The following is a 56,193-nucleotide window of genomic DNA, read 5'->3' as shown; positions in this document are numbered from 1 at the left end:
CGCCGAGATCGCCGACCTGCTCGATCTGACGCCGAACCTGAAGCGCAAGGCGACGCGGCTCACCGCCGACGCCAAGCAGAAGATCTCGCTCGGCCGCGGCCTGGTACGCAGCGACGTCGCCGCGATCCTGTTCGACGAGCCGCTGACGGTGATCGATCCGCATCTGAAGTGGGAGCTGCGTAGCAAGCTCAAGGCGCTGCACCGCGCGCTCGATCTGACGATGATCTACGTCACCCACGACCAGACCGAGGCGCTGACTTTCGCCGACACCGTGGTGGTGATGCACGACGGCCGCGTCGTGCAGAGCGGCACGCCGGAGGAACTGTTCGAGCGCCCCGCCCACACCTTCGTCGGCTACTTCATCGGCTCGCCCGGCATGAACATCGTGCCGGCCGAGGTGAAGGGCCGCGAGGCGCTCGTTGCCGGCCATCGCGTGCCGCTCGTGCGCAGTTACGACAAGCTGCCCGCCGGCAAGATCGAGATCGGGGTGCGGCCGGAATTCGTCCACCTCACCGCCAAGGCCCCCGGCCTGATGACCGGCCGCGTCGAACGCATCGACGATCTCGGCCGTATTCGCTTCGCTTCGGTGCGGGTGGGTGAGGTCAAGATCGCCGCGCGGGTGCCGGATGGCTTCTCGCCGAGCGGGGATGAAGCGGCGCTGCGGTTCGAACCATCGCGTATCCACGTCTATGCCGACAGCGAAATCGTCGAAGGCAGCTCACTGGAGCAGGTCGCCTGATGGACAAGGTCGTCAACCAGAAAGCCTGGTTCCTGGTGCTGCCGGTGTTCGCCATCGTGGCGTTCTCGGCGATCCTGCCGCTGATGACGGTGGTGAACTATTCGGTGCAGGACACCTTCGGCAACAACCAGTTCTTCTGGAACGGGGTCGGCTGGTTCAAGGAGCTGCTCGATCCGTCGACCGATCTCGGTGGCCGGTTCTTCGCCTCGCTGTGGCGCAATCTGGCGTTCTCGGCGATCATCCTGGCGATCGAGGTGCCGCTCGGCATCGTGGTGGCGCTGGCGATGCCGCGCCATGGTTGGTCGGTGGCGTTCTGTCTGGTGATCATGGCGCTGCCGCTGTTGATCCCGTGGAACGTGGTCGGCACCATCTGGCAGATCTTCGGCCGCCCCGACATCGGCCTGATGGGCTACACGCTCAATCATCTCGGCTTCAATTACAACTACGTCTCCAACGAGTTCGACGCCTGGGCCACGGTGGTGGTGATGGATGTCTGGCACTGGACCAGCCTGGTGGCGCTGCTCTGCTACGCCGGCCTGAAGTCGATCCCGGACGCGTATTATCAGGCGGCCCAGATCGACGGCGCCTCGCGCTGGGCGGTGTTCAAGGCGATCCAATTGCCGAAGATGCACCGGGTGCTGCTGATCGCCGTGCTGCTGCGGTTCATGGACAGCTTCATGATCTACACCGAGCCGTTCGTCGTCACCGGCGGCGGACCGGGAAATTCGACCACATTCATCTCGATCGAGCTGGTCAAGATCGCGCTCGGGCAGTTCGACCTCGGCAAGGCCGCGGCACTGTCGATCGTCTACAACCTGATCATCATCATCGTGTGCTGGGTGTTCTACACCGTGATGACCAATGCCGGCGCCGAGCGGCGGCAAGCCGAAGGGAGTATGTGATGCATTCGATCCCCGGCCGCCGCATCGTCATGGCGCTGTATCTGCTGTTCCTGATGCTGCCGATTTATTGGCTCGTCAACATGAGCTTCAAGACCAATGGCGAGATCGTCTCGACCATGACGCTGTGGCCGCACCAGCCGACGCTGGAGAACTACCGAACGATCTTCACCGATCCGAGCTGGTATTCCGGCTACATCAACTCGCTGCAATACGTCGTCATCAACACCGTGCTGTCGATCTCGTTCGCGCTGCCGGCGGCGTACGCGTTCTCGCGCTATCGCTTCCTCGGCGACAAGCATTTGTTCTTCTGGCTGCTGTCGAACCGGATGGCGCCGGCCGCGGTCTATGCGCTGCCGTTCTTCAATCTGTATTCGGCGCTGAACCTGTTCGACACGCCCTGGGCGGTGGCGCTGGCGCACTGCCTGTTCAACGTGCCGCTGGCGGTGTGGATCCTCGAAGGCTTCGTCTCCGGCGTGCCGAAGGAGATTGACGAAACTGCGTTCCTCGATGGCTACTCGTTCCCGCGGTTCTTCGTGAAGATCCTGATGCCGCTGATCGCCAGCGGCATCGGCGTCGCGGCGTTCTTCTGCTTCATGTTCTCCTGGGTCGAACTGCTGCTGGCGCGGACGCTGACCTCGGTCAACGCCAAGCCGATCTCGGCGGTGATGACCCGCACCGTGTCGGCCGCCGGCATGGACTGGGGCCTGCTCGCCGCCGCCGGCGTCCTCACCATCATCCCGGGCGCCCTGGTGATCTGGTTCGTCCGCAACTACATCGCGCGCGGCTTCGCGCTCGGCCGGGTGTGAGGGAATGATGACGCGACCCAACCCCCATCGTCATTGCGAGCGAAGCGAAGCAATCCAGAGCGCAGTGCACGGAGCTGGATTGCTTCGTCGCTTCGCTCCTCGCAATGACGAACGTGACGGCTTCGCTCGCAATGACGGGGACGGGCTCTTCGCCTGCAACAATCGACGGGGAGGGCTCTGATCATGGATTCCTTCGCATGGATGGCGTGGACCTGGCCGACCGCGGCGTTCTTCGCCGCGCTGGCCGGCACGCTCGCGACCATGACCTGGCTCGCGGTGGTTGATCCCGAGGTCGAGCGCGTCGGTGTCTTGCGGATTCCGACGACGCGCGGCGACCGGTTGTTTCTGTCGCTGATCCTGGCCGCGGTGATTCATCTGGTCTGGATCGCGCTGGTCGGGACCGATCCGCTGCTGACGCTGCCGATCGGAGAAGGAGTCGAAGTGTCGAGCCTGTGGCTCGCCACGTTGCTGTCGCTGGTCTCAGCCGTTGCGATCTTCCGCACCGTCTGATCCCGGCGAACGAGGAACAGATCCGGGATCAACCTGGACCTGAATGATGTCGCTCAACGGAGGAAACGAACGATGATTGGACGAAAGCCCCACCTCAGCCGTTTGCGGCTGATGACGATGGTGAGCGCTGCGGCGCTGATCGCCACGTCGATGACGCTGTCGCCGGCGCGTGCTGCGGACGACGCGGTCCTGAAGAAGTGGATCGACGAGGAATTCCAGCCCTCGACGCTGTCCAAAGAAGACCAGATGAAGGAACTGCAGTGGTTCGCCAAGGCGGCCGAGCCGTTCAAGGGCATGGAGATCAACGTCGTCTCCGAGACGTTGACCACGCACGAATACGAAGCCAAGACGCTGGCCAAGGCGTTTAGCGAGATCACCGGCATCAAGCTGAAGCACGACCTGATCCAGGAAGGCGACGTCGTCGAGAAGCTGCAGACCCAGATGCAGTCCGGCAAGAACGTCTATGACGGCTGGATCAACGATAGCGACCTGATCGGCACGCACTTCCGTTACAATCAGACCATCGCGCTGTCGGACTACATGACCGGCGAGGGCAAGGACGTCACCGATCCGATGCTCGACGTCGCGGACTTCATCGGCACGTCGTTCACCACGGCGCCCGACAAGAAGATGTACCAGCTGCCCGACCAGCAGTTCGCCAACCTTTACTGGTTCCGCTACGACTGGTTCACCAATCCGGACTACAAGGCCAAGTTCAAGGCGAAGTACGGCTACGACCTCGGCGTCCCGGTGAACTGGTCGGCCTATGAGGACATCGCCGAGTTCTTCACCAACGACATCAAGGAAATCAACGGCGTCAAAGTCTATGGCCACATGGACTACGGCAAGAAGGACCCGTCGCTCGGCTGGCGCTTCACCGACGCCTGGCTGTCGATGGCCGGCAACGGCGACAAGGGCCTGCCGAACGGTCTGCCGGTCGACGAATGGGGCATCCGCATGGAAGGCTGCCGTCCGGTCGGCTCGTCGATCGAGCGCGGCGGTGACACCAACGGCCCGGCGGCGGTGTATTCGATCGTCAAATATCTCGACTGGATGAAGAAGTACGCGCCGCCGCAGGCGCAGGGCATGACGTTCTCGGAGTCGGGCCCGGTGCCGGCGCAGGGCAACGTCGCCCAGCAGATCTTCTGGTACACCGCCTTCACCGCCGACATGGTCAAGCCCGGTCTGCCGGTGATGAATGCCGACGGCACGCCGAAGTGGCGCATGGCTCCGTCGCCGCACGGCGCGTACTGGAAGGAAGGCATGAAGCTCGGCTATCAGGACGTGGGTTCTGCCACGCTTCTGAAGTCGACCCCGGCGGACCGCCGCAAGGCCGCCTGGCTGTACCTGCAGTTCATCACCTCCAAGACTGTCAGCTTGAAGAAGAGCCATGTCGGTCTCACCTTCATCCGTGAGAGCGACATCTGGGACAAGTCGTTCACCGAACGTGCGCCGAAGCTCGGCGGCCTGATCGAGTTCTATCGCTCGCCGGCCCGCGTGCAGTGGTCGCCCACCGGCAACAACATCCCGGACTATCCGAAGCTGGCGCAGCTGTGGTGGCAGAACATCGGCGACGCGTCGTCCGGTGCGAAAACTCCGCAGCAGGCGATGGACTCGCTGGCGGCGGCGCAGGATTCGGTGCTCGAACGCCTCGAGAAGTCGAAGGTGCAGGGCGAATGCGGTCCGAAGCTGAACAAGAAGGAGACCGCCGAGTACTGGTACGCCAAGTCCGAAAAGGACGGCAACATCGCGCCGCAGCGCAAGCTGGCGAACGAGAAGCCGAAGGGTGAAACCATCGACTACGACACCCTGATCAAGTCCTGGCCGGCGACCCCGCCGAAGCGCGCGGAAGCGAAGTAAGCACGCGCAAAGCCTCATGGTGAGGAGGCGCGCAGTGCCGTCTCGAACCATGAGGCGACACGCAAGGTGCTCGCCGCATCATCCTTCGAGACGCCCGGCTGCGCCGGGCTCCTCAGGATGAGGTCTCTGCAAAAATCGAAAGGCCGGGAGCGATCCCGGCCTTTTTTCTGTTCAGTGAATATCCTCTCGATCGTCATTCCGGGGCGCGCGCAGCGCGAGCCCGGAATCCATACCCCCTGTCTTCGCTTTTGGCCGCACCGTCGTGCCCACCAATGAGTCCAGGGCTTATGGATTCCGGGCCTGCGCCGCTGGCGCGGCGCATCCCGGAATGACGAGTGGAGAGGTGGTTAGTAAGCTTTCTCCCCGAGTCATTCCGGGGCGCTCGCGGAGCGAGCGAACCCGGAATCTCGACATTGTGGAAACGTCGGAAGGTGCAGAACATCTCGGGATTCCGGGTTCACGCGCATTGCGCGTGCCCCGGAATGACCGTGCGTGGGGCTGGGCGCTTACTGCGCCGCCTGCGCCGACTCCAGCGTGGGATAGTCGGTGTAGCCCTTGGCGCCGCCGCCGTAGAAGGTCGACTTGTCGGGCTCGTTCAGCGGAGCATTCCGCTTCAGGCGCTCGACCAGGTCGGGGTTGGAGATGAACGGCTTGCCGAACGCGATCAGGTCGGCCGCGCCTGCGTCGAGCTGCTTGTTGGCGAGAGCGAGGTCGTAGGCGTTATTGCCGATGTAGGCGCCGCTGAAGCGCTTGCGCAAGCTCGCGTAGTCGAACGGCGCGATGTCGCGCGGGCCGCCGGTCGCGCCTTCGATGACGTGGATGTAGACCAGCTTCAGCTTGTTGAGCTCGTCGACGATGTAGTCGAACAGCGCCTGCGGGTTGGAGTCCGAGACGTCGTTGGCCGGCGTCACCGGCGAAATCCGGATGCCGGTGCGCTCCGGTCCGATCTCCTTGGCCACCGCGGCGGCGACTTCGAGCATCAGGCGGGCGCGGTTCTGGATCGAGCCGCCGTACTCGTCGGTGCGCTTGTTGGAGCTGTCGCGGGCGAACTGGTCGAGCAGATAGCCGTTGGCGCCGTGGATCTCGACACCGTCGAAGCCGGCCGCGATCGCATTGGCGGCCGCTTTCCGGAAGTCTTCGATGATGCCGGGGATTTCAGACAGTTCGAGCGCGCGCGGCTCGGAGACGTCCGCGAACTGGCCGCCGACGAAGGTCTTGGTGTTGGCGCGGATCGCCGACGGCGCGACCGGAGCGCCGTGGTTCGGCTGCAGGTCGACATGCGAGATGCGGCCGACATGCCAGAGCTGGATGAAGATCTTGCCGCCGCGCTTGTGCACCTCGCCAGTGACCTTGCGCCAGCCTTCGACCTGGGCCTGCGAGTAGATGCCGGGCGTGTCCTGATAGCCCTGGCCCTGCTGCGACACCTGGCTGGCCTCGGTAATCAGCAGGCCGGCGCTGGCGCGCTGGCCGTAATACTCCGCCGCCAGCGGGCTCGGGACGAGACCCTCGGGCACGGCGCGGTTGCGGGTCAGCGGCGCCATCACGACGCGATTGGCGAGGGTGATCGGGCCGAGCTTGTAAGGTTCGAAGAGCTTGGAAGTCGACATGGGGCCGTCCTGGACAGTTACGGATGTCAGGAACTTGGGGGGCGCCCCCCGAAACACAATGGCCCTACCGAAAATAGATGCGTCCGCATGAAACTTTGAAGTGCGGTTTCGAAAATGCCGTTCTTAAGGGAAGAGAATTTCTGGAAACCACGCGGGTCAGGATGATTTCTGCGGCCCGCAGTTCGGCGGCGGAGAGGCGCCGCCGAACTTGTTGTCGCGATCGCGCGTTTGGTGCGCGTCCGTTAGGCGGCCGCAACCGTGCGGCGCTGGCGGCGGAAGAACCAGAACACGATCGGGCCGACGAACAGCGTGCCGAACGCCGGCAGCGCAGCGACCCGCAGCATCGCGGTGGCGTCGAGCACTTCGCCGCCGATGCCGGCCTTGCCGAGCACGAAGGCGGCGACCAGCGTGATAAACGGCCCGACCACCATCGAAGCGGCACCGGCCGCCTGGCAGTACAATTTGCCTTCCGGCGCGGAGGCGGCCAGCACGCGCGCCACCACGGCGGTGGCGACGAAGGCGATCGCGGTAAGGACCAAGAGCAGCATCATTCCAACTTCCTGTTTGGTCGGACGCTCCCCTGCCGCAGCGTGAAGATGGTGCTGGAGTAGGGAGAATGTCCTAGGTCGACAAAGGCGCGGACTATGGGAGGGCGCCTGTTCAGCGGCAACAGGATACTTTGTGCGCTGCAAACGATATTGATCGAGCGCAGAAACTGCTTCTTATTTTACCGGCGCGAGCACTTGGTCGAGAGGTATCTCAGGACGCGAACAGGCAGTTTAATACCGAAATCCTGCACCCAGGCGCTGAGTGCTGGCTGCTATCAACCTCTGGGAGGTGCGAGGCGGCACTAAAAAGCCCAAGGCTGGAATCGTTCGAAACGATCCGGCCGAATGGGTCGCTCCTACGACTTTCGTCGAGTTACTCGGCAGCCTTCGGCGTCCCGCGCAATCGGCCAACAATTCCGGTCGGAAAGAAGTACACGCTGGCGACGAACAATAGCCCGAGCCACAGCAGCCAGCGGTCGGGATGCAGCAGGTTCGGCAGCAGCGGCAGCCCGGCATCGGCGGCGGCGGTCGAGGCCGCGCCCATCAGCGTCTGCAGATAATTCTGCGCCAGGATGAAGATGGTGGCGCCGATGATCGCGCCGTAGATCGTGCCCATGCCGCCGATCACCACCATCAGCAGGATGTCCAGCATGATCGAAAACGACAGCGATGTATCCGGCCCGGCATAGCGCAGCCACATCGCGTTGAGCACGCCGGCGGCGGCGGCAACCAGCGCGGCCAGCACGTTGGCGTAAGTGAGATGAAACACGGTGCGATAGCCGAGCGCCTCGGCGCGGAAGCGGTTCTCGCGGACCGCCTGCAGCACCCGGCCGAACGGCGAGTTCACCACCCGCAGCAGCGCCAGGATCATGCCGGCGCAGCCGATCAGGATGATGTAATAGGTCAGGATGCGGCCGTTGATCCGCACGCCGAAGAAGTCCTTGATGAACACCGTGCCGGGCCGCAGCAGCTCCGGCAGGCTGAAGCTGCGGCCGTCCTCGCCGCCGGTCAGCCACGACAATTGTGACGCCAGCACCAGGAAGGCGGAGGCGACCGCCAGCGTGATCATCGCAAAGAAGATCGCCTCGACCCGCAGCGAGAACAGCCCGATGACGAGTGCCAGCAAGGCCGCGAGCGGCAGGCCGATCACGATGCCGGCGCCGACCGCCGCCCAGCTCGGCCCCATGCCGTACAGCGCGATCGCCACAGCGTAGCTGCCGATGCCGTAGAACATGGTGTGGGCGAACGACACCGTGCCGGTGTAGCCGAGCAGCAGGTCATAGGACGCCACGAGTGCCGCGAAGATGCAGATCTTGGCGGCGACGTTGAGCGGCTTGGCGCCGGGAAACACGAACGGGGTGATTGCCAGCATCACCACGATCGCAATCAGCAGCAGCGACAGCACCCGGCTGCGCGGCGGATCGCCGGACAGGATCATCATCGACTTGTCACCGCATAGAGCCCGCGTGGCCGCCACATCAGGATCGCGACCATCAGCAGGATGTTGGAGACCAGCGCCAGCTTCGGCACCAGGAAGCCGCCGTAATTGGCGACCATCGCCACCAAGAGCGCGCCGATGAAGCAGCCGCCGACCGAACCGAGCCCGCCGATGATCACCACGATGAAGATCAGCACGGTCAGCTCGTTGCCCATCGAGGCGTGGACCTGCTCGCGGTACAGCGCCCACATCACGCCGCCGAGCCCGGCCAGCGCCGAGCCGACCATGAACACGCCGAGGAACAGACGCTTGACGTGATAGCCGAGCGCTTCGACCATCTCGCGGTTCTCGACGCCGGCGCGGATCAGCAGGCCGATCTTGGTGCGGTTCAGCGTCAGCTGGATGCCGACGAACACCACGAGGCCGACCAGCATCACCAGCAGCCGATATTTGGCGATGGCGATGTCGCCGATGATGAACGAGCCGCGCAGCGACGTCGGCAGCGGCAGCGGGATGATCTGCGGCCCCCACAGCGCATACAGCGCCTGCTCGGCGACGATCAGCCCGCCGGTGGTCATCAGGATCTGCTTCAGATGCTGGCCGTACACCGGCAGGATAAGCACCCGCTCGACCACCACGCCGAGCGCGCCGGACACCGCCATCGCGGCCAGCACCGCGGGCACCAGCACGGCGAGATTGGTCAGCAGCGAATCCGCGCCGGACATCGCCGCTAGCGGCAGCAGCACCAGCGTCGCCACATAGGCGCCGACCGCGATGAACGCGCCGTGGCCGAAATTCAGTACGTCCATCAGCCCGAACACCAACGTCAGGCCCGACGCCATGATGAAGATCATCATGCCCATTGCCAGGCTGGCGACCGTCAGCGTCACCCAGGAGGAGAACGAGCCGACCAGCGGCAGCATCAGCAGCGCCAGGATCGCCGGCAGCAGCACCGGCAGCAGATCTCGCTTGGCTTGCGGTAGAGGATCGGAGGTGGAGGGCGCGGGGACGGGGACGTCGGTCATGATGAGTATCCGTCGTCATTGCGAGGAGCGAAGCGACGAAGCAATCCAGCCTCCTGCACGGGGCTCCTGGATTGCTTCGCTGCGCTCGCAATGACGGAGAGAGTCGTCGTCACGTTCACTGATGCGCCTCCAGGCTGAGGCCGAGCAGGCGCTCCTGCAGCGGCACGTCGGCGGCGAGCTCGGCCATGGCGCCGCGATGTACGATGCCGCCATTGTCCATCACCACCACGCTGTCGCCGATCTGTTGGGCGACGTGGAAGTTCTGCTCGACCAGCAAAATGGTGGCGCCGGTGCGCTTGAGTTCGGCGAAGCAATCGATCAGCGCGCCGATGATCGCCGGCGCCAGCCCCTTGGTCGGCTCATCGATCAGCAGCAATTGCCTCGGTTCGATCACCGCGCGTGCAATCGACAGCATCTGCTTCTGCCCGCCGGACAGCGAGCCGGCGCGCGACAGCCAGAATTTTCGCAAGGCCGGGAAGAATCCGAAGATCCAGTCGAGGCGCCCAGCGTCCATCTCGCCGTCGCGCGCGGCGAGGATCAGGTTTTCCTTCACGGTGAGATCGGAAAACACCGCCATCGTCTCCGGCACGTAGCCGACGCCGAGCCGCGCGATGTCCGGCGTCGCCATCGCCTCGATCCGCCGGCCGCCAAGGGCAATCTCGCCGCGCGACGCCGGCCACAGCCCCATGATGGTGCGCAGCGTTGTGGTCTTGCCGGCCCCGTTGCGGCCAAGCAGCATCGTGGTCTGCCCCTCCGGCACCACGAAGTCGACGCCCTGCAGGATGTGATAGCGCCCGATATTGGTGTGGACGCCTTCGAGTGTGAGGAGGTCGGTCATGCTTCCCTCCCTCCGCAACGAAGCGCCTCTGCTCCCCTCCCCCTTGCGGGGAGGGGTCGGGGGTGGGGGTCCATAACGGGACGCCATCCTTGGGTCGCCCTCACCCCACCCCTCTCCCGCAAGCGGGAGAGGGAGCTCGCTGGCGTGCGGGGGGAGGGTGTTAGCAACGTCTTCGATCGATCAGTCATGCGCTGCCCGCAGTGGCGAGGCGCCTCTGCTCCCCTCCCCCTTGCGGGGAGGGGTCGGGGGTGGGGGGCCACAACGGGAAGCCATCCTTGTGGAGCCCTCACCCCAACCCTCTCCCGCAGGCGGGAGAGGGAGCTCGTCGGCGTGCGGGGAGGTGGTGTGACCAACATCGCAGAAGCTGGCGTCACCAGCATCGAAGCACTCGACGTTTTCATCATCATCATCGTCACGCCGCACTCTTGCCCGGTGCAATGCCCAGATACGCCTCCTGCACAATCGGCGAAGCGATTACCTCGGCGGGCTTGCCGTCGGCGACGAGCTTGCCGTGGTGGAGGACGATGATGCGGTCGGCGAGGGAGCGGACGACGTCCATCTTGTGTTCGACCAAGAGGATGATCTTCGACGGGTCGGTCTTCAGCCGTGCGATCAGGTCGAGTACCACCGGGACCTCGTCGACGCTCATGCCGGCGGTCGGCTCGTCGAACATGTAGACCTTGGGTTCCAGCGCCATCATCAGCGCGACTTCGAGCTTGCGCTGGTCGCCATGCGACAGCGCGGTGGCGGCGACATTGCGGCGGGCGCCCAGAGCAACACTGTCGAGGATCGCGTCGGCGCGTTCGATCAGGTCGCGCCGCGTTCGCCACGGCCGCAGCATGTCGTAATGCGTGCCGCTGTGCGCCTGCACGGCGAGGCGGACGTTCTCCTCGACCGACAGATTGGGAAACAGGTTGGTGAGCTGGAACGCGCGGCCGAGCCCGGCGCGGGTGCGCAGCGGCGCGGTCATCCTGGTGATGTCCGCGCCGTCGAACAGAATGCGGCCGCCGCTCGGGCGGAGCTGGCCGGAGATCAGGTTGAAATACGTCGTCTTGCCGGCGCCGTTCGGCCCGACGATCGCGGTCAGCTCACCGGGGCGAAACGCGCAACTCACCGCATCGACCGCCACATGGCCGCCGAACCGGATGGTGAGGGATTGGGTCTCGAGGGTGGTCATGAGGTGTGATCGCCTACGCGTCGCAGCCTTAAAGTTCGTCATTCCGGGATGCGCCCCTTGGGGCGCAGGCCCGGAATCCATACTCTCGGCGGTGGTCATGGATTCCGGGCTCGCGCTACGCGCGCCCCGGAATGACAAACGTAAGGTTGGGGAATTACTTCTTATTCCGAATCGGGATGTCCATCTCCTCGATCTTCAATTCGCGCACCGGCTCCAGCACCGCCCAGGCGACGGCCGGGTCGACCTTGACCTTGAAGTGATACATGCTCTGCAGCGCCTGATGGTCTTCCTTGCGGAACACCATCTTGCCCTTGGGCGTGTCGAACTCCATGCCCTCCATCGCGGCGATCAGCTTCTCGGTGTCGGTCGACTTCGCCTTCTGCACGGCGGTGACCACCGCCATCGCGGCCGAGAAGCCGCCCGCGGTGAAGAAGTCCGGCGGCGCGTTGAAGCGCTTCTGGTGCTCGGTGACCAGCCACTCGTTGATCGGGTTCTTGGGAATGTCGTAGTAGTAATAGGTCGCGCCTTCCATGCCGGGCAGGCGCTTATAGGCGGCGAGCGCCGGCAGAATGTTGCCGCCGGTCGACAGCTCGATGCCGTAGCGCTTCGGGTCCATGTCCTGCAGCTTGGTCAGCGGATCGCCGCCGCCGGCCCAAATCACCCAGATGATTTTCTTGCCCGGCTTGTCTTTCAGCGCATCGAACAGCCGCTGGCCGACCGCGGTGAAGTCGGTGGTGGTGGTCGGCACATATTCTTCGGCGGCCAGCGTCGCGCCGGTCTTGGCCAGCGCTTCCTTGAAGGCGGCGACGCCGTCGCGGCCGAACGCGTAGTCCTGCGCCAGGGTGGCGATGGTGACGCCCTGCTTGCCGATCGCGACCGCGTTGGAGATCGCGTCCTGCGACGAGTTACGGCCGGTGCGGAAGATGTAGCGGTTCCACTTCTCGCCGGTGATCTGGTCGGCCACGGCGGGCTCGACGATCAGGATCTTCTTGTTTTCTTCGGCGACCGGCAGATCGGCGAGCGCTGCGGCCGACGATGAGGTGCCGATCGCGATGTCGGCGCCGTCATCCTGATAGGCTTCGGCGAGAGCAGCCTTGGAGAGGTCCGGCTTGCTCTGATCGTCCTTGGTGATCACCACGATCTTGCGGCCGTCGAGCGTCATCGTGCCCTTGGTGGCGTATTCCAGCCCCATCATCAGGCCGGTTTCGGTCTGCTTGGCGTAGGCTTCGAGCGGGCCGGTCTTGCCGTAGATCAGCGCGATCTTGAGGTCATCGGCGGCATGGACCGCGGTGGTAGCCAGCGCGACAGCCGTGGCTGTCATAATCAACAGATGACGCACGTCGTTTCCTCCAGAGTGTTATTGCGTCGCACCCTAGAGCAAGTCGGCGGAATTTGAAAAGCCGCGGGACGGATTTTTCGGTTATTGCGGCAGCGGCGCCGGCGTGCGGGCGCGCTTGGCGCGCCGCGGTTCGGTCGGCTGCATTGGATCAGCGGAAGCCGAAGGCGCCGGCGCCGCGCTGCCGCCCATCCGGGTGAGCAGTTCGGCGGTCGGCCAGGAATCCGCCGGCAGGCCGTACTTGATCTGCATCGCCTTCACTGCGCTGCGGGTCTGCTGACCGAGCACGCCGTCGACCTTGCCGACGTCGAAGCCGGCGCGCACCAGAAGCTGCTGCAGCTGTTTCATCTCATTGAACGACAGTTGAGCCACCGCGGCGCGCGGCTTCTGCATTGGTCCGGCGCCGGCGATCCGGGTGGCGAGATAGGCCGCAGTGGTCGAATAGATCAGCGAGTTGTTCCACTCGGTGTAGGCGGCGAAGTTCGCATAAGCCAGGAACGCCGGACCGTGCCGGCCCATCGGCAGCAGCAGCGACGCCGGCAGCGCGTCGTTGGATAGCGGCCGGCCGTCCGCGGTGGTCACGCCCCACTGCGTCCATTGCGAGCGCGGATGCTTCACGGTGAGATCCGCCTGATCCCACGGCAGGTTTTCCGGCACCCGCACCTCCTGCAGCCACGGCTCGCCGCGCCGCCACTTCAGCCCGGTGGCGATGTAGTTGGCGGTCGAGCCGATCACGTCGGGCGCGCTGTGCAGCAGGTCACGGTGGCCGTCGCCGTCATAATCAACCGCGTAGTCGAAATAATGCCGCGGCAGAAATTGCGTCTGGCCGAGCTCGCCGGCCCAGGAGCCGATCATCTCACCCGGCGACAGGTCGCCGCGGTCGATGATCTTCAGCGCCGCGATCGTCTCGTCCTGGAACATCTCGGAGCGGCGGCAGTCATAGGCCAGCGACACCAGCGAGCGCAGCGTCGGCAGATTGCCCTGCACCGCGCCGAAGTCGCTCTCCAGCGCCCAGAACGCGGTGATCACCGCCGGCGGCACGCCGTATTCCTTTTCGGCGCGCGCGAACGCTTTCGCGTATTGCTTGATCAGTTGCTGGCCTTTGACACGCCGTCCTTCGGAAGCCATCCGCCCGGCGAACACCGTGAAGATCTGTCCGAACACCCGCTGCCCGCGGTCGCGATTGACGATGCCCTGGTCGTACACGAGATACGGCGACGCCTCGGCAATCGCGCCTTGCGACACCCCGGCTGCAACGGCTTTCTGTTTCAGGCCCGCGAGAAACTGATCGAAGCTCTGGCCGCCATGACACGAGGCGCCGCGCTGGGCGAGGGCGGGCGAGGCACTGAGGGAGGCGGCCGCCGCGAGAGCTACGACCGCGGCCATCGCGCCGACGGATGTCCGCAAGTGTCTCGCCGTCGCCTTGAGCCGCCGCATGTCCGTCTCCCCAAACGTCATCGCCGGGCTTCGACCCGGCGATCCATCAAATCAGACGGCGAGTCTTGGCGGGATGGGGTGCCGGGTCAAGCCCGACAACGACGGGCCGTAGTGGTCGGGCCAATACGGCCAAACGCGTTCATCCGTCATTGCGAGGAGCGAAGCGACGAAGCGATCCAGCGCCGTGCTTTGTGTCGTGGATTGCTTCGCTTCGCTCGCAATGACGGGGAGAGGCTGGGCGCGCGAAGCGGGCGAGTACAGCCTCTCAGCTCACAACTCCCTCGCATTACTAAACGCAAAGCTGCTCGCCCGCCGCGTGTTCTCGTCGAGGATCAGTGTCCTTGTGATCGGCGGCTCTGCTCTTTGCGAGCAGTGTTCGCGTTCGCAGAGGCGGCAGTTGACGCCGATCGGGGTGCCTTCGGCTTTCTCCAGATCCATGCCGGCGGCGTAGATCAGTTTCGAGGCGTGGCGGATTTCGCAGCCCAAACCGATCGCGAAGCGCGGCTGCGGCTGCGGGTGCGGCGCGATCGGGCGGCGGACCATTTGGGCGATCGAGAAGTAGCGGCTGCCGTCGGGCAGTTCGATCACCTGCTTGAGCAGCCGGTCCGGGGTGTCGAAGGTCGAGTGCACGTTCCACAGCGGGCAGGTGCCGCCGAATTTCGAGAACGGGAAGGTGCCGGAGGAGAACCGCTTGGAAACGTTGCCGGCGTTGTCGACCCGCAGCATGAAGAACGGCACGCCGCGGGCGTTCGGCCGCTGCAGCGTGGTGAGGCGGTGGCAGACCTGTTCGAAGCCGGCGTTGAAGCGCTGCGCCAGCACGTTGACGTCGTAGGAGAGCTGCTCGGCGGCGGCGTGAAACGCCGCATAGGGCATCATCACGGCGGCGGCGAAGTAGTTGCCGAGTGTGATCCGATACAGCCGCCGCGCCTGATCCTCGAGCCCGCCGGCGCGGTGCACGATCGCGTCCATGATGCCGCCGTGCTCGGTCAGCCCGGTCTGGAATGCGACCTGGAAGGCGCGGCCGGGGCCGTCGATCAGTTCGGAGATCAAGAGTTGCCGGCGGTGACGGTCGAACCTGCGCAGCGTCTCGCGCATCACGTCGACCGGCATGATCCGGGTGGTGATCGAATGCCGCTCGCGCAGCCGGTCGGTCAGCGCGCCGAACATCTCCTGCGAGCCGATATTCAGCTCGTCGCGCACCGCTTCGGCGGCCTGCTCCAGCTCGGGGAAGTAGTTGCGGTTGGCTTCGATCAGGTCGCGGATCCGCTCGATCGGGTTGGCCTCGTAACGGATCTGTTCGCGGTCGGCCATCTGCGCCGCCACCATGGTTTCGCCGCGGCGCGCCTCGGTATAGGCGGCGTACAGCCGCTGCAGCGAATGGGTGACGCCGGGGCACAGCTCGGCCAGGTCGCGCAGCTCCTGCTTCGGCAGGTCGATCTGCCGGAACAGGGGGTCGGAGAAGATCTCGTTGAGCTCGGCGAAGAACCGGTCCTCGTCGGCAGTGGCCAGGTCCCGGAGGTCAAGGTCATAGGTCTCGGCCAGCCGCAGCAGGATCTGGGCGGTCACCGGGCGCTGGTTGCGCTCAATCAGGTTGACGTAGCTGGGAGAAATGCCCAAACCTTCGGCGATCTGGGTTTGCGACAGCCCGAGCTGCTGCCGAATGCGGCGGAAGCGGGGGCCCACGAACAGTTTTTTACCGGAATCGCCGGCCATTACAGGGTCCTTTCAGATTCCGCCCCAGATATCGCGTTTTACAAAATTTACAAAATAACAAATGTTACATGTACTGAAGTTACATGACATCACCATTCGTTCGCAAGAGGTCTGTACGTCTTCTGTGATCTCGCGTTTATCTCTCGGCACGTTTCAAGGCGCGATTGTCACGAATGTCGCGCTGCGAATTATTCGTACCGAAGGGATCATGTCATGAACTTCCAGCCACGCGGCATCAGCGCCATCCACGCTCCGAGCTCCTACAAGAGCGAGATCGAAGCGGCCGAAGCTCTCCTCAAGGACAAGCCGACCTGGAATGGCGTCACCGCCGAGGCCGTGGCTCGGATGCGTCTGCAGAACCGCTTTAAGACCGGTCTGGACATCGCCCGCTACACCGCGGCGCAGATGCGCGCCGACATGGCGGCGTATGACGCCGACCCGACCAAGTACACCCAGTCGCTGGGGTGCTGGCACGGCTTCATCGCGCAGCAGAAGCTGATCTCGATCAAGAAGCACAATGGCGGCAAGACCGACCGCCGTTACATCTACCTGTCGGGCTGGATGATTGCGGCGCTGCGTTCGGAGTTCGGCCCGCTGCCCGACCAGTCGATGCACGAGAAGACCTCGGTGCCAGCGTTGATCGAAGAGATCTACACCTTCCTGCGCCAGGCGGATTCGCGCGAGCTCAACGACCTGTTCCGCCAGCTCGACAAGGCCCGTGAGGCCGGCGACAAGGCCAAGGAAACCGCGATCATCGACCAGATCGACAATTTCCAGACCCACGTCGTGCCGATCATCGCCGACATCGACGCCGGCTTCGGCAACGCCGAGGCGACCTATCTGCTCGCCAAGAAGATGATCGAAGCCGGCGCCTGCGCGCTGCAGATCGAGAACCAGGTCTCGGACGAGAAGCAGTGCGGCCACCAGGACGGCAAGGTCACCGTGCCGCACGACGTGTTCATCGCCAAGGTCCGCGCGATCCGTCACGCGTTCCTCGAGATGGGCGTGGAAGACGGCATCATCGTCACCCGCACCGACTCGCTCGGCGCCGGCCTGACCCAGCAGATCGCGGTCAGCCACCAGCCGGGTGACATCGGCGACCAGTACAACAGCTTCCTGGATTGCGAAGAAGTCGATGCCAGCAAGATCGGCAACGGCGACGTGATCATCAGCCGCAACGGCAAGCTGCTGCGTCCGAAGCGTCTGCCGAGCAACCTGTACCAGTTCCGTCCGGGCACCGGCGCGGACCGCTGCGTGCTGGACTGCATCACCTCGCTGCAGAACGGCGCCGACCTGCTGTGGATCGAAACCGAGAAGCCGCATATCGAGCAGATCGCCTCGATGGTCGACCGGATCCGCGAAGTCGTGCCGAACGCCAAGCTGGCCTACAACAACTCGCCGTCGTTCAACTGGACGCTCAACTTCCGCTGGCAGGTCTATGATGCCTGGAAGGAAGAGGGCAAGGACGTCAGCAAGTACAACCGCGCCGAGCTGATGAAGGCCGAATACGACGAAACCCCGCTGGCGATCGAAGCCGACGCCCGCATCCGCACCTTCCAGGCGGATTCGGCCAAGCGCGCCGGCATCTTCCACCACCTGATCACGCTGCCGACCTACCACACGGCTGCGCTGTCGACCGACAATCTGGCTCGCGAATATTTCGGCGACCAGGGCATGCTGGGTTATGTTAAGAATGTGCAGCGCCAGGAAATCCGTCAGGGCATCGCCTGTGTGAAGCACCAGAACATGGCCGGCTCGGACATCGGCGACGATCACAAGGAATACTTCGCCGGCGACGCGGCTCTGAAGGCCGGCGGCGAACACAACACGATGAACCAGTTCAGCTAAACGGAAAGAAGCAGGAGAAGGACCATGACAGCGGGCAGCAACTTCTGGGTGATCGGTGGCGAGTTCGGTTCGATGAACTTCCACAAGCTCGTCGAAGGGTCGGCCCAGGTGAAGGGTCCCTTCAAGACGCGCAAGGAGGCCGAAGAGGCCTGGAAGGTCCTTTCCGAAGAGAACCGCCATCGCGCAGGCGTCCGGTTCTCGATCGTGGAAGAGCCGAACCGGGCCGTCACCCCGGCCTGATGCGCTCCTGAGCCGCGGCGGCGCACGCGCCGCCCGGCGAGCTGACGAGATAGAAGACGTCCAAGGACTTTGGCGGTCCTGTCGGGGCAACCCGGCAGGGCCGCCATCGTCGTTTTGGAGCACTTCAAGCCGGATGCGGGAACGACCTTCAAAGCGCCGTGGATGAGCCAACTGGTTGATCCGCAACCGGCTTTCGCGGCCTAAGGGTTACTGATAGGTTAATCGGCAGCGGGCTCAGGCAGGCACGAGGCTGAAGTCGAGAATGGCGGACGCTCAGAACTCCGTAAGCACGGCGGCGAGGCCGATGCGGCTGAAGGATGCGTTGCGGCAGGCCCGGATCGAGGCCGCCGACCGCACCGGCGTGGTCGTCGACCTGCGCGACGCCGAAATCGCCCGGCTCGAAATCCTCAATGACGCGCTCGACCCGCTGTTCGCCGAGATCCCGGGCGGGGTCGAGCTGTTCGATCGCGGCATCAGCCAGGGCGACACCCCGCGGCTGTGGATCGACGTGGTTGCCCATGTGGTGATGGGCCGGGACAAGCGGATGTACCGCTTCGTTCAGGACACCGCCTACGGCCGGATCGTGCTGGCCGAATCCCATGAGGCGGCCAAGATCGCGGACGCGGTGACGAGCTATGTGGCTCGCCGGCTGGTCGAGCGCGAGCGGGCGCTGTCGTTGCCGCCGGTCCAAGCCGCTCCGCCGCTCCCGGCACCGCCGCGGCGCAATGGGCTGTGGACCTTCGTGCTCGGCTTCATCGCCGGCGCGCTGGCGCTGTTCGCGCTCGCCCTGTTCGCGGCGCTGCGGATTTCCTAAAGCCGCGCGGCGTCATTGGCACCGCATCTCCCGGTCATTACCAACTCCCGCCTCCCTCCGTCATTGCGAGGAGTGAGCGACGAAGCAATCCAGCCTCGTGCACGGGGCCGGATTGCTTCGCTTCGCTCGCCATGACGGGAAGAGCAGGAGTGACATGGCTACAGCCACTCCGGCGGCCGCAAATCCTCGATCAGCTCGCTGGCCTGAAAGCCGCGGATGCGGTGTTCGCAGCGCCAGCCGTCATTGCCTTCGCTGATCTTGAACAGGTTGTAGGCCGCCGACGGGCGGTGGCGATCGTTCATCGCCGACGCCGATGGCACGCCGACCACCGGAATCGCGCCGAACGGCGTGTCGATCCGGACCGTGGCGTGGACATGGTCATGCCCATGCAGCACCAGATCGACCGGATGCCGCTGCAGCAGCGCGATCAGCTCGGCGGCGTCGGTCAGCCGCTTGTGCCGCGACCGCGACTGCAGCGGATGATGGATCAGCAGCACCTTGAACACGCGCTCGCCGGCAAGGCCCTGCAGCAGCGCTTCCAGCGCCGCACGCTGGGTTGCACCGAGCCAGCCGGTGGCGCGCAGCGGTGCGGTCGGCACCGCGCTCGACACCCCGATGATCGCGATCGCCTCGCGCCGGCGCAGATATGGAAAGCCGGGGGCGGCATCGTCGCCGCTGATGTAGTCGGGAAAGGTCTCGGCGAAGCGGTGCGCGGTGGAGCGGACGTAGGCGTCGTGATTGCCCGGCACCAGGCTGACGCGGTCGGCCGGGCCGACGCTCTCCAGCCATTGCCGCGCTGGGGCGAATTCGTTGACCAGCGCGATATTGACGAGGTCGCCGGTGACCGCGATGTGGTCCGGCCGTTGCGCTTGCAGGTCGGCGACCAGCGTATCGAGGATGTCGCGGCGGTGGATCAGATGGCGGTTGCGCCGCCAGTTCAGGTAGCCGAGCGCGCGCTTGGAGGCGAGGTGACGCAGGCTGGTCTTCGGCGGCAGCGGCAGATGCGGGTCGGACAGATGCGCCAGAGTGAATACGGTCATCGCCCGATCCTGTCGCGACGCCGCGCGCTTGCGAGCCGTTCGCGAACTGCCGCCTGTGAAAACCTCTGCGGTTTTGGCAAGTTGGCCGGACCGGCGCAAGCCTCCGCTGCGCCTTGGCGCGAGGGCCACCGGCGGTGACCGCTGTTCAGAATCTGCGTTTGAAATTCGAGCCGGTCCTGACCCGGATGTTTCATCTGTACTGGCGGTTCGCCCGCGGCATGACGCTGGGCGCGCGCGGCGTGGTGCTCGACCCGCAGGACCGGGTGTTCCTGATCCAGCACTCTTATGTCGGCGGCTGGCATCTGCCGGGCGGCGGGGTCGAGGTCGGCGAGAGCTTCGTCGATGCGCTGACCCGCGAGCTGATGGAGGAGGGCCGCATCGCGCTGACCGGGGCGCCGTCGCTGCACGGCATCTTCTTCAACAGCCACGTCTCGCCGCGCGACCACGTCGCCGTCTATGTGGTGCGTCAATACCAACAAGATCGACCGCCGGAGCCGAACCACGAAATCATCGCCAGCGGTTTCTTCGCCGCCGACGCGCTGCCGGCCGAAACCACGCCCGGGACCCGGCTGCGGATCGCCGAAGTGCTCGAGGGCCGGCCGCCGATCGCGACTTGGCGGTAAAATCGCCAAAGCGCTGGGCGTCGGCCCCAACTTGACCATCCGGGTTCCCTCGTGTTGCTGGTCACGTGCGACCACAGAGATGGCCCATTTCGTGACTATCGGTGCGGCTGAAGCATTTTGCGCTGGGATCGCAGGGCGCCGGAGACGGTGGAGCCCAAGTGGACGATTCGTCCCGATTCCACGCCCGTCCGTTCAAGAGGAGCGATTTTGACGTCATCTGCACGCGCGTTGTTTCGAGCCCTGATCCTCGTCGCGACCATGACCCTTGTGGTCGCGAGTTCTGCCTTCGCCCAGATCCCCGGCACCAACGGTAATGGTGCGGCACCCGCGCAACCCGCGGCGCCGACCGACCCGCTTGGCCGCGAGACGCCGGCCGGCATGGTGGCCGGCTTCATCGCCGCCGCCGCCGAGCAGAACTACGAACGCGCCGCGATGTATCTCGACCTCAGCCAGGAAAAAGACGCCTGGGGCCCGAGCGTCGCGCAGCAGCTTCAGCGCATCCTCGACCGCGGCGGCGTGGTGTATTCGCGGCTGCGGCTGAGCAACGAGCCGCAGGGCGACCAGGACGACAGTCTGCCGCCCGAGCAAGAGAAGTTCGGCATGGTGCGCACCGACCACGGCACGGTCGACCTGATCGCGCAGCGCGTCGATGGCAAGGATGGCGTCAAGATCTGGCTGGTCTCCGCCCGCACGGTGGCCGAGCTGCCGGAGCTGTCGCGCACCGTGGTATCGAGCTCGGTCGACAAGCTGCTGCCCTATGCGCTGCGCGACGAATACCGCTTCGCCGGTGTGCCGATCGGCCACTGGATCGCGGTGGTCGTGCTCGCGTTCGTGTGCTTCGGCGCGGTCTGGCTGATCACCGGCGCAATCGGATTCATCATCCTCAAATTGCGTCGCTCGACCGGCGACTCGCGGATCAGGCGCGTGCTGGAAGCGTCGGCGCTGCCGGTGCGGCTGTTGCTGACCGCCTGGGCGCTGCGGATCGCGATGTCACTCGCCGGCGTCGCCATCGTGGCGCGGCAGCATTTGTCCGGCGCCATCGAACTGCTCGGCTGGGTCGCGCTGTCGTGGATCATTTGGCGTGTCGTGGATTCGCTGGCGGCGTTCGCGATCGATCGCATGACGTTGCGCGGCCGGCTGTCGATGCTGTCGGCGGTCACCTTCATCCGCCGCAGCGTCAAGTTCGTGATCATCGCGTTTGCCATCATCGTCGGCTTCAACGCCCTCGGCTACAACGTCACCGCCGGCCTCGCCGCCCTCGGTATCGGCGGTATCGCGATCGCTCTGGGCGCACAAAAGACCATCGAACATCTGGTCGGCAGCCTGACGCTGGTCACCGACCAGCCGATGCGGGTCGGCGATTTCTGCAAGTTCGGCGACACCTCCGGCACGATCGAGGACATCGGGATGCGCTCGACCCGCATCCGCACCCTCGATCGCACTGTGGTGACGGTGCCGAACGGCGCGCTGGCGGCGCTGCAGATCGAGAATTTCAGCCGCCGCGACAAGTTCTGGTTTCACCCGATTCTGGAGCTGCGTTACGAGACCTCCGCCGAGCAGATCCGGACGCTGCTGGCTTCGCTGCGGGAGATGCTGCTCGACCATCCGGACGTCGACAACGACCCGGCCCGGGTGCGGTTGATCGGGCTGGCGCCGGCCGCCCTTAAGGTCGAGATCTTCGCCTATGTGCACGCGGTGGACGGCGACACCTTCCTGGAAGTGCAGGAAGATCTGATGCTGAAAATCCTGGAGCTGGTCGAGGCGGCCGGCACGGGCTTCGCCGCCGGCTCGCAGACGGTCTATGTGGCGCGCGCCAAGGGCGCCGCCCAGCGGCAGGCCAGCGATGAAGATGCGCTGGGCACCGGGGCGGACGGTGCCAAGGTGAGGGGCGGGGTCCCCGAGCGGGTCTAGCCTGGCAATGGACCTGATGCGGAGGCGGTGCTATCTCGCCTCCGCCATGTCCGATCTGAAACTCACCATTCTGCCCGAATCCCCGAACGACGCGCAGGCCATCGAGCGGCTGCACGAGCGCACCTTCGGGCCCGGCCGCTTCGTGCTCAGCGCCTATCGGCTGCGCGAGCATGTCGATCATCTCCCCGAACTGTCGTTCACCGCCTGGATCGGCACGCTGCTGGTCGGCTCGGTGCGGCAGTTGCCGATCCTGGTCGGCGACACCCCGGCGCTGCTGCTCGGCCCGCTGACGGTGGAGCCGCCGTTCCGGTCGCGCGGCGTCGGCCGGCTGCTGCTCGACCGCGCCATCTCGGATGCGCGCGCCCAGGGCCACAAGCTGATCGTGCTGGTCGGCGACGAGCCGTATTACAGCCGGGTCGGCTTCAAGCGGATTCCGAAAGGCCGCGTCACCATGCCCGGCCCGGTCGATGCGGCCCGCCTGCTGGTGCTCGAACTCGCCGAGGGTGCGTTCGAAGGCGTCGGCGGCGCGATCCGCCCGGATTGGAGCAAGGCGCGCTGACGCGCCTTGCTGTGGGACGGCTTCAAAACTTCTGCGCCACGCCGACATAGAAGCCGCGCCGCGGACCGTATTGCGGCGCGAACACGCCGATCCCCGAGCCGTCGCGGATTTCGTACACGCTGTCGAACAGGTTGACGACGTCCAACCGCACCGTGGTCGGCTTGGTGGCGCTCATCAGATAGAAGTCGTGCGACACGCCGAGATTCACCTGGGTGTAGGACGGCAGCGATCCGATATTGGCGAAGCCCGACCGCAGCCCGCTGCCATAGATCATCGACGCGCTGAAACTGGTGTCGTGCCAGCGATAGGACGCGCCGGCCGACGCCGTCACCAGCTGCGCGTGGTCGGTGTAGATGTAGTTGCTGGCGATGTAGGCGAGCTCGTCCGGATCGAACAAATACTGGTTGGAGACCACTTTGGTGGCGATCTGCCGTGCCAGCGCCAGATTGCCGTAGATCCGGAAGTTGCCGCTGGTGTACGCGCCCTTGAACTCGATGCCGACATTCTCGGCGCGGTCGTAGTTGAACGCCGACAGCACATAGGCGGCGCCGAACTGGCCGTCGTCGAGCAGATCGCGCGCGGTCTTGTAGTAGGTGTCGATGCCGACTTCGAGGCCGGGCAGCAGCTTCTGCGTGACGCCGACATCGAACACGTTCGAGCGCTCAGGCAGCACCGGGCTGCTGGCGTTGACGGCGGGCTGCTGCGTGGTGTTCTGCACCAGCGCCAGATTGGTCGGCGCCGCCAGCACCTGCGCGGGCGGCGTGAAGTTGCGTGAATAACCGGCGTGGAAGGTGGTGTCCTCGAACGGCTTCCAGGTCAGGCTGATGCGCGGGCTGAGCTGGTTGGCGTTGGTGTATTCGTTCATCTGGTCGAACCGCAGGCCGGAGTTCAGCGTCACCGTGTTGGTGACCCGCCATTCGTCCTGCAGATAGGTGCTGAACAGCCAGCCGAGCTTGCTGCTGGAGTCGGCGACGCCGAACGGCGCGTCCAGCGGATTGCCGCTGTCGTCGAGCGGTAGCACCACCGAGGAGTTGGTCACGCGGCTTTGCTCGGCGGTGACCTGGAAGCCGCCGCGCAGCGTATGCGCGTCGCTGAGCCGGTACGAGCCGTCGGCCTGGATGCCGCTGGCGACGCTTCTGCGATAGACGTCCGAGGCGACGCCGTTGAACACCAGATCGCCGATCGTGTCGGGCGTGAAGTGCAGCATGCTATAGCGCGAGAACGCCGACAGCTGCAGGTCGAAGCCGTTGATCGACTTCTGCAGCGCCAGCACGCCGAAGCCGTTGCGCTCGCGCTGGGTCTCGTTGAGCAGCGCCGAATCGAAGTTCGACACGCCGAACGCGGTGAAGCCCGGCGTCTGGCCCGGGTTGTTGGGGATCTGGTAGTTGTTGGCCGAGCCGCCGCCGATGAAGGTCAGCCGCGTCGAGTCGTCAATCACGGTCGACAGATAGGCAAAGCCTCTACCCTGCTGGGAATCGTCGTGGATCGCGTTTGGCGACGAGGTCGGGTTCTCCAGCCCAAGGCCTGTTCCGAAGTAACGGCCGGAGACGAAGTACTGGGTGTTGCCGGCCGTGCCGCCATACTCGACGCTCGGCGTGATAGTCTGGCGGCTGCCGCCATAGACGCTGACGGTGCCACTGTTGTTGAAGGCGTCGGTGCGCGTGGTGATGTCGACGACGCCAGCGGTGCGCAGGCCGTATTGCGCCGGCAACGCGCCGGTGAGCAGCGTCAGTCGCCCGACCAGCGAGGTATCGAGCATCTGGCCGAAGCCGCTGACGCCGTCGGGCAACGCGATGCCGTTGATGCGGTACTGCACATTGGCGTGCTCGTTGCGGACGTGCAGATCACCGCTCGCGGCGGAGTCCTGCGATACGCCCGGCGCCTGCAGCAGGACCTTGTCGAGCGTCGCATTGGCGCCCTGCGGCAGCGCCAGGATTGCCTCGTGATTGACGTCGAAGGCGCTGGCGCCATTCGGCGCGAAGATCGCCTGCCGCGCCGCATCGAAGCCGGCATGTTTGGCCGCGACGGCTTGTGCCGCGGTCAGTGCAGGTGTTTGGGTGTCGTGCTGCGGCGAGGCGGTCGCCGCTCCGCGCCGCGCCCGGGCTGCGGTTTGAGTCTTCGGACGCCGAGCCGGGTGGGGCGCACGCTGCGGCTGGATCACGTCGATTTCCGGAAGCGGTGTCGCGCCGCGACTGGCCGGCGCCGCCCTCTGCGCCAGACCGGGTGAACTCAGAGCGGCTAACAGCAGCGTGGCTGAGCTCGACGCCGCAAGGCCGCGTTTGATGTGACAAAGCATGTGGGTCTCCTCGAAGCCATGCGGGCGCGGACGACGCTGATCGTCGCCGCTGGGTGCGGACGATGGCTTGCCGTCGACAATCGACGGGCTTGGCTGACATCGAGACCGCGCGGCATGCGCGATCTCTGGCTCACAAGGATCGATGTCAGCAGGCGGGAGGAGCGCGAGGATTGAAGGCGGCGCGGATGCCGTTCGAACGGATCAGAACGAGATCCGGGACGCTGTGCACGAACGCGGTCGCTTGCCGCAGCGGCAACGAGGGCGGCGATGCGCCAAGCATCGCATCGGCCATCGCCATCACGGCGCAGATCGTACAACCGTCGGCGGCGTCGTCGGACTGAGGATCACCTTCGGGCGTGGCCGGATCGGCGGCCGTGAGTGCGAGCACTGCCGACTGAGTGACGATCTGGTGGAAGTGACCGAACGCCACGACGAAGTGCAGCGCCAGCGCGATCAGCGCCAGCCGCGTTCCCAATCGGATATGCGTCCGCACCCAGTTCATCGTTTCATCCGAGTCCGGCGGCGCGTTTTCGTGCGTGCCGGCAATTGATCTCGTTCGTCATTCCGGGGCGCGCGTAGCGCGAACCCGGAATCTCGATGGGGAGACGGGAGCGTTTCCACAACTTCTGGATTCCGGGTTCGCGAGCTGCGCTCGCGCCCCGGAATGACGTGGTGGGGCGCTCCCGCGCGCCCATGGCTGCTCAGAACTTCAAATTCGCGAACGCCCGCACGCCGATGCCGGGCATCAGTACGTTGTCCTTGCTGTAGGACGTCGCGATCCGGATGTCTTCGTTGAGCAGATTGTTGCCGACGATGCCGACCAGCATCTCGCGCGCGCCCCAGGCGTTGGGATCGAGCTTGGTTCGGTAGCTGACTTCAGCCTTCAGCAGATTGTAGCCGGGCGTCGTCGTTTCGGCGATCGGCGCCACGTCGTTCTGCGCGAAGGCGTGCAGCAGGTTGACCTTCATCAGCCAGTTGGCGTCGCGCCAGAACAGGCCGCCGCCGACCCGCATCGGCGGAATCCGCGGCACATTGGTGCCGTCCGCGAAGGTCGCCCGCACGATGTCGAACTGGTTCTCGATGCCGAAGGTGCCGCCATAGAGCTGGGCGACGTCGAGCTGGCTCTGGAATTCGCCGCCCTTGAAGGTGGCGTCACGCTGCGAGTAGATCGCCTGGTTCAATTCCAGCGTGCCGGTGCCTGGATCGACGCAGGAGGCGTCGTCGCAAGTGTTGCCGGTCAGCCGCCGATAGATGAAGCCGCTGAACTGCGTGTAGTAGGCGGTGATCTCGAACCGGAACGGTCCGGTGGCGCGGCGCAGCCCGACCTCGACCGACTTGGCGGTTTCGATCTTCAGGTTGGGATTGCCGATGTCGAAGGTGGCGGTGGCGTCGTGGCCGCCGCGCGAGAACAGTTCGGCCGGCTTCGGCGCGCGCTCGACATATTGCCCGGTGATGCTCGCCGACAGATCCCACGGCAGCGCCTGGATCAGGCCGACGCTGAAGCTCTTCGGCGTGAACGACAGGTTGCGCTGGGTGGCGGGGCCGATCGCGCTCGGATCGGTGTTGAGGTCGAAGATCTCCGGCACGAACGCCGGCGTGGTGCCGGACAGTTCGACATGCTCGATGCGGCCGGCGACCTGCGCCTTGGTGGTGTTGGTGAACTGCAGCTCGTTGAAGACGTAGCCCGCCGCCTTGGTGTTCTTGTTCGGATCGAACAGACCGTTCAGCGGGCTGCCCGGATCGTCCGGGCTCGGCGCCGTCAGTTCCTGATGGCTGGCCTGGACGCCGACCGCGGTGGTGACCGCCGCGAAGCCGGCATTGAACGGCGCGAGTTGCACCTCGAGCCGGCCTTCCTGCTCGCGATTGGTGAAGGTCTGGCGCACGCCGTCGGTGGTCGGATCGCCGGCCGTGGCCTGACCGACTTCGTTGTGCTTGTAGTCGGTGGCGCCGACCCAGAACCGGATGGCGTCGATCGCGGCCGCATCCGGGCGATACTCACCCTTGGCATTGAACTTGGTCTGCTTGGCATCGATCCGGGTGCCGACCTGCGAACCTTCGACGCCGGGGATGTGATACAGCGAATTGTTCTGGGTGACCGACGCGCCGATGAAGCCGCCGTCGAACAGATACGAGCCGCCGACCGAGGCGCCCGCGGCAGTCGCGGCGGAATTCGGCTGGCGGCCGTTGAACGGCATGCCGGGCGCCGCATAGGGATAGCTCGGTACATTGTAGTCGCCGGCATTGCGGCCATAGACGTCGGCATGGACGGCGACGTTGTTGCCGCCGGCATCGAGCAGCACCGCGCCTTCGACGCCGCGATCGACCGAGCTGACGGCGCTGCGGACTTCGCCGTTCATGCAGCCTCCGCCGCCGAACAGCGTCGGCGGCTTCGCGAGGCCATAGCTCTGGAACGGCTGCGCGCAGGGCGGCAGCGCGTCAGGAATCCGGTTGTTGGTGGCGCTGACCACGCCGCCGATCGCGGTCGAGCCGTAGCGCAGCGTGGCCGGGCCGCGGATCACTTCGACCTGATTGGTGGAGAGCGGATCGACCGGCACGAAGTGGTCTTCGCCGAGGTCGGACGCGCCGTTGCTGCCGGTGCCGTTCTCGATGATGCTGACACGGTTGACGTCGAGGCCGCGGATGATCGGGCGGCTGGCGCCGCCGGGCGCGTATTGCGAGGCGCTGATGCCCGGTTTGTTGCCGAGCAGGTCGCCGAGCGTGCCGCCGCCGCTGCGGCGGATTTCTTCGTTCGGCACCACCGTGACGGTGGCGAACTGGTCGGTGACGATCGGCAGGATGCCAGGCTGCGGCGCCGGGGTGGCCTGGGCGACGGGCGGCGTTTCGGCCGGTGCGGGGCCGCGCTGCCTCGCCGGAGCCGCGACGCGCGTCGCCGGACGCGGCTTCGCTTCGGTGTGGTGGCGGCGCTGAATCGGGCTCGGCGCCGTGACGGTGACTTCGGGAAGGGCGGTTTGGGCGCGCGCGGCCGGCGCGCCGGTGCTGCACACGGCGAGCGTTGCGGTGCCGAGCAGCAGCCCGGTCTTGAGGCGAGATGACATGGTTCTGTCCTGACTGCCGGCTCGCAGCGGAGCCGGGATCTGCGGCGACGCAGATCGATCACGTTGGCCCGCGCGCCGCCGGAGACCGGCTCGGCGCGGCATTCACAAGGGATCGGCGGTCAGGACAAAGGGGGGCCGCGCGGTTGAAAGCCGGCGGGCGGTGACGACAATTCGGCGTCGTCGAGGACGGCGAGGCGGTAATGGAAGGAATGCGCCTGCTGCGGCGGCAGCGCCGGCGGCGTCGCGGCCAGCGCCAGGCTGGCCATCGAGACGACTGCGCAGATCGCGCAGAGGTCGACGCCGGGATGATGATGGTCGGTATCGGGTTCGGCTGGGCCATTGGCCGAGTCGGCCTGGGCAATCTGCAGCGCAGGCGGTTCGAAGCCGTGGAAGTGGCCGAACGCGGCGGCGAACTGCAGGGCGAGCGCGATCAACGCCAGCCGTGCGCCCCACCGGATGTTCGTCCGCGCCCAATCCATGCCGCCCCAGCCTCTCACGGTGCCGGCGTCGTCCCCCGCCATGCAACGTTACAATGTAACATTGCGGCAAGCGCCTCCGCTGTCAACGGAGGTCCCGGCGAAGGTCGGCGGGTGTGACTTTTGCGCCAGCTTCCGCGGCCGTCACTTCGACTTCGGCAACAGCGCCTTCAGCTTGTCCATGTCGGCGATGTTCATCTTGATCCCGCCCGGCATCACGATGTCGCCGGGCTTCTGGCCGTCCTTGCAGGGGCCGAGCCATTTCGCTTCCAGCGTCGTGGCGGACTCCTTGGGAACGCCGGGCAGCGGGTTCTCGTTATGCGATGCCACCTTGACCGTGTAGGCCGAATTGAAGTCACCGGTGATCTCGGCGTGCGAGGTCGTGGTCATTCCGGCGACCTTGCACACCGAGTCATTGGTGTAGCCGGTCGCGGTCTTCTGGATCGTCGGCGCTGAGCAGGCTTCGGTGGCCAGCGGCTGCACCGCCGCGTTCATCTTCTTGTCGATGGTCTCGTCGGTGCAGTGCTGGATCGCGACGTTCTGCCCGGAGCCGGAGCCCTGCATCTTCAGCTCCCACAGTCCCGGCTTGCGGGTCGGCAGGTCGATCGCCTGCGCCGCCGTCACTGGCGCGGCGAGCAGCAGGGAAAGCAGCCAGATGCGAGACGGATGGCGACGGCTCATCGCTGCGGCTCCGATCAGTATTTGGTGCGCAGCGGCCGCTCGTCGGCGCCATACGGCACCCAGCGGCACGCGAACGAGATGTAGCCGCCGTAATTGGCCTGCACGCCGAGCAGCTTCACCACCTTGCCGTAGCGGGCGCAGTGATCGACCGCCATGGCGCGGACGTCGGCGTGGCCGATCAGGCTGGTGGAGATGATTCCGCCGGTATCATTGCCCTTGAACGGCGGCACATAATCGGCGCGCGCCGCCGTGCTTGCCAGCACCGCACCCAGAACGGCCAAGCCGGCAGCCCCCATCAATCGCATCGTGATCTCCCTCTATCGCTGCGTTCGAGTCTAGAACGCCGCCATGAGAATGGAAAGAACACGCCCCGCGTTCCGCGTGGGGTTCTGCCGAGGTGTGGCCGGCCCGCACTTGACCTTGGCATGGCTTCGCGGCACCGTCCGCCGCATCGAATTCCGGTGGATGAGCCATGCGATTCATTTCGACGTTGAAAACGCCCGTCGCCGCGGTCGCGGCCCTGCTTGGCCTGTTCGCGCTGGCGCCCACCGCTCAGGCGGCCAATCCGCTGGAGATGAACTTCTGGCTGTCCGGCCCGCGCTATGACGGCAATCTGCCGCCGTGCGAAGCGGCGCTGCCGTCGATCACCCACCAGTTCGCCGAGAAGGAAGGCACCTTCTGGAATTCGGATCTGCGCATCACTGCGTATGCGAAGGTCCGCGACGTCGCGTTCCGCCCCTGGCAGAGCGACAACATTCCGCGCCGCTTTTGCGCCGCCGACGCGCTGCTGAACGACGGCAAGACCCGTCCGGTGTATTTCTCGGTCATCGAGGATGGCGGTCTCGCCGGCTTCACCGATGGCGTCGAGTTCTGCGTCGTCGGCGTCGACCGCAATTGGGCGTTCAATCCGGCCTGCAAGGCCGCCAAGCCCTGAGCGGCGCGCTGCGCTGAACCGCGGCGCTATCGACCATTTGCGTTCTTGAAACGTTCCTGAGTCCTGGTAGGCTTTTCGCACTTCCAGCAGCAGGGCCCTGTCACATGCTTGGATTTCTACGTCGACGACGGTCGCTGATCGCCGCCTGCGCGGTGGTTGGGGCTCTGTTCACCTCGGCCGCAGCCGAGGCGCAGGACCGCCGCCAGAATGCGCCCGGTGCGTTCGATTTCTACGTGCTGGCGCTGTCGTGGTCGCCGTCCTATTGCGAGCAGGCGTCCGAGCGCGGCCTCAGCGGCCGCTCCCAGCAGCTGCAGTGCGGCGGCCGGCCGTTCGCCTTCGTGGTCCACGGGCTGTGGCCGCAATACGAGCGCGGCTTTCCGGAATACTGCGAGCGTCCCGCGCCGCGGCTCGACCGCCGCATCGTCGACTCGATGCTCGACCTGATGCCGGCGCCGGGGCTGATCTATAACGAGTGGGACAAGCACGGCACCTGCGCAGGGCTGTCGCAGCGCGGCTATTTCGAGCAGATCCGCAAGGCCCGCGCCGCGGTGCGGATTCCGCCCGACTTCATCGACGCCAAGGAGCCGCGCACCGTCACCGCCGACGAGGTCGAGGCCGCCTTCATCAAGGTCAATCCGGGCCTGTCGAATTCGGCGATTGCGGTGATGTGCGACCGCAAGCGGCTCAGCGAGGTGCGGATCTGCATGAGCAAGGATCTGCAATTCCGGGCCTGCGAGGAAATCGACCGCCGCGCCTGCCGCCGCGACCAGCTCGAAGTCCCGCCGCTGCGTGGCGGCTGAGTCCCCGGCGCCTCGCTTCAGACCTTCCCGAAGGTGTCCCAGGCCGCACGATGGCTTGACACCGCGCGCGGCTCCGCGTCACGGTCCGGGTCCTTCCTGAACGCGATGAACTGAATCCCAAATGACAGGCTTTGCCGTAATCCGCGACGATACGCCGACGGCCGTGATCCCCAAGGGCGCGGTGGTGGCGATGGGCAATTTCGACGGCGTCCACCGCGGCCACCGTGCCGTGATTGGCGCCTGCCTCGACATGGCGCGGATCAAGAAGGCGCCGGCTCTGGCGGTGACGTTCGAGCCGCATCCGCGCAAGTTCTTCAGCCCCGACGTGCCGCAATTCCGGCTCACCGACGAGACCGCCAAGCTGCGGCTGCTGGCCGGCACCGGGCTCGACGGCGCGGTGATCCTCAGCTTCGACGCGCGGCGAGCGTCGACCACGGCGCACGATTTCATCCAGCACGAGCTGATCGGCCGGCTCGGGGTGCAGGGCATCGCGATCGGCTACGATTTCCATTTCGGCAAGGGCCGCGGCGGCTCGCCCTCGATGCTGGTCGCCGAAGCGCCGTCGCTCGGGATCGAGGTCGACGTTCAGCCGCATGTCGATTTCGGCGACCATCCGGTGTCGTCGAGCGCGATCCGCAAATGCCTGGAGGAGGGCCACATCGCTGCCGCCACCGAGATGCTCGGTGGGCCGTGGTTCGTCACCGGGGAGGTGATCCATGGCGACAAGCGCGGCCGCGACCTCGGCTATCCGACCGCCAATATCAAGCTCGATCCGGAGTGCAGCCTGAAGCACGGCATCTATGCGGTGCGGGTCGGCCGCGGCGGTAAGCACTACGACGCGGTGGCGAATTTCGGCCGCCGCCCGACCTTCGACAACGGCGCGCCGCTGCTCGAAGTGTTCGTGTTCGATTTCAATGAGCCGCTGTACGGCGAAACGCTCGATGTCGCCTTCATCGCCTTCATCCGCGATGAAGAGAAGTTCGAGAGCATCGAGGCGCTGATCCGGCAGATGGACGACGACTCCGCCCGCGCCCGCGCGGCGCTCGCCGCCGACCACGGCGCGTTCCCCAAGCTCGGCACGCTGCGATGAACCAGACCGAGAAGGAGAAGATGCTGGCGGGCGAGCTGTATCGCCCCGGCAGCCCGGAGCTCGCCGCCGACGAGGCCGCCAACAAGGCCTGGATCGTCCGCTACAACGCCTCGGGCGCGCTGCCGGCGGCGGAGCGGCACGTGCTGCTGTCCGAGCATTTCGGCCATGTCGGCAAGAGCGCGGTGGTGCGGCCACCGTTCTTCTGCGACTGCGGCTACAACATCTTCCTCGGCGACAACGTCTTCCTCAATTTCAACTGCGTGATCCTGGACATCATGCCGGTCCGGATCGGCGACCGCACCCAGATCGGTCCGGCGGTGCAGATCTACGCGGCCGACCACCCGCGCGACGCCGCCACCCGCCGCGAGGGCCTGGAATTCGGCCGCCCGGTGACGATCGGGGCCGACGTCTGGATCGGCGGCGGTGCCATTATCCTGCCCGGCATCAGCATCGGCGACGGCGCCGTGATCGGGGCCGGCAGCGTTGTGACCCGCGACGTCGCCCCACATGCCATCGTCGGCGGCAACCCGGCCAAGCCGCTGGGGAAGGGCGGCCAGACGCAAGGATGACCGCCGCAGGGCTTTGCGATCCTGCGACCGCCTGCTAATGAATGCCCGCATGTCTGCACGGCGCGCCATCATCAGCATTATCGGCCCGGCTTCCGCCTGAGCTTTGAGTTCGGCGCAAGACCGGGACCCGTCTCACTTCATCGCGATCGATCGCGTCAGCGCCTCTTGACCCAGAGCTTCCATGTCCGACAAGCCTGAAAAATCCGACGTCAACGATTATTCCAAAACCCTCTTCCTGCCGCAGACGGAATTTCCGATGCGGGCCGGGTTGCCGCAGCGCGAGCCGGAGATGCTCAAGCGCTGGGAGGAGATGGACCTCTACGGCAAGCTGCGCGAGAGCGCCCGGGGCCGCGCCAAATTCGTGCTGCACGACGGCCCGCCCTACGCCAACGGCAACATCCATATCGGGCATGCGCTGAACAAGATCCTCAAGGATGTCGTGACCAAGAGCCAGCAGATGCTCGGGTTCGACTCCAACTACGTGCCGGGCTGGGACTGCCACGGCCTGCCGATCGAGTGGAAGATCGAGGAAGAGAACTACCGCTCCAAGGGCAAGCCGAAGCCGAACTTCAAGGACTCCGCGGCGATCATCGCGTTCCGCAAGGAGTGCCGCGCCTACGCCACCAAATGGCTGAACGTGCAGCGCGAGGAGTTCAAGCGGCTGGGCGTGATCGGCGATTGGGATCATCCCTACGCGACGATGAACTACTTCGCCGAGGCGCAGATCGCCCGCGAGCTGATGAAGTTCGCCGCCAACGGCACGCTGTATCGCGGCTCCAAGCCGGTGATGTGGAGCGTCGTCGAAAAGACCGCGCTGGCCGAGGCCGAGGTCGAGTACGAGGACTACACCTCGGATACGGTGTGGGTGAAGTTTCCGGTGAGACTTTCTGCAGCCGAGACTGCCACAGATAGTCGATTGATCGGTAGTGCTTCGGTCGTAATCTGGACGACTACGCCCTGGACCTTGCCGGGTAACCGCGCGATCAGCTTCTCGTCCAAGATCGGCTACGGCCTCTACAAAATCACTGATGCTCCAGTCGATAATTGGGCCAAAACCGGCGATCTACTAATCCTGGCCGATGCACTCGCTGAAAGTGTGTTTAAGCAGGCGCGTGTTGCTGCTTATGAGAAGGTCCTCGCTGTTCCTGCGGATGATTTGGCTATCATAGAGTGCGCTCACCCACTGAAGGGCCTCGACGGCGGCTATGAGTTCACCGTGCCGCTGCTCGACGGCGAACACGTCACCGAGGACACCGGCACCGGCTTCGTCCACACCGCGCCCGGCCACGGCCGCGAGGACTTCGATATCTGGATGCACAACGCCCGCGCTCTGGAAGCGCGGGGCATTTCGTCGACCATCCCCTACACCGTCGATGAGAACGGCGCGCTCACCGAGCAGGCGCCGGGCTTCACCGGCAAGCGGGTGATCAACGACAAGGGCGAGAAGGGCGACGCCAACGAGGCGGTGATCCAGGCGCTGATCGCGCGCGGCGCGCTGCTGGCGCGCGGCAAGCTGAAGCACCAGTACCCGCATTCCTGGCGCTCGAAGAAGCCGGTGATCTTCCGCAATACGCCGCAATGGTTCATCGCGATGGATAAGGACATCGTCGATGACGGCGTCGCCAAGCCCGGCGACACGCTGCGCGCACGCGCCCTGCAGGCGATCTCGGTCACCCAATGGGTGCCGCCGGCCGGCCAGAACCGCATCAACGGCATGATCTCCGGCCGTCCCGACTGGGTGATCTCGCGGCAGCGCGCCTGGGGCGTGCCGATCGCGGTATTCATCAAGGACAAGGGCGACGGCTCGGTCGATATCCTGCAGGACGAGATCGTCAACCACCGCATCGCCGAGGCCTTCATGCAGGAAGGCGCCGATGCCTGGTACGCCGAAGGCGCGGCCGAGCGCTTCCTGGGTGATCGCGCCGCCGAGGGCTGGCGCAAGGTCGACGACATTCTCGACGTCTGGTTCGACTCCGGTTCGACCCATGCGTTCGTGCTCGAAGATGCGCAGAACTTCCCCGGTCTCGCCGGCATCCGCCGCAAGGTCGATGGCGGCGCCGACACGGTGATGTATCTGGAAGGCAGCGATCAGCATCGCGGCTGGTTCCATTCGTCGCTGCTCGAGAGCTGCGGCACCCGCGGTCGCGCGCCCTATGACGTCGTGCTGACCCACGGCTTCACGCTCGACGAGCAGGGCCGCAAGATGTCGAAGTCGCTCGGCAACACCACCGATCCGGCCAAGGTGATCGCGTCCTCGGGCGCCGATATCCTGCGGCTGTGGGTGTGCGCCACCGACTACGCCGACGATCAGCGCATCGGCCCCGAGATCCTCAAGAACGTGGTCGAGACCTATCGCAAGCTGCGCAACTCGATCCGCTGGATGCTCGGCACGCTGCATCACTTCAAGCGTGACGAGGCGGTGGCGTTCGCCGACATGCCGGAGCTGGAGCGGCTGATGCTGCATCAGCTCGCCGAGCAGAGCGCGACGGTGCGGGCCGCCTATGCGGAGTTCGACTACAAGACCGTGGTGGCGTCGCTTGCGGCGTTCATGAACACCGAGTTGTCGGCGTTCTACTTCGACATCCGCAAGGACACGCTGTACTGCGACCCGCCGTCGTCGCTGGCGCGCAAGGCGGCGCTGACCACGATCGACATCATCTGCGACGCGATCCTGAAGTGGCTGGCGCCGGTGCTGTCGTTCACCGCTGACGAAGCGTGGGGCATGTACCGGCCCGACGCCGAGCCGAGCGTGCACCTGACGCTGTTCCCGCTCGACCTCGGCCAATATCGCGACGAGGCGCTGGAGAAGAAGTGGCGGGTGATCCGTGCGATCCGCAAGGTGGTCACCGGCGCGCTGGAAGTCGAGCGCGCCGCCAAGCGGATCGGCTCGTCGCTCGAAGCCTCGCCGATGATCTATCTGCCGGAAGCCTTCATGGCCGATCTGTTCGACGTCGATTGGGCGGAGATCTGCATCACTTCGAACGCGATGGTCGAGATCCTGCGCGGCAACGACACTCCGCCGGCCGATGCGTTCCGGCTGCCGGAGCTCGCCGATGTCGGCGTAGTGATCGAGCGGGCGCAGGGCACCAAATGCGCCCGGTCGTGGAAGATCCTGTCGAGCGTCGGCTCTGATGCCGAGTATCCCGACGTCTCCCCTCGCGACGCCCAGGCGCTGCGGGAGTGGAAGGCGTTGGGCGGCGCGGCGGCTTGAGCGGCGTGACACGCGCACCGGCCCCTCATGGTGAGGAGCGCGCCCTCGGGCGCGCGTCTCGAACCATGAGGTGGCGTGGCCCTCATCCTTCGAGACGCGGCGAAGACGCCGCTCCTCAGGATGAGGGGGCCGTGCCGGTGGTTCCTTCGCCGTCATCGCCGAGCATGACGACGCCTCGTTTTGGGGTGGGCGCCGCATCATGACCCCCGTTCGCCTCGGCGTCCTCGCCGCGATCGTCGCGCTGGTGCTCGACCAGGCCAGCAAGCTGTGGCTGCTGCATGGGTTCGAGCTGGCGCGGAAGGGCGTGGTGCAGGTTCTGCCGTTCTTCGATCTGGTGCTGGCCTGGAACACCGGGATCTCCTACGGCTGGTTCTCCGGCCAGGGGCCGACCGGGCAGATGCTGATGCTGGCGTTCAAGGTCGTGGCCGTGGTGGCGCTGGCGATCTGGATGGCGCGCTCCACCACCAGGCTTGCGACCATCGGTCTCGGTCTGATCATCGGCGGGGCGATCGGCAATGCGATCGACCGGCTCGCCTATGGCGCGGTGGTCGATTTTGCCCTGCTTCACGCCGAAATTGGCGGCAAAACCTACAATTGGTATGTGTTCAACATCGCCGACGTGGCGATTGTTGTCGGGGTGGCGGCCCTGCTGTATGACTCCCTGATAGGGCTACCCGCCGCAAAAGCGCCCTGATCCCGGCCGATACCGACCGCGCGGAATTGGGCCTGCTTCCGGGTTGCGGCCCGATCGCAAGACGTGAATAGGATCAACGCCATGCGCCAGACCGACAGCCGCCTTCCGAAGCTGGAAACGTCCACCGCCGCGCTGCTCCGCACCGCCCGGGTCGCCGCCGTTGCCCTCGGGGTCGGCATCGTGCTGACGGTCGGAATCGCCCGCGCCCAGGACCAGGAAGAGGCGGACGACTCCACCTTCGAGGAAAAGATCATCAAGGGCCTGATGTCCGGCATCGGCGCCACCAACATGGACAATTCCGGCATCAATTATCGCGAGCGCTCGCCGCTGGTGGTGCCGCCGAAGCTCGAACTGCCGCCGCCGGAAACCGCCGCGGCTGCCGCGCCGGCGCCGAACTGGCCGAAGGACGCCGACCTTCAGCGCCGCAAGGAAATCAAGTCGGCCGAAGCCAAGGCCAAGCCGAATCCGTGGGAATCGGCCCAGCCGCTGACGCCGTCGCAGCTCAAATCGGTCCGCGCCGACGCCGCCAAGGGTGGCAACGATCCGATGCAGCCCGGCAACCAGCAGAACAATCCGATGCTGAGCCCGTCTCAGCTCGGCTTCAACGGCTCGCTCTGGAACGTGTTCGGCGGCAGCAAGACCGAAACCGCGACCTTCACCGGCGAGCCGACCCGCGAGAACCTGACCCAGCCGCCGTCCGGCTACCAGACGCCGTCGCCGAACTTCGCCTACGGCACCGGGCCGAAGGAAGCGCTCGGCAGCAAGCGGATGGACATCATGTCGGGCAAAGAAACCAGCAATTGAGCCTGGTTGCCGTCCGTCCTCGTTCATCACGGCTCGCCGCATCGCGCGGCATTCCCATCTCTCGTTCCGTCGAACAGCGTGCGCGTCAGCGCCGCTGCCGACGGTTTGCGCCTAGTTCTTCGGACAGGCGCTCGGCCTGATCCGTCCTCCAGCCTGGATGATGCCTGATATGACCGCATCCGCCGCTCCGCGCCGCCGCCCGCTCGCCGCGCTCGCCGTCCTTGCCGCCGTGGTGGTCGGGACGCCTGCCGCCGCGCAGACCGTCACCGCCGCGCCGCCCGCGACCTTCACGCTGCAGAACGGCCTTCGGGTGGTGGTGATCCCGGATCACCGCACGCCGGTCGTGACGCAGATGATCTGGTACAAGGTCGGCTCGGCCGATGAGACGCCCGGCAAATCGGGATTGGCGCATTTCCTCGAACATCTGATGTTCAAGGGCACCGAGAAGCATCCGGCCGGCGAGTTCTCGCAGACCGTGCTGAAGATCGGCGGCAACGAGAACGCGTTCACCTCTTACGACTTCACCGGCTACTTCCAGCGCGTGCCGAAGTCCCACCTCGAACAGATGATGGCGTTCGAGGCCGACCGCATGACCGGCCTGGTGCTGAAGGACGAGAACGTGCTGCCGGAGCGCGACGTCGTGCTCGAAGAGTACAACATGCGGGTCGCCAACGATCCGGACGCGCGGCTCACCGAGCAGATCATGGCGGCGCTGTATCTCAACCATCCCTACGGTCGGCCGGTGATCGGCTGGCATCAGGAGATCGCCAAGCTCGATCGTGAGGATGCACTGGCGTTCTATCGCCGGTTCTACGCGCCCAACAACGCCACGCTGGTGATCGCCGGCGATGTCGAGGCCGACGAGGTTCGCCCGCTGGCCGAGCGGATCTATGGGGCGATCCCGGCGCAGCCGGCGATCCCGCCGCAGCGCATCCGCCCGCAGGAACCGACACCGGCGGGGCCGCGCACGGTGACGCTTGCCGACCCGCGCGTCGAACAGCCGGCGGTGCGACGCTATTATTTGGTGCCGTCTGCCCATACCGGCGCCAAGGGCGACAGCGCCGCGCTGGAAGTGCTGGCGCAACTGCTCGGTCACGGCAGCAATTCGTATCTGTACCGCGCGCTGGTGATCGACAATCCGCTGGCGATCACGGTGGGGGCCAACTACCAGGGCAATGCGCTCGACGACAGCTACTTCATCGTCGCCGGCACGCCGAAGCCGGGTGTCGATTTTGCGGCGATCGAGAAGAAGATCGACGAAGTGATCGCCGACGTCGTCGCCAACCCGGTTCGCTCCGAGGACCTGGAGCGCGTCAAGACCCAGCTGATCGCCGCCGCGGTCTATGCGCAGGACAATCAGGCGACGTTGGCGCGCTGGTACGGTCAGGCGCTGACCACCGGCCTCAGCGTCCAGGACGTGCAGAGCTGGCCCGACCGCATCCGTGCCGTCACCTCCGACGACGTGCGTGCCGCCGCCAAGCAGTGGCTCGACCGCAACCGCTCGGCGACCGGCTATCTGGTCACCGGACCCGCCGCCAAGCAGGAGGAGAAGCGCTCGTGAGCATCGATCTGTTGTCCGCGCGGCGCCTGACCGCTGCTCTCGTCGTGACCCGCGCCGGCTTTGCCAAGCAGTTCGCGCTCGCCGCCTGCGTCGGTCTGGCCGTCGCTTTGTCCGCGGTGCCGTCTCATGCGGCCGCCAAGATCCAGCGGCTGGTGACTCCTGGCGGTCTGGTTGCGTGGTTCGTGCAGGACGCCACCGTGCCGCTGATCTCGATGGAATATTCGTTCGATGGCGGCGCCAGCCAGGATCCGGCCGACAAGCCGGGCGTCGGTCACATGGTCGCCAACCTGCTCGACGAAGGCTCCGGCGACATGGACTCGGCGACGTTCCATGAGCGGCTGGATCGCCGCGCCATCCAACTGTCCTACTCGGTGACCCGCGATTACTTCCGCGGCTCGCTGCGGATGCTGAAGGACGACCGCAACGAAGCTTTCGGTCTGTTGCACACCTCGATGACCCAGGCGCGGTTCGAGCCGAAGGACGTCGAGCGGATTCGCGCGCAGCTGTTGTCGACGCTGCGCCGCCAGGCGCTCGATCCGAACAACCTCGCCAGCCGCAAGTTTCTCGAAGTGGCGTTCGGCGATCACCCCTATGGCCGGCCTTCGACCGGCACGCCGGAAAGCCTGCCCAAGGTCACGATCGAGGACATGAAGGGCTATGTCGGCCGGGTGCTGGCGAAGGACACGCTGAAGATCGCGGTGGTCGGCGACGTCGATGCCGCCACGCTGGCCAAGCTGCTCGACGACACCTTCGGCAGTCTGCCGGCCAAGGCGCAGCTCACGCCGGTGCCGGACGTCGTCGCCGCCAAGCCGCCGCAGCGGACCAACGTCACGCTCGACGTGCCGCAGACCGTGGTGATGTTCGGCGGACCGGGCATCAAGCGCGACGATCCGGATTTCATGGCCGCCTATGTGGTCAATCACATCCTCGGCGGCGGGTCGCTGTCGTCGCGGCTGTACCGCGAAGTGCGCGAGAAGCGCGGACTGGCCTATTCGATCTACGAGCAATTGCTCTGGATGCAGCATTCGGCGCTGTTCATCGGCTCGACCGGCACCCGCGCCGACCGCGCCACCGAGACGATCGATGCCATCACCGCCGAGGTGAAGCGGATCGGCGACCAGGGGCCGAGCGAGCAGGAGCTTGCCGAGGCGAAGTCCTACATCAACGGGTCGCAGATGCTGTCGCTCGACACCTCGGCCAAGCTGGCGCAGGCGCTGCTGCAGTATCAGAACGACGGCCTGCCGATCGATTACATCGACAAGCGCAGCGAGGTGGTCAACGCGGTGACGCTGGCAGATGCCAAGCGCGTCGCGCAGCGGCTGTGGTCGAACGGTCTGCTCACCGTGGTGGTCGGCCGCCAGCCCCAGGCTGCAGCCCAACCGGCCGTTAAACCCGCCGGCACTCCGCCCGCGCCGCGGGCGAATTAGCACCACGCTCAGACTCGCATTCGCCGCGACCTCTCCCCGAGCACGACTGAACCTCTCCCCGCCGGCGGGGGAGGGGGCGCAAGCGGCTCGACCGTGCTAAACAGCAGGCCGCCGTGCGGTCCGCGCGGCATCAACCGCTTTGGTGCCCCATGCTGCGGATCAGCCGCAACCTCGTGATCGAGGACGACGACATCGAGATCAGCTTCATCCGCGCCTCTGGGCCGGGCGGGCAGAACGTCAACAAGCTGTCGACTGCGGCGCAGCTCCGGTTCGACACCGCCAAGATCGCCTTGCCGGAGGATGCCGCCGCGCGGCTGGTCGGGCTCGCCGGCCAGCGCATGACCAAGGACGGCGTCATCGTCATCCGCGCCGACCGCTTCCGCACCCAGGAGCGCAACCGTGCCGATGCGCTGGAGCGGCTCGAAGAACTGCTGAAAGCTTCGCTGGTGCGCCCGATCCCGCGCCGTGCCACCCGGCCGACGCTCGGCTCGAAGAAGCGCCGCCTCGAAGGCAAGAAGCGCCGCGGCGACATCAAGGCCGGGCGAAGCGGCAAGAGCTTCGATGATTGACCAGGGGCCGCCACGTCGTCATTGCGAGGAGCGAAGCGACGAAGCAATCCAGGAGCCCCGTGCACGGAGCTGGATTGCTTCGCTGCGCTCGCAATTACGGAGAAGGAGAGGGCCACGTCCGCGGCTGACGGCGGCAACCGGCTTCTCTAAAGTCACCGCTCACGCCCACGAGTCGCTCGGTTCCCATGCCCGTCCGCCAGCTTCCCGAAACCATCGTCAACCGCATCGCCGCCGGCGAGGTGGTGGAGCGGCCGGCGAGCGTGGTGAAGGAGCTGGTCGAGAATGCGATCGATGCCGGCGCCAGCCGGATCGACATCTTCTCGGACGGCGGCGGGCGGCGGAAGATCGTCATCGCCGACGACGGCTCCGGCATGACGGCAGCCGATCTCGCGCTGGCGGTCGATCGCCATGCGACCTCCAAGCTCGACGACGAGGACCTGCTGCAGATCCGCACGCTCGGGTTTCGCGGCGAAGCGCTGCCGTCGATCGGCGCAGTGGCGCGGCTGTCGATCACCACGCGCCATGCCACCGAGCCGCACGCCTGGAGCCTGCGGGTCGAAGGCGGCGACAAGACTCCGATCGCGCCGGCGGCCTTGAGCCAAGGCACCCGCGTCGAAGTCGCCGATCTGTTCTTTGCAACGCCGGCGCGGCTGAAGTTTCTCAAGACCGATCGCACCGAGGCCGAAGCGATCCGCGAAGTGGTGCGGCGGCTGGCGATGGCGCGGCCGGACGTGGCCTTCACGCTGGCCGGTGAAGAGCGCGCGCCGGTGACCTGGGCGGCGGCACTGCCGGGCGCGCCGGGGCAACTGATCCGGCTCGGCGACATTCTCGGCGCCGAGTTTCGCGCCAACGCCATCGAAGTCCGTGCCGAGCGCGAGGGCGTGATCGTCGAAGGCTTCGCGGCGGCGCCGTCGCTGACCAAAGCCAATGCGCTCGGGCAGTATCTGTTCGTCAACGGCCGCCCGGTGCGCGACAAGCTGATCCTCGGCGCAGTGCGCGCCGCCTATTCGGACTACTTGCCGCGCGACCGTCATCCGGTGGTGGCGCTGTTCGTCACGCTGGATGCGCGCGAGGTCGACGCCAACGTCCACCCGGCCAAGACCGAGGTGCGCTTTCGCAACTCCGGTCTGGTCCGCGCGCTGATCGTGCACGCGCTGAAGGAAGGCCTCGCGCGCGAAGGCCGCCGGACCGCCGCCAACAGTGCCAGCAGCGTGATCTCGACGTTTCGTCCCGCCTCGATGCCGCCGGCGAATTGGGATTGGCGTTCGTCGCCGTCCTATCCGGTCGGCGGCAGCGCCGCGCCATCGTTCGCCGAGCGCGCGCAGGCGACGTTCGATGTCGGCGCGCCGAGCGCCGACATTCGTCCGACCGAGGTGACGCCGGATCTGCTCGACCGGCCGCTCGGAGCTGCGCGCACTCAGATCCACGAGACCTACATCGTGTCGCAGACCCGCGACGGTCTCATCGTGATCGATCAGCACGCCGCGCACGAGCGGATCGTCTATGAGCGGCTCAAAGCCTCGCTCGACGCCAACGGCGTACAGCGCCAGATCCTGCTGATCCCCGACATCGTCGAGATGGACGAGGCGACCGTCGAGCGCTTGGTGGCGCGGGCCGAAGAGCTGGCCAAGTTCGGCCTGGTGATCGAGAGCTTCGGTCCCGGCGCGGTGGCGGTACGCGAAACGCCGTCGCTGCTCGGCAAGACCGATGCGTCAGGCCTGCTGCGCGATCTCGCCGAGCACATGGCCGAATGGGACGAAGCGCTGCCGCTGGAGCGCCGCCTGATGCACGTCGCCGCCACCATGGCCTGCCACGGCTCGGTCCGCGCCGGGCGCGTGCTCAAGCCGGAAGAGATGAACGCGCTGCTGCGCGAGATGGAAGCCACGCCGAATTCCGGCCAATGCAACCACGGCCGCCCGACCTACGTCGAGCTGACGCTGGCCGATATCGAGAAGCTGTTCGGGCGGAGGTAGTTGGGCGTCTGTGCGTCCGCGCATTGCCTGCGCCCCGAGCACCGCGCGCTCCCTCTCCCGCCTGCGGGAGAGGGCGGGGGTGAGGGAGCGTATCGTGCTCGTGTCGATGGTGTAGGCAACGTCATTCCGGGGCGCGCGTAGCGCGAACCCGGAATCTCGAGTTTGTTACCAAAGAGCTTCCGGGTTCGCTGACTTCGTCAGCGCCCCGGAATGACTCGTCGCGAGGTGGCTCAGATCACCTTGCGGATCCAGCCGTGCTTGTCGGGGGTGCGGCCGTATTGGATGTCGACGAGCTGCTTGCGCAGGCCCATTGCCACCTCGCCGGCCTGGCCGCCGTTGATGGTGAAGTCGCCGTGGTTCGAGCACACCTTGCCGATCGGCGAGATCACCGCGGCGGTGCCGCAGGCGAATGCTTCCTTGAGCTTGCCGGAGGCCGCGTCGGCGCGCCACTGATCGATCGTGTACGGCTCCTCGCGGACCACGCGGCCGGCGTCGCGCGCCAGCGTGATGATCGAGTCGCGGGTGATGCCGGGCAGGATGGTGCCGAGCGGCGGCGTCGACAGCGAACCGTCGTCGAACACGAAGAACACGTTCATGCCGCCGAGCTCTTCGACGTAGCGGCGCTCGAGCGCATCGAGGAACACCACTTGGTCGCAGCCGCGTTCGATCGCCTCGGCCTGGGCGCGCAAGCTGGCGGCGTAGTTGCCGCCGCACTTGACGCCGCCGGTGCCGCCGACCGCCGCGCGGGTATAGGTTTCCGACACCCAGATCGACACCGGGGCGGGGCCGCCCTTGAAGTACGAGCCGACCGGCGAGGCGATCACCGAGAAGATGTACTCCGCCGACGGCTTGACGCCGAGGAACACCTCGCTGGCGATCATGAACGGCCGCAGATACAGGCTGCCTTCGCCGCCCGGGATCCAGTTGCGGTCGATCTTCACCAGCTGCTCGATTGCCTCGATGAACACCTGCTCGGGCAGCTGCGCCATCGCCATGCGGTCGGCGCTGTCGCGGAAGCGCCGCGCATTGGCGTCGGGGCGGAACAGGTTCACGCCGCCGTCGTCGCGCTTGTAGGCCTTGAGGCCTTCGAAGATTTCCTGCGCGTAGTGCAGCACGGCGTGGGCCGGGTCGAGCGCGAAGTTCGAGCGCGCCTCAATGCGGGCGCCGTGCCAGCCGTGCGCCTGGTCGAAGCGAACGATCGCCATGTGGTCGGTGAAGACCCGGCCGAAGCCGAGGTTTTCCAGCTTCGCGTCGCGTTCCTTGTCGGGGGTCGGGTTCGCCGAGGGCTGGATGTCGAAGTTCAGCCAGAGCGAGCCGTCGATCTTATCGAACGAAACTCCCATCGATCTTCTCCTGGACCGGCGCGCCTGCGGGTGTCCGTGGTTGTCGCGGAACCGGCTATCGAAAGCCCGCCGCAAAAGTGGTTATCGGTCCCGGCGCATCGCCGGGAGATGTTTTGGCGGAATTGCCGAACTCCGCTAATGTTTCCGCCGAGCCGTCCGACCATCGCATGCAGGCTGCCGGGCAGCTTCCTTTATCGGACTGCACGGGCAGGGGTCGCAAGCGGAATAGTCGATTATTTCGTCTTGGTCGGCGGTTTTGTAACATAAAGACCTGATATGTCAACATGGCTGACATAAATTTCAACGAGATGGTCCGGCCGTCCGGCGAGCGCTCGCCGGCCGCCCCCGATCCGCATCCGCCGCGGTGGGACATCATCGAGCTGCTGTTCTTCGCCTATCGGGACTTCGTCGGTGACGCCGACCATGTGCTCGAAGCGTTCGGATTCGGCCGCGCCCACCACCGCGTGGTGCATTTCGTCTGCCGTTATCCCGGCCTGACGGTGGCCGACCTGCTCGACGTGCTGCGGATCACCAAACAGTCGCTCAGCCGGGTGCTGAAGCAGCTGCTGGACGAGGGCTACATCGTGCAGAAGGCCGGCGACAGCGACCGTCGCCAGCGCCTTCTTTTCGCCACCCCGAAGGGCGAGGCGCTGGTGGAGAAACTGGCCCGGCTGCAGACCGAGCGGATCGATCGCGCGCTGCGCGACCTCGCTCCCGGCGGCGCAGAGGCAGTCGCCAAATTTCTGCGCGCCATGATCGATCGGGACGATCCGGACAAGGTGCTCCAGACCATCCTGCACGGCGGCGCCACCGCAAAGGACGTGACGTGATCCAGCTCGCAGCACTGGCGAAGAAACCGATCCGCCCCGCCGACGATGCGCCGCATCTGCTGCTGGTCGACGACGATCGCCGCATCCGCGATCTGCTGTCGCGATTTCTCGCCTCCGAAGGCTATCGGGTGACCACCGCGCAGAGCGTGCGCGACGCCCGCGCCAAGCTCGCCGGCCTCGACTTCGATCTTTTGATCCTCGACGTGATGATGCCGGGTGAGACCGGTTTCGATCTCGCCCGCTCGATCCGCGAAACCTCGGACGTGCCGATCGTCATGCTGACCGCCCGGCACGAGGCGGAGAGCCGGATCGAGGGACTGCAGATCGGCGCCGACGACTACGTCGCCAAGCCGTTCGAGCCGCGCGAATTGCTGCTGCGGATCGGCAATATCCTCAAGCGCACCGCGCCGGCGCCGGCCGCCAAGGCCGAGACGGTGGCGTTCGGGCCTTACGTGTTTCACATCGAGCGCGGCGAACTGCGCCAGGGCGACGAGATCGTCCATTTGACCGACCGCGAGCGCGACATGCTGCGGATGCTGGCGGCCGCGCCCGGCGAGACGGTGCCGCGCGGCGATCTGTCCGGCGCCGGTAATGCCAATGAGCGCGCGGTCGACGTCCAGATCAACCGCCTGCGCCGCAAGATCGAGCGCGACCCCGCCAACCCGCTGTTCCTGCAAGCCGTCCGCGGCATCGGCTATCGCCTGGTGGCGGCGCCGTAGGCCGGGCCTCCGAACATGAGCACGGCCTTTCACCATGCACGACGCAACCTCTCCCCGCCCTGCGCGGGGAGAGGTCGGCGCGCGTTCGCGCGCCGGGTGAGGGGCTTGGCACGACGTTCATCGCAGAGGTTGGCACTGGTGGATACGCCGCAGCCCCTCACCCCAACCCTCTCCCCGCAAGGGCGGGGCGAGGGGGCTCGCCGTGCTTTTGGCGAGGGTATTGCTTTCAGCATTGACGCTGAAATCGGCGTTGTGCGCTCTATCCGGCGAGCCGTGTCATGAGCACGCTCGACACCGGGCTGACGCTGATCCGCTCTGCCTATGGGCGGGTGTCGGCGGCCAATGGTTATCTGGGGCAGCGCTTCAACGATTTCATGCCGAAGGGGCTGTATGCCCGTGCGCTGCTGATCATCATCGTGCCGATGGTGCTGCTGCAGTCGGTGATCGCCTTCGTGTTCATGGAGCGGCACTGGAACACGGTGACACAGCGGCTGTCGGCGGCGGTGGTGCAGGACATCGCGACGCTGATCGACGTCTACAAGAGCTATCCGCAGGACAAGGACAAGGCGGTGCTGCGGCGGATCGCGCAGAGCCGGCTGGGCCTGGTGGTCGACTTCCTCGGGCCCGGAGAAATGCCGCCGCCCGGGCCGAAGCCGTTTTTCTCGCTGCTCGATCAATCGATCAGCAAGCAGATCAGCCGGCAGATCGCACGGCCGTTCTGGATCGACACCGTGGGTCGCTCCAGCCTGGTCGAAATCCGCATTCAGCTCGACGATGCGGTGATGCGGGTGTTTGCGCTGCGTAGCGCGGCCTACGCGTCGAACTCCGAGATCTTCCTGTTATGGATGGTCGGCACGTCGACGGTGCTGCTGATCGTCGCGGTGCTGTTCCTGCGCAATCAGATCCGGCCGGTGCTGCGGCTCGCGGACGCCGCCGAGAGCTTCGGCAAAGGCCGCGACGTGCCGAACTTCCGGCCGCGCGGCGCCCGCGAAGTGCGGCGCGCCGCCTATGCGTTCATCGAGATGAAGGCCCGTGTCGAGCGCTCGATCGAACAGCGCACCGCGATGCTCGCGGGCGTCAGCCACGACCTGCGCACCATCCTGACCCGCTTCAAGCTCGAACTCGAACTGATCGGTGATGCGCCCGAGACCGAGGGGATGCGCAAGGACGTCGATGAGATGTCGGCGATGCTGGAAGCGTATCTGGCGTTCGCGCGCGGCGACAGCGGCGAGCAGGCGCAGCCCACCGACATGGCGGCCGCGCTCGAGGAACTGCGCTCCGACGCCGAACGCCACGGCCACGTGGTCAGCGTCGCCTTCACCGGTCAGCCGGTGGTGACGGTGAAACCGGCCTCATTCAAGCGCTGCCTCGCCAATCTGGTGTCGAACGCCGCCCGCCACGCTCATACCATCGCGATCACGGGCGCACGCGATCACCGCTATCTGACGGTGACGATCGACGACGACGGGCCCGGCATTCCCATGGCAATGCGCGAGGAAGTGTTCAAGCCGTTCCTGCGGCTCGACGACGCCCGCAACCAGGACGAAGGCGGCACCGGGCTGGGCCTCGCCATCGCCCGCGACATCGCCCGCTCGCATGGCGGCGACATCACCCTCGGCGACAGCCCAATGGGCGGCCTGCGCGCGACGGTGCGGGTGCCGGTGTAGGCCGAAGCGCTAACCCCACTCTCCGCCGTCATCACCCGCGTATGCGGGTGATCCAGTATTGCAGGACGGCTGTTGTAACTAACCGGCGTTCCGGAATACTAGATCGCCCGGTCAAGCCGGGCGACGACGTGGGTGTGTGGGGCGGCGCCGCCAACCGAAGATAGTCATCGCCGGGCTCGATGTTCAGCCCGGAGACATGACCTACGGGTGTTCGGAGACATAGTCGACGCATCATAGTGGCTGGATTTGGCGGTTGGAGGCCAAGTCCATGCCCTGGCGTGAGGTGTCGGCAGTGGATCAGAGACGCGAGTTCGTACGGCTTGCGATGCAGGAGGGGGCGAACCGGCGCGAGCTGTGCCGGCGGTTCGGCATTCATTGGACGACCGGCTACAAATGGTTGGAGCGATGGGCGGCCGGAGGTGATCTCGCCGACCTGTCGCGGCGGCCGCACGACAGCCCGCGGCAGACCTCGGCGGCGTGTGAGGCACAGGTGCTGGCGGTTCGTGATGCGCATCCGGCATGGGGCGCGCGCAAGATCGCCAGCTCGATGGAGCGGTCCGGACAGCACGCTCCGGCGGTGTCGACGATCCACGAGATCCTGCGCCGGCACGGCCGGATCAAGCCTGCCGCCGGCGGTCCACCGGCGACGCTGCGGTTCGAGATGCCGGCGCCGAACATGCTTTGGCAGATGGACTTCAAAGGCTGGGTTCGGCTCGGCAACGACGTCCGCTGCCATCCGCTGACCGTGGTGGACGATCACTCACGCTACGATCTGTGCCTCCAGGCTTGCGCCGATCAGCGCGGCGAAACCGTGCAGGACAGGCTGCAAACGACGTTCCGGCACTACGGCTTGCCCGACACGATCTTCGTCGACAACGGCTCGCCGTGGTCGGACAGTTCCGGCGAGCGCTGGACATGGTTCTCGGTGTGGCTGCTCAAGCTCGGCATCAGGGTGATCCGTAGTCGTCCCTATCACCCGCAGAGCCGCGGCAAGAACGAGCGTTTTCATCGTACGCTGGACGACGAGGTGTTTGCACTGCGGCCCTTGCGCGACCTCGCCGAGGCGCAACGTGCCTTCGATTCCTGGCGCGAGGTGTACAACTTCGAGCGCCCTCACGAGTCGCTAGGCCAGCTGGTGCCTGCTGATCGCTACCAGCCGAGCCGGCGTTCTCTGCCGGACCGCCTGCCGGCTCCAGAATACGATGAGCGCGACATCGTCCGATCCGTCTCGAAAACCAAGGCCTATGTCAGCTTCAAAGGTCGTTTGTGGAAGGTGCCGCAAGCCTTCGCCGGAGAGCGCTTGGCCATCAGGCCGCTCTCCACCGACGGCAAATACGGCGTGTTCTTCGCTGCCCACCAAGTCGCCACCATCGACTTGACGGGCGTGGAAAGTGTCGGTCATGTCTCCGAACACGTGTCGACTATGTCTCCGGGCTGAACACTCGACCCGGCGATCCATCCTCTTCGTGAAATGTGCAGAGCGTTATCTCGGCGCGCTTGCGCGTGCGATGGGTCCGCGGGTCAAGCCCGCGGACGACGCTTCGCAGCGTTGCCTACTTCGCCAGTTCCTTCGACCGCTTGGTCGCTGCGGCGACCGCGCGGGTCAGCAGCGGGCGGAATCCGTCGTCCGCCATCAGCACTTCGAGCGCCGCGGCGGTGGTGCCGCCGGGGGAGGTGACGTTCTTGCGCAGCGTGGCGGCATCGAGGTCTGAGCGGTGCAGCAGCTCGCCGGAGCCGGCGACGGTAGCGCGAGCGAGCGTCATGGCAAGGGCTTCGGGCAGGCCGGCTTCGACGCCGGCGCGCGCGAGTTCTTCGGCAAGCAGGAACACGTAGGCCGGGCCCGAGCCGGACACCGCCGTGACGGCATCGATCAGGGCTTCGTCGTCGACCCATTCGACGCCGCCGGTGGCGCGCAGCAGCGCATCGGCAATGCCGCGCTGTGCGGGGGTGACGCTAGAGGCCGCGACCGCGACGGTGATGCCGCGGCCGATCGCGGCCGGCGTGTTCGGCATCGCGCGGACGACGTGGCCGCCGAGCTGCTCGGAGAGCGCCGCGATCGGCTTGCCGGCCATGATCGACACCACCAGGGTGGAGGGCCCGACGTAGCTGCGCAGTGCCGCGGCGGCTTCGGCGAACATCTGCGGCTTCACCGCGACCACCAGCGTCGAGACCGCGCCGACATCGCCGGCGGAGGCGTTGAGGCGGACGCCACGGGCGCTCAGCGCGGCGATCTCGTCGGTCGGATGCGGCTCGATCACCACGACGTCGCCGCCGTCCAGCCCCTGCGCCAGCCAGCCGGTGAGCAGCGCGCCGCCCATCTTGCCGGCGCCGGCGAGAACCACCGTGCCGCCGAGCTGTTGCAGGGGAGATTGAGCAGAGCTGGTCATCGCAAACATCCATCCGCGCCGCGACGGCGGCGTGTTCTGGCTGGGTTTTATTGGATGCTCGCAGGGGTCACAAGCGCGGTGCCCCGCGCGCAGCGATCAGAAGGTCTTCATGAAAAACAGGCGCTGCGATCCGCGCGGGTGATCGGCGATGCGGCCGAACTCCTGATAGCCGTGCTTGCGATAAAAGTCGGGGGCCTGAAACTGATAGGTATCGAGCCACACCCCGGCGCAGCCGCGGTCCTTGGCGATCTGCTCGGCGCGGCTCAGCAGATCGGTGCCGAGCCCGCTGCGACGCGCCGTCTCCGGGACGGCAAGGAATTCGACGAACAGCCAGTCGTAAATGATCCGGCCCCACAGTCCGCCTTTGGTCTCGCCGGTGTCAGGGTCTTCGACCACGAGACAGACTTGCTGAAAGCCAGACGGGCCGCCGGCCTTCTCATTGTGGGTGATCAGCGCGCGCAGGATCGCGGCGCGGTCGAGCTCGGAGGCGCCGTCGCGAACGACGATGCGCGGCGCCTGGCTCACGCCTCGCCCTGAGTGTCGAACATCGCCGCGCTCATCGCTTCGGCGGCGGTCTTGCCGGCCCACACCGTGAACTGGATCGCCGGGTAGTAACGCTCGCAGGCGTGGATCGCGCTGATCAGCATGGTCTCGCACTGCGCTTCGGTGGCCGCCAGTCCGCCCGGCAGAACCAGCGCCTGGCGGTACATCACGGTGCCTGTGTGATTCCACACGTCGAAATGTCCGACCCAGAGCTGTTCGTTGATCGCCGCGATCAGCCGTAGCGTTTCGTTGCGTCGCGCCGCCGGCACTTTCATATCGAACGCACAGGCCAGATGCAGCGCTTCGATCTCGTTCATCCAGGTGAACGACAGCGTGTAGTCGGTCCACTGGCCCTTGGCGACGATGGTGATTTCATCCTCGCCGGAACGCTCGAAGGCGAGGTCGTTCGATGCCGCGATGTCTTCGACGACCGCGAGCGGATTATTTCGTGAATCGATGATGCCTTCGAGCAAGGGCATGCCGTCTCGACCTTACGTTGGAATATGCTGATACGCATGAGGCAGGCCGGTACGCGCCTGTACCTGTGCTCGCGTCGGAAGGATTAGTCCGGACGAACCGAGGTTGCAGGGATGAAATGATGTGATTTGCGGAATCGGCGCAATCCCGGGCTTCGCCAATTCCACAACCAAAGAGTAACCCTCCACAGCGGAGCGAGCGGCGCGAGAACAAAACGGAATCGGATTCGCGTCAGCCGAGTCCGGGGCGCGGAATTCGCTCCACACGAGTCTTTCGCCGCATGGTCAACCTTTGATTCAGGGGCGGCCGCTGGTAGCCTGAGCCGACCTTCAGATGACAGCCCAGTGAGCCCACCGATGACCGAAACCGTGACCGATCCTGCCGAGACTGCGCCGCCGCCGGCCGAGCGGTCGTATCCGCGCTTCGCCAAGCCGCAGCGCGTCGCCTTCGTGCAGTCGTCGTGGCATCGCGACGTGGTCGTCGGTTGCTGGGAGTCGTTCGTGCGCGAGATCGTCGAGCGCGGCATCGTCGCCTCGCAGGTCGACCTGTTCGAGGTGCCTGGCTCGTTTGAGATTCCGCTGCACGTGCAGACGCTGGCGAAGACCCGCCGCTACACCGCGATCGTCGCCGCCGGCCTCGTGGTCGACGACGGTCTCACCGGCTTTGTCGCCCAGACGGTGATCCAGGCGCTGATGGACGTGCAGCTCAAGACCGAGGTGCCGGTGTTCTCCGCGGTGGCGACGCCGCACAGCTTCGAGCGCGGCGAGTCGGACACCGAGCACTTCCAGCGGCACTTCGCCGCCAAGGGCGCCGAAGTCGCCCACGCCTGCGCCGACACCCTGCTCAGCCTCGAACGCCTGCGCGGCCAGGTCGCGGCGGGGATCGTGTAGTTAGAGAAGCGTCGGTGATTGCGGGGCGGTACCTGTGCCCCAACGCGCCACATCTCGTTCGTCATTCCGGGGCGCGCGAAGCGCGAACCCGGAATCCATATTCCCTGTGTTCTTGAGTTGCGCACAGCCGTCGTCCCGCCGTGCTCCACAGCACCGGCGGTGATTATGGATTCCGGGTTCGCGAGCTCTGCTCGCGCCCCGGAATGACAAAAGAGAGGCTGATTGCGTCGAATGACGACGGAGATCAGGGAAACTTAGTCGAACAGGCTCGACACCGACTCTTCCGCCGCGGTACGGCCGATCGCTTCGGCGATCAGGGACGCGATGGTGATGGTGCGGATGTTCGGCGCCTTGCAGACGCCTTCGGTGGCCTGGATCGAGTCGGTGATCACCAGCTCTTTGAGCTTGGAGTTGCTGATGCGGGCGCAGGCGCCGCCCGACAGCACGCCGTGGGTGATGTAGGCGGAGACCGCGGTCGCGCCGTTCGCGAGCAGCGCTTCGGCGGCGTTCACCAGCGTGCCGCCGGAGTCGACGATGTCGTCGAGCAGGATGCAGGTGTAGCCGGCGACGTCGCCGATCACGTTCATCACTTCGGACTCACCGGCGCGCTCGCGGCGCTTGTCGATGATCGCCAGCGGGGTGTTGAGGCGCTTGGCGAGGCCGCGGGCGCGGACCACGCCGCCGACGTCGGGCGACACCACCATCACCTTCGACAGGTCGAAGCGCTCCTTGATGTCGCGCACCATCACCGGCGAGGCGTAGAGGTTGTCGGTCGGGATGTCGAAGAAGCCCTGGATCTGGCCGGCGTGCAGGTCCAGCGTCATCACCCGGTCGACGCCGGCATGGGTGATCAGGTTGGCGACCAGCTTGGCCGAGATCGGCGAACGCGAGCCGACCTTACGGTCCTGGCGGGCGTAGCCGAAATACGGGATCACCGCGGTGATACGGCGCGCCGAGGCACGGCGCAGCGCGTCGGTGATGATCAGAAGTTCCATCAGGTGGTCGTTGGCCGGAAACGACGTCGACTGGATGATGAACACGTCCGAGCCGCGGACGTTCTCCTGGATCTCGACGAAGACTTCGTTATCGGCGAAGCGGCGGACGCTCGCTTTGGTGAGCGGCATCTTCAGCCATTCGGCGATGTCGCGCGCCAGAGCCGGGTTGGAATTGCCGGCGACCAGTTTGACCGATCCGTTCTTGCCCGACATCGACGCGTCCCCCTCGGCGCGGTGGATACTACGTTCAGCATATCGGTTGACTCGCGAAATCGGACTGTTTTGCGAGCGAGGTGATACCAGCCGGTCGCCAGCGATGGCAACCCGTTGTGACGGTTTTCCGGTGCGGATTCGACCTATGTAGCGTGCAATTGCAGCAATCAGCGCGCAGCGAAACTCAGGGCTGCAGAGGGCGCATCGCTGCTCGCGGCCGGTGCCGGCTCGGCGCTTGCGATCGCGGGGCCGCGCTCGGCCGGGGCTGCGGCGGGTGCGGTGTCGGCAGGTAACCCGCCGTTCACCAAGCCGCTCAACCCGGTGAAGCCGGCCTGCGCGATCCGGCGCAGCACGACATCATCGGCCTGCTGCCAGGCATCGCGGCCGTTGCCGGCCGGTTCCTCGCCCGACAGCCGCAGCGTGCGCTGCTGGTTGCGATCGTACACATCCCACACCCAGGCGATATTGGTGCGGTTGCCGCGGACCTGTGCCGACAGATAGCTGCGGACGCGATAAGCCGCGCCGCCTTCGCGCGACACCACCGGGATTTGGCGCAGCTTGGATTCGCTGTCGAGCACCGCGACCATGCGGTCGAACACCTGCGGCGGCGGGCCGTCGATGGATTCGAACGCGACGCCGCTGCCGCCAGCCGAGGCCATCGGGCCGGTGCCGCCTTGGGTAACGCAGCCGGCGAGGCCGGTCAGCAAAGTGAGCAGGAGGGCGGTGCGCGTGGTGCGCGTGGCAATCTGGCGGGGCAGGCGAGCCAACATGCAGGGTCCCGTCGAAAGCGCGGCGCAGCGGCCGCCGAACGACGGAAGCGATATCGTTAAAATGCATTAAGGTCTAGGGCGGGGCGAGTACCAGGTTAATCCTTTGCAGGCTGCCGAAATCAATTTCTCTAAAATTTTCAGAATATTAGATCTGTTGCCGTCGCCTCGGGCGTAAACGAACGTGGTTAATTCCCGTTCATCTTTGGCAGCTTCGGCGAGGCTTGGCCGGCCTCAGGCGGGGTCGAGCACGATGGCGTGGACGTGGCGGCCGTAGTCGGGCTCGCTCCGATGGGTGGTGCGGCGATAGGAGAAGAACCGCTCGTCCGGATAAGTGTCGATGCCGAGGTCGTCGATCATGCCGACGCCGGCGGCCTCGAGCCGCATCCGGATGAAGCCGCCGAGATCGAACATCGCGTGGCCGGGCCGCTCGGCTTCAGTGAAGAAGGCCGCATGGGCCGGGTTAGCCGCGGTGAAGCGGGCGACGAACTCGTCGCCGACTTCATAAGAAGGCTGCCGGATCAGCGGACCGATCGCCGCGACCACGCGGCTGCGCTGGGCGCCGAGCCGCTCCATCTCGTCCAGCGTGGATTCCAGAACGCCGGTCAGCGCGCCCTTCCAGCCGGCATGGGCGGCGCCGATCACCTGCGCGGTCGGGTCGGCGAACAGGATCGGGCCGCAATCGGCCGTGGTGACGCCGATCGCCAGGCCCGGCGTGCGGGTCACGATGGCGTCTGCCTTCGGCCGGCTCGCCTGGTCCCACGGCGCTTCGGCGACGGCGACGTCCGGCGAGTGCACCTGATAGACGGTGAGGAAACGCTCCGGCGTGACGCCGAGCGCTTCTGCCATCCGCCGCCGGTTCTCGGCGACCTTGGCCGGATCGTCGTTGGAGCCGATGCCGCCGTTCAGGCCGGCATAGATGCCGTCCGACACACCGCCCTCGCGGGTGAAAAAAGCATGGCGCAGGCCCGGCGCGGCGCCGAGCAGCGGCGAGGTAATGATCATCCGTGGGTCCCTTGCCGGCGCTCGGCTTCGCGGTCGGTATCGTCGCTGAGCGCGACCAGCGTTTCGATCTTCGGATCGGACACCCCGATCACCTTGAACATCGAGCCCATCGCGCCGCGGCCTTCGCCGGTCAGGCGCTGCAGCGCGCCGGCGATGTCTTCGGACACCTGCGGCGTCGCCTTGGCCATCAGCGACAGCGCGCGCGTCTCGATGCCGAGCCGCTTCAGGAATGTGCCTTGCGTCACCGGGCCATGGGCGCGGGCGCCGACGCTCTCGGCGGCGCGACCGAGCGCATCGAAATCGACATGCGCGGTGAGGTCGGCGCGGCCGGGATGCTGCAGCGGATCGGCATAGCTGTGGCTGGCGATCGCCTGGAAGGTGTCGCCGACATCGCTGCGCAGATGGCCGTAATCGATGATCAGCGCCGCACCGCCCTGATCGCGCACCCGGCTGGCGATCTTCAGGATCTCGGTGTCGGGCCGCCATTCGAACACGGCGCCGGGCGGCGCCAGCCGCACCAGCGGCGGCAGCAATGCCTCGAAGCCGCGGATCGGATCGGCGGCGACGCCGAACACCAACTCGCCGGATGCGCCGATCTCGATCACCCGTTCGTGCCAGCCGGTCTCGCGCTTGATCGCCTGATGGATCGGCAGCACGTCGAAGTATTCGTTGGCGAGGATGACCGCAGGGCCTTCCGGCACGTCATCGAAACTGTCGTGCCAGTGAATGTTGCGGATGCCGGCCAGTAGGGTCTGCTGCTTCTGGCGCAGCACCGGATTGATCTCGACCAGATGGATGCTGAGCGACTGGTACAGGACCGGCAGCACCCGCAGCGCGCGCAGCGCGTCCGCCATCAACGTGCCGCGGCCCGGGCCGATCTCGATCAGCCGCAGCGTCTCCGGCTCGTCGGCAGCCTTCCACACCGAAGCCGACCACAGCCCGAGCAGTTCGCCGAACATCTGGCTGATCTCGGGCGAGGTGGTGAAGTCGCCTTCGCGCCCGAGCGGATCGCGGGTGACGTAATAGCCGTGCTCGGGGTGGCCGAGGCACAATTCCATATAGCGCCACACCGGCATCGGGCCGGCGGCCTTGATCAGCCGCTTGATCTCGGTGGCGAGGGCCGTCTGGTCGATCATGAGGCTGCCTCGCTGGAAGGTGTCGTCGCCGCAGCGGGCGTGACGCGCCCACGTCGCCAGGTCGTGATCATCACGCCGATGCCGACGATCACCATTGGGACCGACAGCA

General features: G+C 66.1%; 52 protein-coding genes (2 of these 52 cut by a window edge). 27 read left to right on the top strand and 25 right to left on the bottom strand.

Going from position 1 to position 56,193, the window contains the following annotated elements; translation table 11 throughout:
* From LRC39_RS22295 to LRC39_RS22275, 5 genes are all read left to right on the top strand, one after another.
* On the top strand, positions 1-739 hold the 3' portion of the coding sequence (locus tag LRC39_RS22295) for an ABC transporter ATP-binding protein (RefSeq protein WP_346295663.1). Its footprint begins 362 nt before the window's first position; 739 of the gene's 1,101 nt are visible here — the last part of the coding sequence; its start codon lies off the left edge, out of view; the stop codon is at positions 737-739.
* On the top strand, positions 739-1,641 hold the full coding sequence (locus tag LRC39_RS22290) for a carbohydrate ABC transporter permease (RefSeq protein ID WP_346295662.1): 903 nt from the start codon (positions 739-741) through the stop codon (positions 1,639-1,641). Before LRC39_RS22295 ends, LRC39_RS22290 begins: the two co-directional genes overlap by 1 nt.
* Entirely contained in the window at positions 1,641-2,447 is an 807-nt protein-coding gene (locus LRC39_RS22285) for a carbohydrate ABC transporter permease (protein ID WP_011159940.1), read from the top strand. The genes LRC39_RS22290 and LRC39_RS22285 overlap by 1 nt, the downstream gene beginning before the upstream one ends.
* Positions 2,448-2,630: 183 nt before the next feature.
* A complete protein-coding gene (locus tag LRC39_RS22280; RefSeq protein ID WP_107345975.1) occupies positions 2,631-2,957 on the top strand; it encodes a DUF2160 domain-containing protein in 327 nt (108 codons plus the stop codon).
* 72 nt (positions 2,958-3,029) lie between these two features.
* The gene (locus LRC39_RS22275; protein WP_107356929.1) at positions 3,030-4,817 is read left to right on the top strand and encodes an ABC transporter substrate-binding protein; all 1,788 of its coding nucleotides are present in this window, start codon (positions 3,030-3,032) and stop codon (positions 4,815-4,817) included.
* Positions 4,818-5,323: 506 nt separating this feature from the next.
* On the opposite strand, the gene LRC39_RS22270 is transcribed toward LRC39_RS22275, so the two are convergent.
* The 9 genes from LRC39_RS22270 to LRC39_RS22230 form a co-directional block, all read right to left on the bottom strand.
* Positions 5,324-6,424, bottom strand: a complete 1,101-nt coding sequence (locus tag LRC39_RS22270; RefSeq protein WP_346295661.1) for an alkene reductase — start codon at positions 6,422-6,424, stop codon at positions 5,324-5,326.
* A gap of 242 nt (positions 6,425-6,666) precedes the next feature.
* Entirely contained in the window at positions 6,667-6,975 is a 309-nt protein-coding gene (pufW, locus tag LRC39_RS22265; protein WP_012497598.1) for a reaction-center light-harvesting complex 1 protein PufW, read from the bottom strand.
* A gap of 370 nt (positions 6,976-7,345) precedes the next feature.
* Complete coding sequence (locus tag LRC39_RS22260; protein WP_346295660.1) at positions 7,346-8,413, bottom strand: branched-chain amino acid ABC transporter permease; 1,068 nt, start codon at positions 8,411-8,413, stop codon at positions 7,346-7,348.
* Positions 8,410-9,435 (bottom strand): branched-chain amino acid ABC transporter permease, encoded by a 1,026-nt coding sequence (locus LRC39_RS22255; RefSeq protein ID WP_164639585.1) that lies wholly within the window; start codon positions 9,433-9,435, stop codon positions 8,410-8,412. The genes LRC39_RS22260 and LRC39_RS22255 overlap by 4 nt, the downstream gene beginning before the upstream one ends.
* Positions 9,436-9,550: 115 nt before the next feature.
* Positions 9,551-10,273 carry an ABC transporter ATP-binding protein gene (locus LRC39_RS22250; protein WP_346295659.1) on the bottom strand — a complete coding sequence of 241 codons (723 nt, stop codon included), beginning with the start codon at positions 10,271-10,273 and terminating at the stop codon, positions 9,551-9,553.
* Between the two features lie 412 nt (positions 10,274-10,685).
* Positions 10,686-11,450, bottom strand: coding sequence for an ABC transporter ATP-binding protein (locus LRC39_RS22245; protein WP_107356923.1), 765 nt, complete (start codon positions 11,448-11,450; stop codon positions 10,686-10,688).
* Between the two features lie 154 nt (positions 11,451-11,604).
* Positions 11,605-12,789 (bottom strand): substrate-binding domain-containing protein, encoded by a 1,185-nt coding sequence (locus LRC39_RS22240; protein ID WP_264074640.1) that lies wholly within the window; start codon positions 12,787-12,789, stop codon positions 11,605-11,607.
* Positions 12,790-12,870: 81 nt separating this feature from the next.
* Positions 12,871-14,172, bottom strand: a complete 1,302-nt coding sequence (locus tag LRC39_RS22235; protein WP_346297542.1) for a lytic murein transglycosylase — start codon at positions 14,170-14,172, stop codon at positions 12,871-12,873.
* Positions 14,173-14,493: 321 nt separating this feature from the next.
* Positions 14,494-15,936 carry a helix-turn-helix domain-containing protein gene (locus LRC39_RS22230; protein ID WP_263989680.1) on the bottom strand — a complete coding sequence of 481 codons (1,443 nt, stop codon included), beginning with the start codon at positions 15,934-15,936 and terminating at the stop codon, positions 14,494-14,496.
* A gap of 213 nt (positions 15,937-16,149) precedes the next feature.
* Between LRC39_RS22230 and LRC39_RS22225 the strand changes: the two genes are divergently transcribed.
* The 3 genes from LRC39_RS22225 (at position 16,150) to LRC39_RS22215 (ending at position 18,838) form a co-directional block, all read left to right on the top strand.
* Positions 16,150-17,784 (top strand): isocitrate lyase, encoded by a 1,635-nt coding sequence (locus LRC39_RS22225; protein WP_107345965.1) that lies wholly within the window; start codon positions 16,150-16,152, stop codon positions 17,782-17,784.
* Between the two features lie 24 nt (positions 17,785-17,808).
* Complete coding sequence (locus LRC39_RS22220; protein WP_013504258.1) at positions 17,809-18,024, top strand: DUF4170 domain-containing protein; 216 nt, start codon at positions 17,809-17,811, stop codon at positions 18,022-18,024.
* A gap of 262 nt (positions 18,025-18,286) precedes the next feature.
* Positions 18,287-18,838, top strand: a complete 552-nt coding sequence (locus tag LRC39_RS22215) for a hypothetical protein (protein ID WP_346295658.1) — start codon at positions 18,287-18,289, stop codon at positions 18,836-18,838.
* 158 nt (positions 18,839-18,996) lie between these two features.
* On the opposite strand, the gene LRC39_RS22210 is transcribed toward LRC39_RS22215, so the two are convergent.
* The gene (locus LRC39_RS22210) at positions 18,997-19,878 is read right to left on the bottom strand and encodes a metallophosphoesterase family protein (RefSeq protein WP_346295657.1); all 882 of its coding nucleotides are present in this window, start codon (positions 19,876-19,878) and stop codon (positions 18,997-18,999) included.
* Positions 19,879-20,012: 134 nt separating this feature from the next.
* Here LRC39_RS22210 and LRC39_RS22205 point away from each other — a divergent pair, with 134 nt between their 5' ends.
* The 3 genes from LRC39_RS22205 to LRC39_RS22195 all read left to right on the top strand — a co-directional run bounded on the left by LRC39_RS22205 (position 20,013) and on the right by LRC39_RS22195 (position 22,971).
* Positions 20,013-20,501, top strand: coding sequence for an NUDIX domain-containing protein (locus LRC39_RS22205; RefSeq protein ID WP_346295656.1), 489 nt, complete (start codon positions 20,013-20,015; stop codon positions 20,499-20,501).
* A gap of 207 nt (positions 20,502-20,708) precedes the next feature.
* Entirely contained in the window at positions 20,709-22,412 is a 1,704-nt protein-coding gene (locus tag LRC39_RS22200; RefSeq protein ID WP_346295655.1) for a mechanosensitive ion channel family protein, read from the top strand.
* A 46-nt stretch (positions 22,413-22,458) separates the two neighbouring features.
* On the top strand, positions 22,459-22,971 hold the full coding sequence (locus LRC39_RS22195; protein WP_104512931.1) for a GNAT family N-acetyltransferase: 513 nt from the start codon (positions 22,459-22,461) through the stop codon (positions 22,969-22,971).
* A 22-nt stretch (positions 22,972-22,993) separates the two neighbouring features.
* On the opposite strand, the gene LRC39_RS22190 is transcribed toward LRC39_RS22195, so the two are convergent.
* From LRC39_RS22190 to LRC39_RS22165, 6 genes are all read right to left on the bottom strand, one after another.
* Positions 22,994-25,267 (bottom strand): TonB-dependent receptor, encoded by a 2,274-nt coding sequence (locus tag LRC39_RS22190; RefSeq protein WP_346295654.1) that lies wholly within the window; start codon positions 25,265-25,267, stop codon positions 22,994-22,996.
* 145 nt (positions 25,268-25,412) lie between these two features.
* On the bottom strand, positions 25,413-25,769 hold the full coding sequence (locus LRC39_RS22185) for a hypothetical protein (protein WP_346295653.1): 357 nt from the start codon (positions 25,767-25,769) through the stop codon (positions 25,413-25,415).
* Positions 25,770-25,968: 199 nt separating this feature from the next.
* Complete coding sequence (locus LRC39_RS22180) at positions 25,969-28,323, bottom strand: TonB-dependent receptor (protein ID WP_346295652.1); 2,355 nt, start codon at positions 28,321-28,323, stop codon at positions 25,969-25,971.
* Between the two features lie 119 nt (positions 28,324-28,442).
* Entirely contained in the window at positions 28,443-28,844 is a 402-nt protein-coding gene (locus tag LRC39_RS22175) for a hypothetical protein (RefSeq protein WP_346295651.1), read from the bottom strand.
* Positions 28,845-28,943: 99 nt separating this feature from the next.
* Positions 28,944-29,480 carry a DUF3617 domain-containing protein gene (locus tag LRC39_RS22170; RefSeq protein WP_346295650.1) on the bottom strand — a complete coding sequence of 179 codons (537 nt, stop codon included), beginning with the start codon at positions 29,478-29,480 and terminating at the stop codon, positions 28,944-28,946.
* Between the two features lie 14 nt (positions 29,481-29,494).
* Positions 29,495-29,785: a hypothetical protein gene (locus LRC39_RS22165; protein WP_107345957.1), complete on the bottom strand. Its 291-nt coding sequence runs from the start codon at positions 29,783-29,785 to the stop codon at positions 29,495-29,497.
* 167 nt (positions 29,786-29,952) lie between these two features.
* Between LRC39_RS22165 and LRC39_RS22160 the strand changes: the two genes are divergently transcribed.
* The 11 genes from LRC39_RS22160 to mutL all read left to right on the top strand — a co-directional run bounded on the left by LRC39_RS22160 (position 29,953) and on the right by mutL (position 43,112).
* On the top strand, positions 29,953-30,414 hold the full coding sequence (locus LRC39_RS22160) for a hypothetical protein (protein WP_107345956.1): 462 nt from the start codon (positions 29,953-29,955) through the stop codon (positions 30,412-30,414).
* A 104-nt stretch (positions 30,415-30,518) separates the two neighbouring features.
* Complete coding sequence (locus LRC39_RS22155) at positions 30,519-31,214, top strand: ribonuclease T2 (protein WP_264053412.1); 696 nt, start codon at positions 30,519-30,521, stop codon at positions 31,212-31,214.
* Between the two features lie 121 nt (positions 31,215-31,335).
* The gene (locus LRC39_RS22150; RefSeq protein ID WP_346295649.1) at positions 31,336-32,304 is read left to right on the top strand and encodes a bifunctional riboflavin kinase/FAD synthetase; all 969 of its coding nucleotides are present in this window, start codon (positions 31,336-31,338) and stop codon (positions 32,302-32,304) included.
* Positions 32,301-32,873, top strand: a complete 573-nt coding sequence (locus tag LRC39_RS22145) for a sugar O-acetyltransferase (protein WP_346295648.1) — start codon at positions 32,301-32,303, stop codon at positions 32,871-32,873. Before LRC39_RS22150 ends, LRC39_RS22145 begins: the two co-directional genes overlap by 4 nt.
* A 181-nt stretch (positions 32,874-33,054) precedes the next feature.
* Positions 33,055-36,084, top strand: a complete 3,030-nt coding sequence (gene ileS / locus LRC39_RS22140) for an isoleucine--tRNA ligase (RefSeq protein ID WP_346295647.1) — start codon at positions 33,055-33,057, stop codon at positions 36,082-36,084.
* A gap of 199 nt (positions 36,085-36,283) precedes the next feature.
* Positions 36,284-36,778 (top strand): signal peptidase II, encoded by a 495-nt coding sequence (gene lspA / locus LRC39_RS22135; protein WP_346295646.1) that lies wholly within the window; start codon positions 36,284-36,286, stop codon positions 36,776-36,778.
* A gap of 81 nt (positions 36,779-36,859) precedes the next feature.
* On the top strand, positions 36,860-37,582 hold the full coding sequence (locus tag LRC39_RS22130; protein ID WP_346295645.1) for a hypothetical protein: 723 nt from the start codon (positions 36,860-36,862) through the stop codon (positions 37,580-37,582).
* Between the two features lie 169 nt (positions 37,583-37,751).
* Positions 37,752-39,143: a M16 family metallopeptidase gene (locus tag LRC39_RS22125; protein ID WP_346295644.1), complete on the top strand. Its 1,392-nt coding sequence runs from the start codon at positions 37,752-37,754 to the stop codon at positions 39,141-39,143.
* A 44-nt stretch (positions 39,144-39,187) separates the two neighbouring features.
* Positions 39,188-40,570, top strand: coding sequence for a M16 family metallopeptidase (locus LRC39_RS22120; protein WP_346297541.1), 1,383 nt, complete (start codon positions 39,188-39,190; stop codon positions 40,568-40,570).
* Positions 40,571-40,719: 149 nt separating this feature from the next.
* Positions 40,720-41,139, top strand: coding sequence for an alternative ribosome rescue aminoacyl-tRNA hydrolase ArfB (arfB, locus tag LRC39_RS22115; protein ID WP_107345946.1), 420 nt, complete (start codon positions 40,720-40,722; stop codon positions 41,137-41,139).
* Positions 41,140-41,324: 185 nt separating this feature from the next.
* Positions 41,325-43,112: a DNA mismatch repair endonuclease MutL gene (gene mutL / locus LRC39_RS22110; protein WP_346295643.1), complete on the top strand. Its 1,788-nt coding sequence runs from the start codon at positions 41,325-41,327 to the stop codon at positions 43,110-43,112.
* Between the two features lie 230 nt (positions 43,113-43,342).
* Here the strand turns inward: mutL and LRC39_RS22105 are convergent, their stop codons facing one another.
* The gene (locus tag LRC39_RS22105) at positions 43,343-44,455 is read right to left on the bottom strand and encodes a branched-chain amino acid aminotransferase (protein ID WP_346295642.1); all 1,113 of its coding nucleotides are present in this window, start codon (positions 44,453-44,455) and stop codon (positions 43,343-43,345) included.
* A gap of 284 nt (positions 44,456-44,739) precedes the next feature.
* On the opposite strand from LRC39_RS22105, the gene LRC39_RS22100 reads away from it, so the two are divergent.
* The 4 genes from LRC39_RS22100 to LRC39_RS22085 all read left to right on the top strand — a co-directional run bounded on the left by LRC39_RS22100 (position 44,740) and on the right by LRC39_RS22085 (position 49,109).
* Complete coding sequence (locus LRC39_RS22100) at positions 44,740-45,285, top strand: MarR family winged helix-turn-helix transcriptional regulator (protein WP_164574107.1); 546 nt, start codon at positions 44,740-44,742, stop codon at positions 45,283-45,285.
* Positions 45,282-46,004: a response regulator gene (locus LRC39_RS22095; RefSeq protein ID WP_107345942.1), complete on the top strand. Its 723-nt coding sequence runs from the start codon at positions 45,282-45,284 to the stop codon at positions 46,002-46,004. The genes LRC39_RS22100 and LRC39_RS22095 overlap by 4 nt, the downstream gene beginning before the upstream one ends.
* Positions 46,005-46,282: 278 nt before the next feature.
* Positions 46,283-47,671 carry an ATP-binding protein gene (locus LRC39_RS22090; RefSeq protein ID WP_107356901.1) on the top strand — a complete coding sequence of 463 codons (1,389 nt, stop codon included), beginning with the start codon at positions 46,283-46,285 and terminating at the stop codon, positions 47,669-47,671.
* Between the two features lie 268 nt (positions 47,672-47,939).
* Positions 47,940-49,109 carry an IS481 family transposase gene (locus tag LRC39_RS22085; RefSeq protein WP_346295641.1) on the top strand — a complete coding sequence of 390 codons (1,170 nt, stop codon included), beginning with the start codon at positions 47,940-47,942 and terminating at the stop codon, positions 49,107-49,109.
* A gap of 115 nt (positions 49,110-49,224) precedes the next feature.
* On the opposite strand, the gene proC is transcribed toward LRC39_RS22085, so the two are convergent.
* The 3 genes from proC to LRC39_RS22070 form a co-directional block, all read right to left on the bottom strand.
* On the bottom strand, positions 49,225-50,058 hold the full coding sequence (proC, locus tag LRC39_RS22080; RefSeq protein ID WP_430624909.1) for a pyrroline-5-carboxylate reductase: 834 nt from the start codon (positions 50,056-50,058) through the stop codon (positions 49,225-49,227).
* A gap of 96 nt (positions 50,059-50,154) precedes the next feature.
* Positions 50,155-50,583 carry a GNAT family N-acetyltransferase gene (locus LRC39_RS22075; RefSeq protein WP_346295639.1) on the bottom strand — a complete coding sequence of 143 codons (429 nt, stop codon included), beginning with the start codon at positions 50,581-50,583 and terminating at the stop codon, positions 50,155-50,157.
* On the bottom strand, positions 50,580-51,080 hold the full coding sequence (locus LRC39_RS22070) for a YbjN domain-containing protein (protein ID WP_107345938.1): 501 nt from the start codon (positions 51,078-51,080) through the stop codon (positions 50,580-50,582). The genes LRC39_RS22075 and LRC39_RS22070 overlap by 4 nt, the downstream gene beginning before the upstream one ends.
* A 354-nt stretch (positions 51,081-51,434) precedes the next feature.
* Between LRC39_RS22070 and LRC39_RS22065 the strand changes: the two genes are divergently transcribed.
* Positions 51,435-51,968, top strand: coding sequence for a 6,7-dimethyl-8-ribityllumazine synthase (locus tag LRC39_RS22065; RefSeq protein WP_346295638.1), 534 nt, complete (start codon positions 51,435-51,437; stop codon positions 51,966-51,968).
* 254 nt (positions 51,969-52,222) lie between these two features.
* Here the strand turns inward: LRC39_RS22065 and LRC39_RS22060 are convergent, their stop codons facing one another.
* From LRC39_RS22060 to lgt, 5 genes are all read right to left on the bottom strand, one after another.
* The gene (locus LRC39_RS22060) at positions 52,223-53,176 is read right to left on the bottom strand and encodes a ribose-phosphate pyrophosphokinase (RefSeq protein ID WP_107345936.1); all 954 of its coding nucleotides are present in this window, start codon (positions 53,174-53,176) and stop codon (positions 52,223-52,225) included.
* Positions 53,177-53,343: 167 nt separating this feature from the next.
* A complete protein-coding gene (locus LRC39_RS22055; protein WP_346295637.1) occupies positions 53,344-53,946 on the bottom strand; it encodes a hypothetical protein in 603 nt (200 codons plus the stop codon).
* Positions 53,947-54,177: 231 nt separating this feature from the next.
* A complete protein-coding gene (gene pgeF, locus LRC39_RS22050; RefSeq protein ID WP_346295636.1) occupies positions 54,178-54,948 on the bottom strand; it encodes a peptidoglycan editing factor PgeF in 771 nt (256 codons plus the stop codon).
* Complete coding sequence (locus tag LRC39_RS22045) at positions 54,945-56,084, bottom strand: class I SAM-dependent methyltransferase (RefSeq protein WP_346295635.1); 1,140 nt, start codon at positions 56,082-56,084, stop codon at positions 54,945-54,947. Before LRC39_RS22045 ends, pgeF begins: the two co-directional genes overlap by 4 nt.
* Positions 56,081-56,193 carry the 3' portion of a prolipoprotein diacylglyceryl transferase gene (gene lgt, locus LRC39_RS22040; RefSeq protein WP_264053398.1) on the bottom strand. It continues 751 nt past the right edge of the window, so only the last 113 of its 864 coding nucleotides appear in the window; the start codon falls outside the window, past its right edge; it ends in the stop codon at positions 56,081-56,083. The genes LRC39_RS22045 and lgt overlap by 4 nt, the downstream gene beginning before the upstream one ends.

Source organism: Rhodopseudomonas sp. P1 (genome assembly GCF_039642825.1).
In the GTDB taxonomy this organism is placed as follows: Bacteria; Pseudomonadota; Alphaproteobacteria; order Rhizobiales; family Xanthobacteraceae; genus Rhodopseudomonas; species Rhodopseudomonas palustris_H.
This window is presented reverse-complemented; position numbering and strand designations above follow the sequence as displayed.

What these genes read in the sequence shown, in the direction of transcription:
- LRC39_RS22290 (WP_346295662.1), top strand. Translation starts at nt 739, where the DNA reads ATGGACAAGGTCGTCAACCAGAAAGCCTGGTTCCTGGTGCTGCCGGTG.
- LRC39_RS22285 (WP_011159940.1), top strand. Translation starts at nt 1,641, where the DNA reads ATGCATTCGATCCCCGGCCGCCGCATCGTCATGGCGCTGTATCTGCTG.
- LRC39_RS22280 (WP_107345975.1), top strand. Translation starts at nt 2,631, where the DNA reads ATGGATTCCTTCGCATGGATGGCGTGGACCTGGCCGACCGCGGCGTTC.
- LRC39_RS22275 (WP_107356929.1), top strand. Translation starts at nt 3,030, where the DNA reads ATGATTGGACGAAAGCCCCACCTCAGCCGTTTGCGGCTGATGACGATG.
- LRC39_RS22270 (WP_346295661.1), bottom strand. Translation starts at nt 6,424, where the DNA reads ATGTCGACTTCCAAGCTCTTCGAACCTTACAAGCTCGGCCCGATCACC.
- pufW (WP_012497598.1), bottom strand. Translation starts at nt 6,975, where the DNA reads ATGATGCTGCTCTTGGTCCTTACCGCGATCGCCTTCGTCGCCACCGCC.
- LRC39_RS22260 (WP_346295660.1), bottom strand. Translation starts at nt 8,413, where the DNA reads ATGATGATCCTGTCCGGCGATCCGCCGCGCAGCCGGGTGCTGTCGCTG.
- LRC39_RS22255 (WP_164639585.1), bottom strand. Translation starts at nt 9,435, where the DNA reads ATGACCGACGTCCCCGTCCCCGCGCCCTCCACCTCCGATCCTCTACCG.
- LRC39_RS22250 (WP_346295659.1), bottom strand. Translation starts at nt 10,273, where the DNA reads ATGACCGACCTCCTCACACTCGAAGGCGTCCACACCAATATCGGGCGC.
- LRC39_RS22245 (WP_107356923.1), bottom strand. Translation starts at nt 11,450, where the DNA reads ATGACCACCCTCGAGACCCAATCCCTCACCATCCGGTTCGGCGGCCAT.
- LRC39_RS22235 (WP_346297542.1), bottom strand. Translation starts at nt 14,172, where the DNA reads ATGGCCGCGGTCGTAGCTCTCGCGGCGGCCGCCTCCCTCAGTGCCTCG.
- LRC39_RS22230 (WP_263989680.1), bottom strand. Translation starts at nt 15,936, where the DNA reads ATGGCCGGCGATTCCGGTAAAAAACTGTTCGTGGGCCCCCGCTTCCGC.
- LRC39_RS22225 (WP_107345965.1), top strand. Translation starts at nt 16,150, where the DNA reads ATGAACTTCCAGCCACGCGGCATCAGCGCCATCCACGCTCCGAGCTCC.
- LRC39_RS22220 (WP_013504258.1), top strand. Translation starts at nt 17,809, where the DNA reads ATGACAGCGGGCAGCAACTTCTGGGTGATCGGTGGCGAGTTCGGTTCG.
- LRC39_RS22215 (WP_346295658.1), top strand. Translation starts at nt 18,287, where the DNA reads ATGGCGGACGCTCAGAACTCCGTAAGCACGGCGGCGAGGCCGATGCGG.
- LRC39_RS22210 (WP_346295657.1), bottom strand. Translation starts at nt 19,878, where the DNA reads ATGACCGTATTCACTCTGGCGCATCTGTCCGACCCGCATCTGCCGCTG.
- LRC39_RS22195 (WP_104512931.1), top strand. Translation starts at nt 22,459, where the DNA reads ATGTCCGATCTGAAACTCACCATTCTGCCCGAATCCCCGAACGACGCG.
- LRC39_RS22190 (WP_346295654.1), bottom strand. Translation starts at nt 25,267, where the DNA reads ATGCTTTGTCACATCAAACGCGGCCTTGCGGCGTCGAGCTCAGCCACG.
- LRC39_RS22185 (WP_346295653.1), bottom strand. Translation starts at nt 25,769, where the DNA reads ATGAACTGGGTGCGGACGCATATCCGATTGGGAACGCGGCTGGCGCTG.
- LRC39_RS22180 (WP_346295652.1), bottom strand. Translation starts at nt 28,323, where the DNA reads ATGTCATCTCGCCTCAAGACCGGGCTGCTGCTCGGCACCGCAACGCTC.
- LRC39_RS22175 (WP_346295651.1), bottom strand. Translation starts at nt 28,844, where the DNA reads ATGGCGGGGGACGACGCCGGCACCGTGAGAGGCTGGGGCGGCATGGAT.
- LRC39_RS22170 (WP_346295650.1), bottom strand. Translation starts at nt 29,480, where the DNA reads ATGAGCCGTCGCCATCCGTCTCGCATCTGGCTGCTTTCCCTGCTGCTC.
- LRC39_RS22165 (WP_107345957.1), bottom strand. Translation starts at nt 29,785, where the DNA reads ATGCGATTGATGGGGGCTGCCGGCTTGGCCGTTCTGGGTGCGGTGCTG.
- LRC39_RS22160 (WP_107345956.1), top strand. Translation starts at nt 29,953, where the DNA reads ATGCGATTCATTTCGACGTTGAAAACGCCCGTCGCCGCGGTCGCGGCC.
- LRC39_RS22155 (WP_264053412.1), top strand. Translation starts at nt 30,519, where the DNA reads ATGCTTGGATTTCTACGTCGACGACGGTCGCTGATCGCCGCCTGCGCG.
- LRC39_RS22150 (WP_346295649.1), top strand. Translation starts at nt 31,336, where the DNA reads ATGACAGGCTTTGCCGTAATCCGCGACGATACGCCGACGGCCGTGATC.
- LRC39_RS22145 (WP_346295648.1), top strand. Translation starts at nt 32,301, where the DNA reads ATGAACCAGACCGAGAAGGAGAAGATGCTGGCGGGCGAGCTGTATCGC.
- ileS (WP_346295647.1), top strand. Translation starts at nt 33,055, where the DNA reads ATGTCCGACAAGCCTGAAAAATCCGACGTCAACGATTATTCCAAAACC.
- lspA (WP_346295646.1), top strand. Translation starts at nt 36,284, where the DNA reads ATGACCCCCGTTCGCCTCGGCGTCCTCGCCGCGATCGTCGCGCTGGTG.
- LRC39_RS22130 (WP_346295645.1), top strand. Translation starts at nt 36,860, where the DNA reads ATGCGCCAGACCGACAGCCGCCTTCCGAAGCTGGAAACGTCCACCGCC.
- LRC39_RS22125 (WP_346295644.1), top strand. Translation starts at nt 37,752, where the DNA reads ATGACCGCATCCGCCGCTCCGCGCCGCCGCCCGCTCGCCGCGCTCGCC.
- arfB (WP_107345946.1), top strand. Translation starts at nt 40,720, where the DNA reads ATGCTGCGGATCAGCCGCAACCTCGTGATCGAGGACGACGACATCGAG.
- mutL (WP_346295643.1), top strand. Translation starts at nt 41,325, where the DNA reads ATGCCCGTCCGCCAGCTTCCCGAAACCATCGTCAACCGCATCGCCGCC.
- LRC39_RS22105 (WP_346295642.1), bottom strand. Translation starts at nt 44,455, where the DNA reads ATGGGAGTTTCGTTCGATAAGATCGACGGCTCGCTCTGGCTGAACTTC.
- LRC39_RS22100 (WP_164574107.1), top strand. Translation starts at nt 44,740, where the DNA reads ATGGCTGACATAAATTTCAACGAGATGGTCCGGCCGTCCGGCGAGCGC.
- LRC39_RS22090 (WP_107356901.1), top strand. Translation starts at nt 46,283, where the DNA reads ATGAGCACGCTCGACACCGGGCTGACGCTGATCCGCTCTGCCTATGGG.
- LRC39_RS22085 (WP_346295641.1), top strand. Translation starts at nt 47,940, where the DNA reads ATGCCCTGGCGTGAGGTGTCGGCAGTGGATCAGAGACGCGAGTTCGTA.
- proC (WP_430624909.1), bottom strand. Translation starts at nt 50,058, where the DNA reads ATGACCAGCTCTGCTCAATCTCCCCTGCAACAGCTCGGCGGCACGGTG.
- LRC39_RS22070 (WP_107345938.1), bottom strand. Translation starts at nt 51,080, where the DNA reads ATGCCCTTGCTCGAAGGCATCATCGATTCACGAAATAATCCGCTCGCG.
- LRC39_RS22065 (WP_346295638.1), top strand. Translation starts at nt 51,435, where the DNA reads ATGACCGAAACCGTGACCGATCCTGCCGAGACTGCGCCGCCGCCGGCC.
- LRC39_RS22060 (WP_107345936.1), bottom strand. Translation starts at nt 53,176, where the DNA reads ATGTCGGGCAAGAACGGATCGGTCAAACTGGTCGCCGGCAATTCCAAC.
- LRC39_RS22055 (WP_346295637.1), bottom strand. Translation starts at nt 53,946, where the DNA reads ATGTTGGCTCGCCTGCCCCGCCAGATTGCCACGCGCACCACGCGCACC.
- pgeF (WP_346295636.1), bottom strand. Translation starts at nt 54,948, where the DNA reads ATGATCATTACCTCGCCGCTGCTCGGCGCCGCGCCGGGCCTGCGCCAT.
- LRC39_RS22045 (WP_346295635.1), bottom strand. Translation starts at nt 56,084, where the DNA reads ATGATCGACCAGACGGCCCTCGCCACCGAGATCAAGCGGCTGATCAAG.